The organism is Roseateles chitinivorans, from assembly GCF_002761755.1.
Lineage (GTDB): Bacteria > Pseudomonadota > Gammaproteobacteria > Burkholderiales > Burkholderiaceae_C > Roseateles > Roseateles chitinivorans.
Genome location: NZ_PEOG01000013.1, coordinates 56,259 through 112,297, shown reverse-complemented (window position 1 = coordinate 112,297; position 56,039 = coordinate 56,259). Strand labels below are relative to the sequence as shown.

Below are 56,039 nucleotides of genomic sequence, written 5' to 3'. Positions count from 1 at the left end.
TCACCGGCCAGATGCAGGCCACCCGCTACAACGGCTATCCGGCGATGCGCCTGGCCGGTGACGCGGCGGCCGGCGCCTCGACCGGCCAGGCGATGAAGGAACTCGAGTCGATGATCCGCCAGCTCCCGCCGGGCATCGGCTACGAGTGGACCGGCCTGTCGCGCGAGGAGCAGCTCTCCGGCTCGCAGGCCGGCATCCTGCTGGCGTTCTCGCTGCTGGCGGTGTTCCTGTGCCTGGCCGCGCTCTATGAGAGCTGGTCCATCCCGCTGTCGGTGATGCTGGTGGTGCCGCTGGGCCTGCTGGGCGCGCTGCTCGGCGCGACGCTGCGGGGCATGCCGAACGACGTGTACTTCAAGGTCGGCCTGATCACCATCATCGGCCTGTCGGCGAAGAACGCGATCCTGATCATCGAGTTCGCCAAGGACCTGCAGGCGCAGGGCAAGGGGCTGGTGGAGTCGGTGCTGGAGGCGGCGCACCTGCGCTTCCGTCCGATCATCATGACCTCGATGGCCTTCATCCTGGGCGTCACGCCGCTGTTCTTCGCGAGTGGCGCGGGCTCGGCGAGCCAGCGGGCGATCGGCACCGGCGTGCTGTCGGGCATGGTGACCGCGACGGTGCTGGCGGTCGTGTTCGTGCCGGTGTTCTTCCTGGTGGTGCGCCGCTTCTTCAAGGGCAGCGAGCGCCAGCAGAAGCTGTACTCCCATGAGCTCGACGGTCCCGACGCGACCCGGGCCGCCCATGCTGCGAAGAACGCGGACGGAGTCTGACGATGATGAAAAGAAAACTCTCAGTGATGGCCGCAGCCGCCGCGACGGTGGCGCTGCTGGCGGGCTGCGTCAACCTGGCGCCCGAGCACCAGCGCCCTGAGGCGCCGGTGGCGCCGCAGTGGCCGCAGGGTCCCGGCGCCGAGGCGGCCGACGCCAAGGCGGCCACCGAACTGCAGTGGCAGCAGTTCTTCCGCGACGAGCGGCTCAAGCAGCTGATCGAGCTCGCGCTGAAGAACAACCGCGACCTGCGTGTGGCGCTGCTGAATGTCGACGTGGCGCGGGCGCAGGCCAATGTCACCGCGGCCAGCCGCTGGCCCACGGTCAACCTCGGAGTGACGGCGCAACGCGGTCCGCAGACCACCTCGAACGGCGACAGCCGGATCGTCAGCGCCTACCAGGCGGGTCTGCAGATCACCTCGTACGAGATCGACCTGTTCAGCCGGGTCAAGAACCAGAGCGCCGCCGCCTTCGCCCAGTACCTGGCGACGGACGAGGCGGCGCGGTCGGCGCGGATCAGCCTGGTCGCGGGCGTGGCCCAGGCCTACCTGGCGGTGCAGGCCGACGAGGAACTGCTGGCGCTCACCCGCCAGACGCTGGCCACGCGCGAGGACAGCCTCAAGCTGATGCAGCTGAAGTTCGACAACGGCGCCGCGTCCAACCTGGACCTGAGCACCGCCCGGTCGTCCTATGAATCGGCGCGCGCCACCCTGGCCCAGGCCGAGCGCACGCGCCAGCAGGACCTGAACGCGCTGACGCTGCTGGTGGGGCAGCCGCTGCCGGACTCGCTGCCGCAGTCGCGCCCGCTGAGCGACCAGACCATGGGCGCGCTGCTGGCGGGCGTGCCGTCGCAGGTGCTGGTGGCGCGTCCCGACGTGCGCCAGGCCGAGCAGCAACTGGTGGCGGCCGAGGCCAACATCGGCGTCGCGCGCGCGGCCTACTTCCCGAGCATCACGCTGACCAGCAGCGTGGGCACGGCCAGCAGCGCCTTGAAGGACCTGTTCAGCCAGAGCGCATGGAGCATCGCGGGCTCGGCGCTGATGCCGATCTTCGACGCGGGGCGGGTGCGCAACAACGTCGCCGCGGCGCGGGCCAACCAGCAGATCGCCGTCGCGCAGTATGAGAAAGCCGTGCAGACGGCGTTCCGCGAGGTCGCCGACGCGCTGGCGGGTCGGGCGACGCTGGACGAGCAGCTGCGGGCCCAGGACGCTCAGGCCGCGGCCGAGGCGACTCGCCTGGAGCTGGTGGACCTGAGCTATCGCAACGGCGCGGCCTCCAGCCTGGACCTGCTGGACGCGCAGCGTGCGAGCTTCGCGGCGCAGCAGGCGGCGCTGCAGGTGCGTCTGGCGCAGCTGCAGAACCAGGTGCAGCTCTACAAGGTGCTGGGCGGCGGCCTGGACGCCGCGCGCCAGCCGTCCTGACGCGGGCGTCGACCTCGCCTGGACGCGCCTACCGGCGCCGGACCGCATCGCGGCCGGCGCCGTTTTTCATCCGGCGTTCACTGCCCCAGCGTGTCCGTGCGGCGCCAGCTCGAGCCGCTGCCGCGGCCCTGCGCCTGCGGACGACCGAGCTGCATGATCTCGATCGCGTGGCAGGCCGCCTCGGTGGCGTAGCTGAGGGCCTCGTTCTCCGTCGCCCAGACCGGGTCGAGCGACGGATGGACGACGTCCTCGACGCCGGTCGCCGCCCTGCCGAGCTGCGCTCCACCGTGCGCCGGGCCGGCGTCGATCGCCGAGTGCCGTTCCAGCGGGGCGTCCAGGTCCTCGCCGAAAGCGTCGTTGTCGGCCGGTCCGCCGCCGAGGAATTCATGATCGGTCGCGTCGTGCCGCCGCCGCCCGGCATCCAGCAACTGGTAGCGGCCGACATAGGCGCCGCCGGCCGTGGGTGTCGATTCGACCCGGTACGAGACGCCGCGGTACTGTCCGTCACGTTGCATGGGGGTTCTCCCTGAGCCTTCGATGAAACGGTCGCGGCAATTCACACGCCCGGCGTCCCGGCCCTGCGTCCTGGCGGGGGAGCTCGCCGGGCAGATCCGGCGGACGGCGCGAATACCATGACGGACGGCGTCCGGCGACGCGGCGCAGTTGTGACAACATCGGCGGCTTCAGTCCCGACCTTCGACGCCGATCTTGGATGCCCTGCTTGCCCGCCTGACCTCGACCGTGCCGGTCGCCCGGAACCTCGACCAGCTCACCCGCCCGCTGCTGGACATGCTGGGCTCGATCACCGGGCTCGAGTCCACCTACCTCACGACCATCGACCTGCGTGCCGGCCAGCAGCATGTGCTGATCGCCCGCAACACCGGCACGATGACCATTCCCGAGGGGCTGACGGTGGACTGGTCCGACACCTTGTGCAAGCGCGCGCTGGACGCCGGCCGCATGGCCACCAGCGACGTGTCGGACTGCTGGGGCGACTCCGACGCGGCCCGCCAGCTCGGCATCCAGACCTATGTCAGCGCGCCGGTGCGCGACGACGGCGGCGAGCTGATGGGCACGCTGTGCGCGGCGAGCGCGCAACGTCGGCCGATCGCGCCCGAGGCGGAGTCGCTGCTGCGGCTGTTCTCCTCGCTGGTGGCGCAATTCCTGCAGCGCGAGCGGCTGGTGGCGGACCTTCGGGCCGCCAACGAGCAACTGGCGACCTATGCCCTGACCGACGCGCTGACCGGCCTGCCCAACCGCCGCGCGCTGTTCGACGAACTGCAACGGCAGCTGCAGCGCGCCGCGCGCGACGGCACCTGCGTGCTGCTGGGCTGCATCGACCTGGACGGCTTCAAGGCCGTCAACGACCAGCTCGGCCATCACCGCGGCGACCTGTTCCTGCGCGAGATGGCCCAGCGCCTGTCGCTGGAGCTGCGCGGCTCGGACATGCTGGCGCGGGTCGGCGGCGACGAGTTCGTCGTCGTCGGGCCTGGCGTGGCGCTCGGCGGGCCGTCTTCCGCGCAGGCAATACCGCTGCTCGATCGCGGCGAGCCGGCCCAGGCAGCGCGCACCCTGGAGCAACGCGCGTCGCTCGCCAGCGTCGGGCGATTCGACCTCGAAGGTCATGCGCTGCAGTACGCCGGCGCCAGCGTTGGCGTGGTCGCGCTGGACCCGACCGGACTCAGCGTGGAGCAGGCCCTGCACCTGGCCGACGAGCGGATGTACGACGTGAAGCGCGCACGCCGGCGCAGCGTGATCGCGCCCGCGGTCATCGCGCAGGCCGCGGACTGATCCACCGCCGCGGACCGGCCCGCAGCGGCGCCCGTGCCGGCGGGCCGCTCAGTGCGGCCGGGCGGTCAGCAGCTTCTCGACGAGCAGGTCGACGTCCACCGGCTTGGCGAGGTGGTCGTCGAAGCCCGCCGCGATCGCAGCATCGCGGTCCTGCAGCGTTGCCAGGCCGGTCAGCGCGATCGCGTAGAGCGGCGTCTCGGCGGAATCCTCGCGGTCGCGCTCACGCGCCCGCAGCCGGCGGATCAGCGAGTAGCCGTCCGCCCCCGGCATGGCCACATCGCTGACCAGCGCATGCGGCGCGGCCTCCGCCGCCGCGGCCGTGACCTCGGCCCAGGCCTGATCGACCGAGCCGGCCGCGCGCACCTGGGCGCCGGCCAGTTCGAGCAGATGCCGCAGCGCGTCCAGCGCATGGGCGTCGTCGTCGACCAGCAGCACCCGCAGGCCGCGCAGGTCGGCGGTGACGCCGTCGCGCGGTGCTGTCTCGGGGGTGTCCGAGACCAGTTCGGCCGCCGGGAAGCGCACCGTCAGCCGCGTGCCCCGGCCTTCGCCCTCGCTGTGCGCGGTCACCGTGCCGCCGTGCGCCAGCACCAGGTGGCGCACGATGGACAGCCCCAGGCCCAGCCCGCCGTACTCGCGGGTGCGGGTGATGTCCGCCTGGGTGAAGCGGTCGAACAGCCGCGGCAGCATCTCGACGGCGACGCCGATGCCGGTGTCCACGACCGCCAGCTCGACGGTGGGTCCGATGCGGCTGAGCGTCACGCCGATGCGGCCGCCGCGGGGGGTGAACTTCAGCGCGTTGCCGACCAGGTTGGAGACGATCTGCTGCATCCGGCGCTGGTCGCCCTGGATGCGGTGCGGCTGCTGCAAGCCGGTCCCGCTCAGCGTCAGGCCTCGCGCCTCCGCGGTCGGCTGCAGGCCGTCGACGACCGCGCGCACGCAGGCGGAGAGGTCCAGCGGCCGCATCTCCAGCCTCAGATGGCCCGAGGCGATGCGGGACACGTCCAGCAGGTCGTCGATCAGCTGCGCCTGTGCCTGGCAGTGCTTGAGGATGGTGCCGATCGCGCGGGTGGCGGTCGCCTCGGCGAGCATGCCGCGTTCCTGCGACTGCTTCAGCACCGACGCCCAGCCGGAGATCACGTTGAGCGGCGCCCGCAACTCGTGCGACACCATGCCGAGGAAGTCGTCCTTGGCGGTGTTGGCGCGCTCCGCGTCGTCGCGGGCATGCTGGGCTGAATCGAGCGCGCACTTGAGTTCATGGATGTCCTGGAAGGCGATCACCGCGCCGTCGATGCGCTCATCGGCGGTGCGGTAGGCCCGCACGTTGATCAGCCACCAGCGGCCCTCGTTGTCCTGATGCTCGTGCTCCACCGGCGCCAGGCCCTGCACGGCGGCCTGCACCAGCTGCTCCAGCTGGCCGACGGCGAAGCGCGAGGTGACCAGCCCGACCGGCTGGCCGATCGCCTGGCCGATGGCCGCCGGCTCGAAGCCGAAGAGCTGCGCCACCTGCGGCGACGCGTGACGCAGCCGCAGCTGCCGGTCCAGCAGCACCACCGGCAGCGGGATGCCCTCGACCAGGTTGCTGAGGTCGTCGTTGACCTGGTCCAGCTCGTCGTTGCGCGACTTGAGCTCCTCGTTCAGCGAGATCAGCTCCTGGTTGGCCGACTCCAGCTCCTGCTTCGCGCTCTGCAGCTCCTCATTGGCGCTCTGCAGTTCCTCGTTGGTGCTGAGCATCTCCTCGTTGGCGGTGCGCAGCTCCTCGTTGGCCGACTCGAACTCGATGACCAGCGTGCGCAGCTGGGCCTGCGTTGCCTCCAGCTCGTCCGACAGGGTGGTGACGGTGCGCTCCAGTTCATCGACACGCGCCCGCGCGCCGCTCGGCGAGAACGGCGGGGCCGACAAGGCCGAGGCGACGCCGGCGACCGGCTCGTCCGGCTCGGGCGCCAGCGTGACGAGGAAGTGCTGCAGCGCCTCGCCGGTCTCCAGCGGCAGCACCTCCAGCGCGTAGCGACGGTCCCGGAACGCCACCCGATCGCGCCGCACCGGTTGCGCGGTGCGCTTGGCCTCGATCAGCGCGGTGCGCACCGGGACGTTGAGTTCGGCGTCGAGCAGCCGGGGCAGCGCCAGCGTCGCCTCGCCGCTGGCCGGCGCGATGAAGGCGGCCACGTCGCCGCGGAACTGCACGACGTCGCCGCTCTCGTTCACGACGAAGCCGGGCGGCGCGTAGCGCGCCAGCGCCACGCGATCGGCCGCCCCGCTGACCAGGTCCGGCGGCGGCGCCTGCGGCACGCGCGGCGCGTCGCTGTCGCTGACCCAGGGGCGCAGCGCGTCGATCGGGAACAACGGCCGCTGGCGGCGCGAGTTCGGCAGCTTGCGGTACAGGTGCGGCGCACCGGCATGCTCGAAGCCATCGGCGACCGAGGCCGCTTCGGCCCGGCCCAGCAGCATGAACCCGTCGTTGCGGCAGGCGTAGTGCAGCACCTCGAAGACATGCTGCTGCGCCTCCTTGCGCAGGTAGATCAGCATGTTGCGGCAACTGATCAGGCCCATGCCGGAGAAGGGCGCATGCGCCAGCAGGTTGTGCCGCGCGAAGACGCACATCTCGCGCAGGTCCTTCGCGACCAGGTAGCCGCCGGCGCTGGGCAGGAAGGCGGAGTCGCGGAACGACTGCGGCACGTTCTCCAGCGCCGCCGCGTTGTAGCGGCCGGCGCGGGCGGTCTCGATCGAGGCCTCGTTGATGTCGGTGCCGAAGATCTGCACGCGGCGCTGGATGCCCTCGGCGTTCATCGCCTCCTTGAGCAGCATCGCGATGGTGTAGACCTCCTCGCCGGTCGAGCAGGCGGGCACCCAGATGCGGATCGGGTCGTGGCGCAGCGCCAGCAGCTTGGGCAGCACGACCTGACGCAGCACGTTGACGAACTCGGCATCGCGGAAGAACGCGGTCACGCCGATCAGCACGTCGTCGCGCAGCGCGGCGGCTTCGTAGGGATCGCTGCGCAGCAGCTGCAGGTAGGCGGCGACGTCGCGGTCCTTCTGCAGCAGCACGCGGCGCAGGAAGCGCCGGCGCAGGTTGACGTCCTTCACATAGCCCAGATTGACGCCGGCCTTCTGCTGCACGATCGCCATCGCCGTCTCCAGCGCATCGGCGTCCTGCGCGCTGGAGCCGGAACCCGGCAGGCCGCTTTCCTGGTGCGGCGACCCGAAGCGCCGCACCAGCGCGGCGGCGATGTCGGCCGGCGGCAGCACCTCGTCGACGAGGCCGGTGTTGATCGCCGCCACCGGCATGCCGTCATGGGCGGCGGTGCCGGGCGCCTGCGCGATCGCGAAGCCGCCGGTGGCCTTCAGGTCGACGAGGCCGGCCGCGCCGTCCTGGCCCGCGCCCGACAGGATGACCACCGCGCCATCCAGGTCCGGGTCCTGCGCCAGCGTGGCGAGGAAGCCGTCGATCGGCAGGTGCAGCCCGGGTTGCCGGCGCGTGAGGCGGAAGTGGCCGTCCAGCGCGATCACGCCGGCGTTCTCGGGCAGGACGTAGACGCGGCTGTGCTCGACCTTGGCCAGGTGCTCGAGCCGCTCCACCGGCAGGGGCGTGCGGTCCTGCAGGACCTCGGGCAGATGCGACTCCTCGTTGGGATCGAGGTGCGTGATGACCAGGACCGCGAAGCCCACTTCGTGCGGCAGCGCACCGAGGATCGCGCCGAGCGCGTCGATGCTGCCTGCCGAGCCGCCAAGCACCACCACCCGCAAGGGCCGCCGCTCCTCTGTATCCACCCGAGACCCCGTTGTGCTGAAAGGTGCGGCGGAGTCTACTCCCCGCCGTCGCATGACCGCCGATGCTCAGCGCAGGTAGGACCTGAGCAGCGCCGCGATCGCGTCGGCCTCGGCCGCGCGCTGCTCGGCGCTCAGGTTCGGCGCGCCAAGGTGCTCACGCACATGGCCCTCCAGCACCTCCGCCATCAGCCCGTTGACCGCGCCGCGGATGGCGGCGATCTGCTGCAGCACGGCCATGCAGTCCGCGTCCTGGTCGACGGCGCGCTCCAGCGCCGCCGCCTGCCCCTGGATGCGGCGGATGCGGGTGAGCAGCTTCTTCCTGCCGGTGATCGTGTGTGCCATGGCGCGTCATTCTAGCGACGCCGGGGCGTCGGCTCCTATACTGGGGGGGAGTATGACAACGCCGGCCGGGACCGGCCTTTCCATCATGTCCTCCCCGACCTCGATCGCCCCCTGGCAGCACACGCACGTCTTCGACGAGGGCAACCCGCTCGCCGCCCGCAACACGCGCTGGGCCGTGCTGCTCACCGTCGCGATGATGGTCGCGGAGATCACCGGCGGCTATCTCTTCAACTCGATGGCACTGCTGGCCGACGGCTGGCACATGAGCTCGCACGCCGTGGCACTGGGCGTCTCGGTGCTGGCCTATGGCGCCGCGCGGCGCTGGGCGAGGGATGGCCGCTTCGCGTTCGGGACCTGGAAGATCGAGGTGCTCGGCGGCTATAGCAGCGCGCTGCTGCTGATCGGCGTCGCGGGGCTGATGCTGTGGCAGTCGATCGAGCGGCTGGTCGCGCCGACGCCGATCCATTACGACGAGGCCATCGCGGTCGCGGCGCTGGGGCTGTTGGTGAACCTCGCCTGCGCCTGGCTGCTGCGCGGCGAGCACCACCATCACGGACACGGACACGGACACGGACACGGACACGGACACGGACACGGGCACGGGCACGGGCATGGAGAAAGCCACGAGCATGCCGCCAGCGCGTCCCACGATCACGGTCATGACGACCTGAACCTCCGCGCGGCCTATCTGCATGTGCTGGCCGACGCGGCGACCTCGGTGCTGGCCATCGTCGCGCTGCTGGGCGGGCGGCTCTGGGGCGCCGACTGGCTGGATCCGGCGATGGGCATCGCCGGCGCGGTGCTGGTAGCGGTCTGGGCGCGCGGACTGCTGCGGGACACCGGCCGCGTGCTGCTGGACGCCGAGATGGACGCGCCGGTCGTCGACGAGGTTCGCGAGGTCATCGCCGCCGCGCCTTGGCCGGCGGCGATCGCCGACCTGCATGTGTGGCGCGTGGGCCGGGCCCAGTACGCCTGCATCGTGTCGCTGGTCACCGACCATCCCGAGGCGCGCCCGGACGAGGTCCGCCGTCTGCTGTCGGTGCATGAGGAACTTGTTCACGTGACTGTCGAGATCAACCGCCCGGCGAGCGCGACTGTCTGATCCGCGCCGCGGCGCCGGGCGGATCGGGGGCGGGGCGCCGCCACAATCGCGGCCCATGAAAACCAACTACCTCCTCGCCGCCATCCTGGTCAGCAGTCTCATCGGCGCCTTCGTGGCCAATCGCTCGGTGAAGACCGCCTGTGCCGTCGTCTCCGGCGGCATCGCGCTGTATGCGCTGCTGCGGCAGGTGATCTGAGGCAGCGCCGCAGGCAGGGCGCCGCTCGCTTGACCCGCGCGAGCGAGCGGACCGTGCGGATCAGATCGATCACATCGAAATGATCGATCTGATGGTGCGCCCACCCGCGTTGCGTCGGTCGCGCCCCTCCTGACCGCTCGACCGCCTCCCGCTGCCTTTCGTCCCGCTCCTGTTCGCATCCCCCTGTGTCCACCCTATGGTGGGATGGCACTTGCGTCGGCCCCCACCGATAGTGGGGGTTCGACAGGAGAGGACCATGCGACATCGATTCGCGCCCCCGACCGGCGAGGCCGGTCACCCCCTCGGTTCGGTCATGCAGCACATCCTGCGCCAGACCGAACTGCTGCTGCAGCGGCGCATCCCGTTCAGCCCGTCCGGCTGGCCGATCGAGGACACCCCCGCGCTGGAAGGCCTCGAGGTCAGCGAGTCCAGCTGGGACGAGTGGACCGAGGCGCTCGAGCTCCAGCGTCGCCCCTGACGGGTTCCCGCCCGCTCTTTTCGGCGCTTGCCGCTGCGCGTCGCCGAACGTCGCCAAACGTCGCTTTTGAGGCGACGGCTGCTCCCCCGGTGTCGCGCCTCCTTTCCACCTCCCCGCGTCTCCGCCCGTCCTGCCGCACGCGCCTCGCGCGTCGAGGGCGTTGATCGCCCGCGCCGAGCCGCTGCCGCGCGAACTTGAGCGGAGAAAGCCGGGTCGGCACCACCCAGTTCAGCGCCTCGGTGATGCAGTTCACCGAGTCCACGACGATCGCTGAGTTCCTCGCGCTCATCGGCGCATGCCGCCAGACGGTCGCGGCGAAGAATCCGTTCACCCCAACGAACGAGAGCGCTTCGCCATGCACGTCAAGTCCTCCGCTTCTCCGTCGCCGGCCCTCCGGGCCGGTGCACCGGCGCCTTCGGGACCGGCCAAGGGCGCCAAGTCCGGCGCGCCTGATTTCTCCAAGGCGCTGAACGACGCCAAAGCCGCCGTCCCCGGTTCGGCCGCGCCGGCCACGTCGCCCGTCGCGACCGCCGCCGCGACGCCCGCCGTGCCCACGCCGAGCACCTTGTCGCTGGACACGGCCGCGCTGGCCGCGCGTCCTTGATCGCCGCCGGGAGCCCGCCTTGAGCAGCGTGCCCTTCCTGTCCGGCCTGGCCAACCTCGCGACCTCGTCCGACGGACCCTCCGCCGAGGCTGGCCGAGCCCCCTCATCCGGCGCGTCGCCCGGCGCCTCCCGCGGCGGTCCGAGCCTGACGCTGGGACCGGTGCTGGGCGTCACCGCCACCATCAGCGCCAAGGGCCTGCAGGCGCTGGCGGACCACACGGTGGATGCGGTCGAGACCGCGACCGACGTGGTGACCGACACCGTCGGCGATGTCGCCGACACGGTGGGCCAGGTGCTGGGCAACGTGGTCGGCTACGGCGTGATGGCCGCGCTCGGCGGCGGCGCCGTGCTCGACGAGCTGGTGTGAGGTCCGCCGCCATGCGCCCGTTCCTGGCCCGGCCGCTCACCGCCGCCGTGGCGCTCGCCGCGGCGATGACGCTCGGTGGATGCGCCGTGCTGAGCCCGTTGCCCGCGTGGGAGCTGGTGAAGGGCGCCGGCGCCGCCACCTCGACCGCGCTGGCGACCACCGCGCCGGCCAAGGCCAGCAACACCGTGCATCACGGCGATGCGCCGGTGCGCGCGGTGTGCATCGAGTTCAACCGCAATGCGCCGCTCGAGGATCTGGTCCCGGCGCTACAGGTGGAGCTCAAGGGGCAGGGGGTCGACAGCCGCGTCTACGAGCCGGGCACCGGCCTGCAGCAATGCGGCGTGTGGCTGCGCTATGTCGCGACCATCGAATGGGGCGTACCGCCGATGGCCAGCGGTTACCGCGCCAACCTGAGCGCCGCGTCGCTGAGCCTGCACCGGTCCGACGGCACGCTGCTGTCCACCAGCAGCTATGTCGCGGACGAGAACTTCGGCCTGGCCCGATGGGCCGGGACGCGCAACAAGATCGCGCCGGTGGTGAAGGCGCTGGTCACCGGCTTCCAGAGCTGAGGGAGAGGAACGTGATGTCCAGAAACCAATCCCGCCACCGGGCGCGCGCGGGCTGCCGCGCCGTCGGGCTGGCGATCGCCGCCGGGGCGCTGGCCGTGCAGGGCGGCTGCGCCGGTGCGCCGCCGACAGTGCCCGGGCCGATGCTGGTCACGCCGCCGCAGGCGCCGATGTACCTCGAGCGGCCCAGCAACGGCGCGATCTATCAGCCGGGCATGTCGCCCACCTCGCTGTTCTCTGGCGAGAAACGGCCGAGCGCGATCGGCGACACGCTGAAGGTCGACATCCAGGAGACGCTCAAGGCCACGCAGAAGCAGACCACCGACACCAGCCGTGACAACAAGCTCGCGGTGCGCGGGCCGGGCGGGCAGAGCAAGATCGGTGCGGTGGAGCGGCTGCTCAACATCGACGCGACCGCCGCAGGCAGCGACTCCTTCAAGGGCTCGGGCACGACGGAGACCGACAACAGCTTCGTCACCCAGGTGGCGGTGAGCGTGATCAACGTGCTGCCCAACGGCAACCTGCTGGTGGCCGGCGAGCGCAACGTCGGCCTGAACAAGGGCGTGAACACGCTGCGCTTCTCCGGCATCGTCAATCCGCGCGACATCCGCCCGGGCAATGTCGTGGCGTCCCGCGACGTGGTGAACGCGAGCCTGGAGAGCGTCGCGCAGGGCGACGTCTCCGAGGCCTCGTCGCGCAGTTGGCTGCAGCGGGTGCTGGCGCGGAGCCTGTCCATCTGGTGACCGGCGCGCAGTCAACCAGCAAACCGGGCCGACGCCACCGGCCTTATCGACCGATCGACGCGGACGGTCCGCTTCTATAACCCACGGTTCGCCGTCAGGCCTTCGCAGCAACCCGCATGCAGCGCGGAGGGCGGAGCCTGGCCCGGTGGATCCCATCCAGCATGAGCATGAACACGAAGGCGACGCAGGCGCCGCACAGCGGCGCGACGGAGAGCAGCGACGACTGGCTGGCCGATGGCCAGGTCCGGACGTATCGGCGCGGCCAGAAGATCATCGAGGCGGGCAGCCCGCTGGCCGAATGGATCGCGATCAGCGGCGGGGCCGCCTTCCTCGCCGCCAGGGTCGCGGCCGACACCCGTGTGGCGGTGGCCGCGCTGTGGCTGGGCGACGTCATCGGCGCGGACTCGCCGCTGGGCCAGCTGGCGGCGCGCTACGACGTGACGGCGCTGGTGGATGTGACGACCATCCACATCCCGCTGCCGCGGATGAAGGACACCCATGCGCCGCAACGCGATGCGGCCACCGGCGAGCTGTATGCGGCGACGGCCTCGCGGCTGCAGGATCAGATCACGATGCGCCTGGCCGGCAACGGCTTCCAGCGCCTGATCAGCGTGCTGGCGACGCTGGCGGCGGCGCTCAGCAGCTCGCAGCGCACCGGCGCGGCCAGCAACAGCCTGGCGCTGCCGGTGTCGCAGGCCTGCATCGGCCAGCTGTCGGGCCTGTCGCGCCGGCAGACCTGGATCTACCTGGGCCAGCTCGCCGAGCGCGGCTGGAGCCGGACCTCACGCACGAAGGTGACGCTCGAGGGCCTGAATGCCTGGCTCAGCCTGATGAGCGAGGTCGAGGCGCGCGGGTTGGACTGCATCGGCACGGTCGACCAGTGCGACCTGACGCTCTCGCGCCTGGCGAGCGGGCGCACCGCGCTCAAGTAGGGCGATGGGCCGTCGGTCGGGGATCAGGCGGCGCCGAAGCGGATCTCCGACGCCTTCTTCGCGTCCATGGCAGGACCGAAGCTGTTGAGGTTGCGCAGGATCAGCGTGTGGTGCTCGATGATCTGCGGCGCGGTCAGCGCGCCGTTGGCGATCGTCGTGTGGCCGTCCTCGACCAGCGTGACGTCGTAGCCCGAGCTGAGCGCGCGACGCGTCGACGTGTCGACGCAGAAATCGCTTTGCGCGCCACACACCACCAGATGCGTCACGCCGAAGCCTTTCAGGACCGCGTCCAGCTCGGTCCGGTGGAAAGAGTCGGGCGAGGTCTTGCGCACCCTGGGATCCTGCGGCTGCGCCTGCAGCCGGTCGTCGAGCTGCCAGCCCTCACCGCCGTGGCGCAGCGGTTCCCAGCCGTCTTCCTCATGCTGGACGAAGACGACCGGCGTCCCGGTCTCGCGCGCCTGCGCGATCAGGCCATTGACGCGGCCGATCACTGCATCCACGTCGTGGCAGGCGTACTCGCCCACGCACAGCGCGCGTTGCAGGTCGATGATGAGCAGGGCAGTGGTCATGACAGTCGCCAGGCAGGGGAGAAGCGGACGAGCATACGCCGCGCGGGCCGGATCTCAGGTGTGTTCCCGCGCTTCCGGTCCTGATCGACGCGTTCGGTGCTTGCCTTGAAGCTGGGCGGCGCAGAGTGACGGCCCTTCGCTGAAGGCGACGAGCGCTCAGAACTTGTAGTTCAGCACCACCCGCAGCGCGCGGTTGTCGCCGCGGGCGGTGTTGGGCTTGTCGAGGTTGAGGTTGTCGCCGCCGAGGCGGTTCGCCGGCTGGCCCGCCGGTGGCGCGGTGCCGACCCAGTCGTCGAAACCGGCGTAGTTGTCGGCGCCAAAGAGGTTCAGCACATCCAGCCGCAGCGCCACCTGGTGCAGGCCGAGCTTGAAGGCCTTGCCCAGGCTGATGTCGACCTGGCGGTAGCTCGGCGCGTCACCACGCATCAGGACGCATTGCGCGGTGCCGCCAAGGCAGTTGGTCAGCCGCCGCGGGAAGCCGCTCGCATAGGTCGCCTTGGCCGAGAAGCTCAGGCCCCACGGCAGCAGCTTGTCCGTCATGAAGGCGCCGACCAGGCGGTGCCGGTCCACCAGCGTGCTGGGATTCCATCCCCGCCCCGCGCGGCCGTACGTCCAGTCGAAGGTGTCGTTGTTCCACTGCAGGTTGGTGGTCTTGGCGTCGCTGTAGGTGTAGGCCAGCGTCGCGGTCCAGCCGGAGGACTCGTTGTACGGCTTGTCCAGCTTGATGAAGACCGAGTCGGTCCGCGTGCGGCCGATCGAGTCGCCCAGCACCAACTGCCCGTAGCCATCGGGACCGCCCCACAGCGGATCGAGCGCCGACTGCTGCGCGAAGCCGCCATTGGCGTCGCGGTTGCCGCTGAACCAGACGAACTGGTTCTTCGCCTCGATGCGGCTCAGCGCGATCTCGCCGTTCCAGGTCGCCGACAGCGCCTGCCGCAGACCGATGCTGAACTGGTCCGCGTAGGGCATCTTCAGGTCGTTGCGGATCAGCCAGATCTCGCCGCCGGGCGCCTGGTTCTTCTGCAGCTCGTCGAGCGCGTGGTTGGCCATCGTGCGGTCGTAGCTGCGCCCGTAGCCGCCGAAGACCACCGTGTTGCGGTTGTTGAAGACGTCGTAGGAGAAGCCCAGCCGCGGTGCGATCGCATGCTTGAAGGCCTTGCGCGAGTTGCCGCTGCTGATGTACTGCGACACGTCGATGCCGCCCCTGGCCAGCGATTGCGCATAGGTCTGGCCGGCCGGCGGCGTGAGGCCGAAGCGCGGCACGTCCGCTGCCAGCAGCGCCGCGACGCGGTCGGCCGGCGTCGCGTAGCCGTTGTTCAGCATGTTGTCCTCATAGTCCCAACGGACGCCAAGGTTCAACTCGAGCTGCGGGGTGACGCTCCAGTCGTCCTGCAGATAGAGGCCCCACTGCCGGTTCTTGAAGCGGGCCTGCGCCGGCGCGGTGGCGCGACGGATGTTGCACTGGTCGCTGCTGCTGCCGTTGTTGGAAACATTGGTGCCGGTGCAGTCGGTGCCGTCCCAGTAGGGCAGGCCGGTGGTCGTGTCGATCAGCACATCGACCGCATCGACCGAGTTCGCCGTGCCGCTGAGGTCGTAGCGCATCGCCTTGAGCTTCGCGCCGCCCTTGATCACATGGCCGTCGAAGCCGGTGTAGGTGAGCTCCTCCGACACGAAGACGCCGCGTTGCTGGCGCCGCTGCGCGTCGGGCGAGCCGCCGTCCAGGATCACATCCTGCGAGGCGGTCAGCACCTGCGGCACCGCGGTCGACACCTTGTAGCGCACCAGGGCCGTGTCGGCGGCCGACTTCGGATTCCAGAGGTAGTCCTCATAGCCGATGCGCGCCTCGCTGAGCCAGTCGCCGCGCGACCATTCGTGCTTCAGGTCGACCCGGGTCTCGTCATTGCGGCGCTCCTTGTCGTTGCCGGGCAGCGAGAGATTGCGGTCCTCGGCAATGCGATCGGTCTCGCGGCGCAGGCGCGCGCTCAAGGTGAGCTTCTGCTCGTCGTCGATCTGCGCATCGAGCTTGCCGAAGAGCAGGTCTTCGTGGAACGGATCGACCTGGCTGCCGCGGCGCGCGCGCAGCGACGGCACGATGCCGGCCTCGGGCAGCTTCTCGAAGTTCTGGCCGGCGATCTGGCGCGAGTCCTCGATGCGCTTGCCGTCGTAGGCGACGAAGAAGTGCAGCCTGTCCTTGACGATCGGACCGCCGACGCTGCCGCCGTACTCGTACTTCTGCGACGACGGTCGCGGCACGCCTTGCGACTCGCGCTCCTTCTCCAGCGCATTCATCGAGCGCCAGTTGGTGCCGGTGCGATCGGCGTAGACCTCGCCGTGGAATTCATTGGTGCCGGACTTCGTCACCGCGGTGATCGCCGCGCTGCTGACCTGGTCGAACTCGGCCTTGTAGTTCTGGGTCAGCACCTTGTATTCGGAGATCGCCGACTGCGGAAACGGGTTGCCGCGGGTGTCCGACTGGCCGCTGACGCCGCCGCGCAGGATGTTGTTCTTCTGGCCCACGCCGTCGATGAAGACGTTGAGGTGGTCGAAGTCCTGCGCGCCGGACTGCACGCGGCTCAGTCCGCTCGCGTCCGTCGAGAACGCCACGCCGGGCGCGAGGTCCGCGGCGCTGAGGAAATTGCGGGTGTTCTGCGGCAGCGCCTCGATCATGCGCTGCGAGACGACGGTGCCGAGCTGCGAATCCTTCACGCCCTGGCGCGCCGCGTTGCCTTGCACGGTGACGCGACCCAGCTGAACCGCATCGGCCGCGCCCGGCGCCACTGGCGCCTCGCCCAGGTCGAGCGCCGCGCTTTCGCCGACGGACAGCGTGATGCGCTCGGTCCGGATCGTCGCGCCGCCGGCGGTGACGACCGTGACGGTGTAGTCGCCGGGAGCCAGACCCACCAGCGCATAGCGGCCATCGGCTCGCGTGGCGGTGCGATAACGCGCGCCGGTGGCCGCGTTGACCGCAAGGATCGTCAGTCCGCCGGCCTGCACGCCCGCAGGCGCGTTGACCAACCCGCGGACGGTCGCACGGCTGACCTGCGCCGACACCGGCGCATCGAATCCGGCGCTCAGCGCAAGGGCGACGAGCCAGGCGGGCGCATGAAGGAATGGGCGGCGCGCGGTCATGGACCGGGCGTCAGGTGGAAGGGCCGGCCTTGGCGCGGCGCATTTGCTCGGCGAAGACCTGCTCCATCGACTTCTTCTCGGGCAGCACGTAGACGATGCCGCCGCGCTTGCCGAAGGTCGGCCACAGGGTCTGCTCGAAGAATTTCACCGGCATATTGATGCAGCCGAAGCTGATGCGATTGTCCTTGGGCGTCGGCGAGGCGAGCCGCTCGAGGCGGCGCTCCGCTGGATTGGTCGGGCGTACCCGGTGCATGGACACGGCGGCGTCGTAATCGACCCACAGCACGTCTTCATGCAGCGCGTTCTTGCCCGGCTGCGCGACGAAGCGGCCAGCCGGCGTGGTGCGCTCGGAGGGCTTGACCTCCGCGATCGGCCGCAAGCCGATGCCGGCGACGCTGTCGTCGCCCGCCGCATAGCCCAGCAGCACCGGCGTGGTCGCCTGCAGCTTGCCTTCGGCGTTGAAGACCAGCACCCGGGCCTGGCGCTTGTCGAGGATCGCGAACGGGCGACCGTTGTGATCCCAGCCCGCCATCACCCACTGGGCGAGTTGCCGGGCCTGCTTGGAAACCTTGGTCTTGCCGAAATCGGCCGTACCGGTCCGCGGCACTGGCGCGGGGGCTTGGACGACGGGCTGGACCGGGGAAGGTGGGAGGTGCTTCGCGACGGCGGCGGGCGCCGGGCGCAGCTGCTTCATCAGATAGGTCGCCGCTGGCCATGCCAGCAACGCGCCGGCCAGCCCGATCGCCAGACCCTGCGCCGCCCATCCGGCGCGTTCCTTCAGCGTTTCAGGAATCCCCGGTCGCGCCGGCTTGGCCGGCGGGGGATCACTGAAGAAATAGCCGCTGGAGGCGCGCAGCATGGGAACTCTCAGGAACAGGGGTCAGCGGGGCTGGGCGGCGATGAGCGGGTCACGCTCAGTTGCGGTCGGCGCGCGGGGCCGGCTCGCCAGCGCTGGTCGGCTCGCTCGGCAGCGGCTGCTGCGACGACGGCGACTGCTGGTTCTGCCACTGGTCCGAGGACTGCGGCTGAGCTTGCTGCGATTGCGCTTCGGATTGGGTCTGCGACTGCGGGTCGGTCGACTGGGTCGCGGGCGTCGACTGGTCGGCCGGCGTCATGCTCTGTTCAGCGGGGGCCTGCTGCTCCGTCTGCGTGGCGGGGTATTGCTCCTGCGTCGTCTGCGTCTGGGTGGACTCGGTCGAGTTCTCCACCTGCGCATACGCCAGACCCAGCACGCTGGCAAAGGCGGTCAGGGCAACGGCACCGGTCACGAGGGATTTGGTCGCGTTCATCTAGTCTCTCCTTTGGGCTTGAGGGGCCGATCGGTGAGATCGGTTAGGACCTACTGTGGACCGAGAGCGGGGAGCGGAACGTGGGCAGAGGACGCGAGGTCTTGTAGGACAAGCGGCAGGTTTCACCCCGATACATCCTCGTGTTCATCGGGGCAAACGCGATTCCCGGTGCGCCGCGGCGAGCGCAGAGGCGTTCCCTGGCGGGCAAGAAAAAACCGGACGACCTCGGGAGGCGGTCCGGCGAAGAAGGCGCTGATGGACGCCCTCGGAGACGGGAGAACGGTTCCAACAATAGGCAAAGACCCGGACCGTAAAAATGCGTGAGCGGAAATGCACCGTTGTGGCGCGCTCAACAATCACCCTGCTGCGGACTGACCCCGAATCGGGGGTGGTGTGCGTTTGTCGCCCGAATCAGGCCGGGCTATCCGGGTTAACCGCCGGACGCCCAATAGTTACCGGCTGTCGGTTTCGTGCGATAGATGTCCGTTTGCTATGTGTGGTTGTCAATGAATGTCAATGACTTGCGTCAAGATCGCGCCCGCCGCGAGCGTTCTGCCCCAACTCTTTCAGCCAGTAACCAACACCTGCCGTCGTAGCGGGTCGTTCACGCCAGAAGGGACAGGGGAACCCGGAACACGGGACGCGGCCGACCCATCCCGTTTGAGGGTTCGGAGAGGGTCGCCCCATCAGCGGGCCGCGTCGCGGCCGCCATTCATTGTTAGAGGAGGACCCATGTCTACTGTGCTGACCGACCCGAGCGTCGGATCCGCTGGCTCGAGCTGGCTGGACAAGGAGCGCACCATCGCCGCTCCCGGCTTCAACCGCTGGCTCGTGCCGCCCAGCGCGCTGGCCATTCACCTGTGCATCGGGATGGCCTATGGCTTCTCGGTGTTCTGGCTGCCGCTGTCCAAGATGCTGCAGACCGCCGGCGCCGGTGCCGCGTGCGGCAAGGACGTGGGCTTCTTCGCCCAGCTGTTCACCACCGAGTGCGACTGGAGCGTCGCGACGCTCGGCTGGATGTACACGCTGTTCTTCGTGTTCCTCGGTTGCGCCGCCGCCATCTGGGGCGGCTGGCTGGAGCGCGCCGGTCCCCGCAAGGCGGGCCTGGTGTCGGCCGTGTGCTGGTGCGGCGGCATGCTGATCTCCGCGATCGGCATCCATACCCACCAGTTCTGGATGATGATCCTCGGCTCCGGCGTGATCGGTGGCATCGGGCTGGGCCTGGGCTACATCTCGCCGGTGTCGACGCTGATCAAGTGGTTCCCGGACCGCCGCGGCATGGCGACCGGCATGGCCATCATGGGCTTCGGCGGCGGCGCGATGATCGGTTCGCCGCTGGCCGTGGAGCTGATGAAGCGCTTCGCCACGCCGACCGACCCGGGCGTGACGCAGACCTTCGTCGTGATGGCGCTGATCTATTTCGTCTTCATGGTCGCGGGCGCGCTGGGCTACCGCGTGCCGCCCACCGGCTGGAAGCCAGAGGGCTGGACCCCGCCGCCGGCGCAGGCCAACAACGCCATGATCACGCAGCGCCATGTGCACGTGAAGAAGGTGTGGGGCATCCCGCAGTTCTGGCTGGTGTGGATCGTGTTGTGCATGAACGTGTCCGCCGGCATCGGCGTGATCGGCATGGCCAGCCCGATGCTGCAGGAGATCTTCGGGGGCTCGCTGATCGGCGTGGACGTCAAGTTCGCCGACCTCGACAAGACGCAGCTGGCCGCGATCGCGGCGATCGCCGGCGGCTTCGCCGCGCTGCTGAGCCTGTTCAACATCGGCGGCCGCTTCGTGTGGGCCTCGCTGTCGGACAAGCTGGGCCGCAAGATGACCTACACGGTGTTCTTCGTGCTGGGCGGCCTGCTGTACGCCAGCCTGCCAAGCAGCGCCGCCGCGGGCCACAAGCTGGCCTTCGTGGGTGCGGTCTGCATCATCCTGTCGATGTATGGCGGCGGTTTCGCGACGGTGCCGGCGTACCTGGGCGACCTCTTCGGCACGCAGATGGTGGGCGCGATCCACGGCCGCCTGCTGACCGCCTGGGCCACCGCGGGCATCCTGGGTCCGGTCGTGATCGGCTACATGCGCGAGTACCAGCTGGGCCTGGGCATCCCGCGCGAGCAGGTCTACAACCAGACCATGTACGTGCTGGTCGGCATGCTGGTGATCGGCCTGATCGCCAACCTGGCCATCCGCCCGGTCGCGGCGAAGCACTTCATGAGCGACGAGGAACTGGCCATCGAGAAGAAGCTGGCCCATGAGAAGGCCGCCGCCAGCGAAGTCGGCAGCGGTCCGGGCGCCGGCAAGGCGACGCCGGCGGGCCTGGTCGTGCTGGCCTGGCTGGCCGTCGGCATCCCGCTGGCCTGGGGCATCTACAAGACCCTGCTGACGGTCGCGAAGTTCTTCAATTGACCCTCACCGTACGGCGCCGCCGAGCAGCGCCGATACTGTGACCATCGATGGCAGACCTCGGTCTGCCATTCTTCCTTGTTAGCGAGGGGCGGGCCGAGCGCCGGGCCGCCCCAAGCCGGCCCGCACCCCCTCGGGGGGTGGATTGAACGGGCCGAGCCCGTTCAATCCGGGGGCACACATGACCGAGCAGAAGATCCATTTCTACAAAGGCCCGGCGGGCGGCTGGGGCGCGCTGCGCAGCGTCGCCAAGCACCTGCAGCAGCAGGGCGTGGCCGTCAAGGGCGCCAAGACGCTGTTGTCGGCCAACCAGCCTGACGGCTTCGACTGCCCGGGCTGCGCCTGGCCCGATCGGGATCACCGCTCGACCTTCGAGTTCTGCGAGAACGGTGCCAAGGCCATCGCCGCCGAGGCGACCTCGCACCGCGCCACCGCGCAGGTGCTGGGCGGCCACACCGTCAGCGAGCTGGCCGAGTGGTCCGACTTCGACCTCGAGAACCTCGGCCGCATCACCGAGCCGCTGGTCTACGACGCGGCCAGCGACCGCTATGTGCCGATCGCCTGGGACGACGCCTTCGAGCTGATCGCCGCGCGGCTGAACGCGCTGAAGGATCCGAACGAGGCGATGTTCTACACCTCGGGTCGCGCCAGCAACGAGGCGGCCTTCCTCTACCAGCTGTTCGTGCGCGAGTTCGGCACCAACAACTTCCCCGACTGCTCGAACATGTGCCACGAGCCCAGCGGCCAGGGCCTGAAGCCGACGATCGGCATCGGCAAGGGCACGGTGACGCTGCACGACTTCGAGCAGGCGGACGCGATCTTCATCTTCGGCCAGAACCCCGGCACCAATCACCCGCGCATGCTGGGCGAGCTGCGGGAGGCGTCCAAGCGCGGCGCGAAGATCGTCAGCTTCAACCCGCTGCGCGAGCGCGGCCTGGAGCGTTTCGCCGACCCGCAGGACAAGATGGAGATGGCGACGCTGGGCAGCACGCCGATCTCGACCCACTACTTCCAGCTGCGCATCGGCGGGGACATGGCCGTCATGAAGGCGCTGTGCAAGCGCGTCTTCGAACTGGACGACGCGGCCGTGGCCGCGGGCGGCGAGCGCGTGCTGGACCTCGCCTTCATCGCCGAGCACACCCATGGCTTCGAGGCCTTCGAGGCCAGCATCCGCGCCGAATCCTGGGAAGCGCTCGAGGCCGAGTCCGGCCTCTCGCAGGAACAGCTGTGCGCCGCGGGCGACCTGTATGCGCAGGCCAAGCGGGTGATCATCTGCTGGGGCATGGGCATCACCCAGCACCAGCACTCGGTGGCGACCATCCAGCACATCGCCGCGCTGCTGATGCTGCGCGGCAACCTGGGCCGTCCCGGCGCGGGTGCCTGCCCGGTGCGCGGCCATTCCAACGTGCAGGGCGACCGCACGATGGGCATCTACGAGAAGCCGCCCAAGGCGCTGCTGGACCGGCTGGGGCAGGTCTTCGGCTTCGAGCCGCCGCGCGAGAACGGCTACGGCACCGTCGAGGCGATCCAGGCGATGCTCGACGGCAAGGGCAAGGTCTTCATCGCGCTGGGCGGCAACTTCGCCGCCGCGACGCCGGACACGGTGGCCACCTGGAAGGCCCTGCGCTCGACCGAGCTGACGGTGCACGTCACCACCAAGTTCAACCGCAGCCACACCATCCACGGCAAGGAAGCGCTGGTGCTGCCCTGCCTGGGCCGTACAGAGATCGACATGCAGGCCACCGGCCCGCAGGGCGTGACCGTCGAAGACTCGATGAGCATGGTCCACATCTCCAGTGGCATGAACGCGCCGGCGTCCGAGCATCTGCTGTCCGAGCCGATGATCGTGGCCCGCCTGGCCGCCGCGACCCTCAAGGGCCGTTCGAAGACGCCGTGGCTGTGGCTGGTCGAGGACTACTCGCGCATCCGCGACAAGATCGAAGAGGTCTTCGACGACTTCAAGGACTTCAACGAGAAGATCAAGCAGCCGGGCGGTTTCCGCCTGCGCAACACGGCGTCGGAGCGGGTCTGGAACACGCCCACCGGCAAGGCCAACTTCATCACCCACCAGCTGCCGACGGACACGCCGTTCCACCTGGCGCAGGAGCGCGCGCGCGAGCACAAGACCGTCGTCTTCAACCTGGCCACCGTGCGCTCGCACGACCAGTACAACACGACGATCTACGGCATGGACGACCGCTATCGTGGCGTCTGGGGCCATCGCCGCGTGGTCTTCATCAACAAGGACGACCTGAAGCAGATCGGCATGAAGGCCGGCCAGTGGGTCGACATCACCAGCGTCTACAGCGATGGCGATACCCGTCGCGCCGAAAGGTTCGTGCTGATCGAGTACGACATCCCGCGCGGCTGCCTGGCCAGCTACTTCCCGGAGACCAATGCGCTGGTGCCGCTGAGCAGCATCTCGATCGGCGCCGGCACGCCGACCTCCAAGTCGATCCCGGTGGTGCTGACGCTGCGCCCGCAGGATGAGCCGGTGCCGCAGGCGCAGGCGCGTTCGGTGGCGGACGCGCGGGCCTGAGGAGCCGCGCATGAACCGCGCCGATGCGCCCGCCGCCGCCGTCCACGACCGCGAGGTCGCGGCCGGCGCTGACGCCGATCAGAGCGTTCAGGGCGATCAGGGTGACATGGCCGTGCAGGCGCGTCTCGCGTTGGAGACGCTGGCCGAGCTCGACGGCGGCAACGGCGTGTCGTTGCCCCGGCTGGCCAAGCGCACCGGACTGCGGGTCAGCGTGCTGCTGCGCCTCTACACGCTGATGAGCGATGCGCGCGTCGGCGCCGAGCAGGGCCCCGGCTGGGTGCGGCTGCATGTCGACGAGGACGGGCGCTGGATCGCCCGGATCACGCCGGCCGGTCGTGGTGGCGACGATCCGTCGCCCGTCGAGGGCGGGGAGTCGACGTCATGAGCGGGACCTGCGCGCTGCCCGGCGGAGCGGATGACCGCGCCGACGGGCGCAACGACGATCACGATGACGACGCGCCGCTACCTGCCGCGCTGATCGCGGTGCGTCCGACGCGGCTGGGCGCCACGCGCGCGGCCGATGAGGAATTCGTTGCCGAGGAGGTCCCGGTCGCGCTCGAGTACAACGGCCTGTCGCACGCGGTGATGCTGGCGACGCCGCTGGACCTGGAGGACTTCGCGCTCGGCTTCTCGCTCACGGAGGGGCTGCTGGCCTCGCCGGCGGACCTGCTCGACGTGGAGGTCCGCGCGCGGCCCAACGGCATCGCGCTGCAGCTGCGGGTCACCGCGCGTTGCGAGGCACTGCTGAAGGAGCGCCGGCGCAGCATGGCCGGCCGCACGGGCTGCGGCCTGTGCGGGACCGACAACCTCGACCAGGTCTTCCGGCCGCCGCAACGGCCGGTGCCGCCACTGCCGGCCGCGCTGACGGCGAACGAGGCGCTGGTGGCGGCGCTGTCGCGCGCGATGCGCGAGCTGGCGGCCGCGCAGCCCTTGCAGCAGCGCACCGGCGGCATCCACGCTGCGGCGTGGTGCGGCGTCGACGGCGAGCTGCGACTGGTGCGCGAGGATGTCGGACGCCACAACGCGCTCGACAAGCTGATCGGCGCGATGGCGCGGGACGGCGTCGACGCATCGCAGGGCTTCGCGGCGGTGACCAGCCGCGCCAGCTTCGAGATGGTCCAGAAGGCCGCGCTGGCGGGCATGCCGATGCTGGCCGCGGTCAGCGCGCCCACGCACCTGGCGATCCGCACCGCGCAGGCCTGCGGGCTGCGGCTCGCGGGCTTCGTCCGCGACGCGCGGGCGACGCTCTACGCCTGAGGCGGCGAGCGCCGCGGCTCGCTATCCGCCGCACCTCAGAACTTGCAGGCCATGCCCAGCTGCGCGGACACATCCACCTGCGTGCTGCCGTCGCCCTTGCGGTTGAGCTTGGACGGCATGCGGAAGCGTCCGGCGCATTCGGTGGCATCGAGGCCCAGGCCGCGGAGCATCTGCTTCGGCCCTTCCATGCCGATGCTCAGCGCGTGATGCACGCGCTTCGGCGGCGGGCCGATCGGGGCGCCCTCGCGCGGGAGTTCGATGACCTGGATCGCGAGGCCCTGGTGCAGCATCGTGCCGCTGCCTGTGTTGGTGCCGGAGGCGTGCCAGGGCTGCATGCGGGCCCGCAGGGCGGCGAGCGATGCCTGCAGCGCAAGCGGCCGCCGGGTGGCATCGGGCCCGGTGCTGGTGCTGGTGTCGCCGGCCACCTCCGGCGCGGGTGAGGCCAGGACGACGAGCGCCGGCGAGGAGGCTGCGGGATCCGGCATCGAGGGCGCCGCCGCGGCCAGCCCGCTCATGCCGAGCGTCGCCATCGCGCCGGCCCGCCGCCAGGCCCGTTGCGTCGCTTGTCCCATGCTGTCCTCCGTCCATCAAGCACGAGGCGCCACAGTGCGCGGTGGCGCTGAAGCGCTCCTGAAGCGGTGCTGAAGGTGGGCTGAAGGCGGGATCGGGGCTTTCCCCGCTGCCTAGTCCAGCGTCTGCCGGTAGCGCATCAGCGCGATCGTGCCGGCGACCAGCAGGAAGAGCAGCATCGGCCAGAGTTCCGGCAGCAGCTGTCCGAAGCCGTTCCCCTTGAGCATGATCCCGCGCACGATGCGCAGGAAGTGGGTCAGCGGCAGCGCTTCGCCGATGACCTGCGCCCAGCGCGGCATGCCGCGGAACGGGAACATGAAGCCGGAGAGCAGCATCGACGGCAGGAAGAAGAAGAACGTCGCCTGCAGGGCCTGCAGCTGGTTCTTCGCCAGCGTCGAGAAGGTGAAGCCCACCGCGAGGTTGGCCAGCATGAACACGCCGATCATGGCCAGCAGCAGCGCGAAGCTGCCGGCCATCGGGATCTGGAACAGCAGCGCCGCGGCCAGCAGGATGACGCCCAGCTGGACATAGCCCAGCACGATGTAGGGCAGGATCTTGCCCACCATGACCTCCAGCGGCCGTACCGGCGTCGCGAGCAGGTTCTCCATCGTGCCGCGCTCGCGCTCGCGCGTCATCGCCAGGCCGGTGAGCATCACCATCGTCATCGTCAGGATGGTCCCGATCAGGCCCGGCACGATGTTGTAGCGGGACAGGCCCTCCGGGTTGTAGCGCCGATGGATGCGCCACTCGAAGGGCTGGCCGGCGGCGCCGCCCGTGGCGATCGACGCCGTGGCGACGCCGCCGGTGCCGCCGGTGGTCGCGGTCGCCGCCGCACCGACCAGGTCGCGCCGCAGCGCCTGCGCACCGAGCTGCGCCAGCGCCGCGAGCGCATTGCTGGATGCGGAAGGATCGGTCGCATCCACGCTGACGAGCACCGCCGGCCGCTCGCCGCGCAGGACGCGGCGGCTGAAGTCGGGCGGGATCACGATCAGGAACTGCACCTCGCCGTCCTCGACCATCGCGTCACCGTCACGCTCCGAGGCCGGACGGGCCTGGACGCGGAAATAGCCGCTCTGTTCCATCGCCGCGACCAGGCTGCGCGCCATCGGCCCGCGATCCTGCGTCACGACGGCGGTGGGCAGTCCCTTCGGGTCGGTATTGATCGCATAGCCGAAGAGCAGCAGCTGCAGGATGGGCACGCCGACCGCCATCGCGAAGGTCGGCCGGTCGCGCAGCATCTGCTGGACCTCCTTGATGAAGATCGCCAGCACGCGGGCGAGGCTGAAGCGGCGATCGGTCATCGCGCGCGCTCCCGGTCCGGGGTCCCGGTCGAGGCCTTGGCCGAGCGCAACGCGGTCGAGGTCGCCGCCTCGAAGTTGTCCGGCGTGCGGCTGATCAGGCTGATGAACACGTCCTCGAGGTTGGCCTTCGCCTGCGCCCAGTGCAGGCCGTCGCCGCCTCGGTGCGGCGCGATCGCCCGCTCGAGCGCGTCCGCGTCCTGCCCCGCCACATGCAGGCTGCTGCCGAAGGCGGCGACGCTCAGCACGCCCTCGGCGCCGTTCAATGCGGTGGAGAGGGCGGTCAGCCGCTGCGGGTCATCGGCATGGAGCGCCCAGACGGTGAGACCGGCCTGCGCGATGATCTCGCGCTGCGTGCCGCGCGCGAGCAGCCGGCCATAGGCGATGTAGGCGAGCTCGTGGCAGCGCTCGGCCTCGTCCATGTAATGCGTCGAGACCAGCACCGTGATGCCGTCGGCGGCGAGCCGATGGATCTCGTCCCAGAAGTCGCGCCGGGCCTTCGGATCGACGCCGGCGGTCGGTTCGTCGAGCAGCAGCAGCCGAGGCTCGTGCAGCAGGCAGGCGGCCAGGGCCAGCCGCTGTTTCCATCCGCCGGAGAGGGCGCCGGCGAGCTGGTCCTGCCGCGTCGTCAGTCCGAGCCGCTCCAGCGCCTCGTCCACCCGCCGTGGCCGCGCGTCGAGCTCGAACAGCCGCGCGATGAAGTCCAGGTTCTGGCGGATCGAGAGGTCCTCGTACAGCCCGAAGCGCTGCGTCATGTAGCCGACCTGGCGCTTGATCTCGGCCGCGCGCTTGCGCAGGTCCAGGCCGAGGCAGCGGCCTTCGCCCTCGTCCGGCGTCAGCAGCCCGCACAGCATCCGGATGGTGGTCGTCTTGCCGCTGCCGTTGGGGCCGAGGAAGCCGCAGATGCGCCCGCGTCCGAGCTGCAGGTCGACGTGGTCCACGACGGTCCGCGGACCGTAGCGCTTGGTCAGGCCACGGACGTCGATGGCCAGGTCGGGGGCGGACGATCCGGCTCCGTCGCCGGAGGGCGCCGCCGGTGAGATGTGGTCGGTCATTGGCGGAGACCGGCGCCGGAGGCGGCCGACGTCGACGGCGATGTGGCCTCGGCCTTGTCGGGTGCGCCGCTCGCGACCGGGCGAACCTCCAGCGGTTGTCCCGGATGCAGGCGTGCAGCCTGAGCGGGATCGGGGCGGGCCTCGACGAGGAACACGAGCCGCGCCCGCTGGCTGTTGGAATAGATCACCGGCGGCGTGTACTCCGGTTGCGGCGAGATGTAGCTGACGCGTGCCGCGATCGGCGCGCCACAGCCGTCGCAGCTCAGTTGCACCGCCTGCCCCTGGCGCAGGGACGCCAGCTCCGGTTCCGGCACATAGAAACGCGCCTTGCGCTGCGAGGGCGGCAGCAGCGAAACGACCGGCTGGCCGGCGTTGACGTACTCCCCGACGCGATAGAAGGTGTCGTCGACCAGGCCGGCGGCCGGCGCCCGCTGCCGCGTCTGCGATTCGCGCCACTGCTGCTGTTCGAGCGCCGCTGAAGCCGCCTCGGCATTGGCGCGCGCGGCGGCTTGCTGATCGCTGCGCGCCGGCAGCTCCGCCACGCGCAGCGAGGACTCGAGTTCCCGCACGCGTTGACGCGCCTGCGCCGCGGTGGCCCGGGCGTCGTCCAGCCGCGCCGCGGAAATGAAGCCCTGGCCGATCAGTTGCTGTTGTCGCGCCAGGTCGGAGTCCGCCAGCGCCGACTGCGCGCGCGCCTGCGCGAGTTGGGCCCGGCTCATCGCGATCTCGTCGGGACGGCGACCCTTGGCGGCGTCGGCTTGCTCCGCGCGGGCAGCGGCGAGTCGCGCGTCGGCTTCGGCGCGGGCGGCGCGCGTCGGGATGATGTCGATGCTGAACAGCGGCGCACCGGCCGCCACGGTGTCCCCGCGCTGCACCTGGAGCTCGAGCAACTGGCCGGCGATCGGTGCCGCGACATAGACCGGATCGCCCTCCGCGTAGCCGGACCAGGCGGGCGGCGGTTCCTGATCGCAGGCGGTCAGCGTCGCCGCGGCAAGCAGCGCCAGCATCGCGTCCGCGCGCCATGCCGCCGGAGCCCGCAGGGGCGCCCCGGCTTGGCGACCGATCCGGGCCTCCTTCCAACGGAGGAGGCGGTGAGACGGGCGGCGCGGCATCGTGGGCATCGGCGCGTTCTCCGGGAGACGGGATGGCCGGGATTATTGCCCCGGCGCCCGTTCCGCGCGCGAGTAGCCGGAGCGCCATTGCCGGTCCGCACCGCCTGCCGACATCCCCTCCGCCGACAGGGGCAAGCAGCAGGCGGCTCTGCGTTTCGATGACGGTCGACATTACATTATTCATGTCGAGTGACATTGAAAATGGTCGCTCACCCGATTCACTGCTCAAGGACTCACCATGGACTTCAAGAACACCGTCGCGCTCGTCACCGGCGCCAACCGCGGTCTCGGCAAGAGCTTCGTCAAGGCGCTGCAGGCCGCCGGCGTGAAGAATCTACGCCGCGGCGCGCGACCCGGCGTCCATCGACCTGCCCGGCGTCACGCCGCTGCGGCTCGACGTCACCCAGCCGGACCAGATCGCCGCGGCGGTGCGGGCGGCGGGTGACGTCACGCTGCTGATCAACAACGCCGGCATCACGCGCGGCTCGCCGCTGCTGGGCGAGCAGGCGATTGCCGCGCTGCGCGATGAATTCGAGACCAACGTCGTGGGGCCGCTTGCTCTGACGCGCGCGTTCGCACCGGTGCTCAAGGAGCAGGGCGGCGGCGCGGTGGTCAACGTGCTGTCGGTGCTGAGCTGGCTCAACCTGACCGGCGCAGCGACCTACAGCGTGTCGAAGGCGGCGACCTGGTCGGTGACCAACGGATTGCGTCAGGAACTGAAGGACCAGGGCACGGCCGTGCTGGGTCTGCACGTCGGCTTCATGGACACCGACATGACGGCCGGCATCGACGCGCCGAAGACGGACCCGCTCGACGTCGCGAAGCAGGTGCTGGAGGCGCTGGCCGCCGGCAAGGACGAGGTCTATGCCGATGACCTGACGCGTGCGGTGAAGGCGGGCCTGTCGGCGGAACTGGGCAGCTACCGCGGCGGCGTCTGAAGCGGCGTCTGAGGAGGCGGGGCCGGCGAGGGCACGCTCGGGCGAAACATCGACACCTACGCCTGATCCTGCGGCGCTGGCCGCCTCCCTTACTCGCCGGGCAGGCGATAGGTGAAGACGTAGACATGCTGCCCGTCCCGGGCCTCGATGGTCATGTCACCGCTCAGACCGCTCAGTTCGCCGGTGCCGGAGTCGGGCACCACCCTCACCGAGAGCCTGGGCGCACCGCGTGTCATCTCGCCGAGGTGCATCAGCGCGAATGAACCGCTGCGGCCCGCGAGACGCCCTTCCACGCGCTCCATGGCGACATAGCCCGCCGAGCCCGGCGTGGCGCTGCGGAAGGACAGCATCTGTCCCGCGCTGCTGGCGTCGAGGTCGCCGCGGAACTGCTTGTGGATCAGCGTCCGGGCGGGTTGAGCCGGCGCCTCGCCGGCCTGCGGCGGCTGCGCAGTGAGCCGCAGCTCGAAGACGCCGCGAGCAGTCCGGTCCTGCGTGACGGCGGCGGTCGTGGGCGTGGAAGGTGGTGGTGGCTCGGACGCCGGGGCGGCCATCACGGTGCCTGCGGACAGGAGCGCGGCGATACTCGTCGCAAGAGCTTGCATGGTTGTCGAAGGGAAGTTGATCTCGGCGGCCATTGCATCGGAACCGCCACGCAGGCGATAGGAAAAACACGACATCGGCCTCGCATGACGGAACACGCCACTCGCGCCGCGCGAGGAGTTCTCTACCCCGGTCTGGCACCTGGACGCTTCTCGCATGACCAGCGACCGCCGTCCGCCGACCTGGCGCCTTGGATCGAGCATCACTGGTTCGTGAGCTGGGATCTCCGCGGGTACCCGCCCCGGGTCCAAGCGACGCTGCCCCATCCCAACATCCATCTGGTCGTGGAAGGCGGCGCCGCGCTCCTGTGGGGCGTCCAGCGAGCACGTTTCACCAGGACCCTCGACGGCCGCGGCTGGGTGCATGGCGTGAAGTTCAGGGTCGGAGCGCTGCCGGCGTTTCAACGGTCGCCAGCCGCGGCCTTGGCGGACCGTCAGGTCGATGCCCGCTGGCTGCTGGGTGACGATGCGGCGCTGCTGCTGGATCCGCCGTTGGCCGACGCGCCCGAGGCGGGGCAGGCCCGCATCGAGGCTGTGCTGCGCCGGAGAGCCCCGGCTGTCGCGGATGAGCGCGGGACGAGGCTGGCGGAGATCGTCGGCTGGATCAGCCGCGATGCGGCGATCACTTCGGTCGAGCAGCTGTGCACGATGACCGGCGAGTCGCCACGTCGCTTGCAGCGGGACTTCAGGCACTACGTGGGAGCGAGCCCCAAATGGGTGATCGCTCGTTACCGGCTGCATGAGGCCCTCGCCTTGCTCCAGAGCGACGAGGCGAAGCCAGATGCCGAACTGGCGCAGCGCCTGGGCTATTTCGATCAGGCACACTTCATACGGGACTTCCGCCAGTTGGTCGGCATGACGCCGAGGGCGTATGCGGACGCGCTTCGGCGGGACGCGGGCGACAGGGCGGCGGGACGCTGACGCCGCCGCGGCGGGCAGGTCGAGATCCACCTGATCGGATCGGCACCAAACTTGAGCGGACGCGGCGAGGAGCCCGGGAGGGCGCTGCCTACACTGGCGACGTCATCCACAAGGAGCGTCCATGTTCAATCACATCGTCCTCGGTACCAACGACATCGACCGCGCGCAGCGCTTCTATGACCAGGTGCTGGGCGTGCTGGGAGTGGGCGGTGCCATGCCGCACCAGGCCCGGTCGGGCCACCAGCGCCTGTTCTACCGCCATGACGGCGGCACCCTGGGCATCGCGCAGCCGATCAACGACGAACCCGCGACCTTCGCCAACGGCGGCACCATCGCATTCCGGTGCTCCTCGCCGGAGCAGGTCCATGCCTTCCATGACACGGCGGTGGCCCATGGCGGCGTCTCGATCGAGGAGCCACCCGGCCTGCGCGTCGATTCGCTCGGGCAGTTCTACCTGGCCTATGTCCGTGACCCGGACGGCAACAAGCTGTGCGCGGTGCATCGCGTGAAGACCGCGCCTTGAGCCCCGCGCGCGGCAGTGCGAGCTCGGCCACCGGCGCCGAGCTGGCTCGGACCCTGCATGTCCGGCCCGGCGTGGGCGTGGCCGCCCATGTCGTGCAGGGCGAGGGCCTGGAGATCGTGCGCATCCGCGTCGAGCGGCCGGCGGTCATTCTTGTCGACCGGGGCATCAAGACGGTCAAGCCGGCGCGGGGCGGCGCCGTCCGGGCCTTGCCCGGCCAGATGCTGCTGCTGGCGGGCGGGCACACGGTGGACTTCCACAACCGCGTCACCGACGGCGAGCGCTATGAGGCACGCTGGTTGATGTTCGGCGGGACGGTGCTGGACGACCCTTACTACCTGGCCACGGCGCGGCGCCAGTCCGCGGCCGAGGCGCCCCAGCCGCCGGCGCAGGTGCTGCGGCGCGTGCCGAGCGGCCTGGCCGACGCCTTCGAGCGCGCGCGACGCGGCTTGGCACCGGACCCGTCGCGGCCCGAGGCGGTGGTGCGCCAGCAACTGCTGGAGGTGGCGCACTGGCTGCTCGCGGAGGGCATGGTGCTGCGTGTGCCACCCGATGACGCCCGGGTCTCCGGGCGGATCCGGGCCATGCTGTCCGCGCAGCTGGACGGGGAGTGGAGCTCGGACGCCATCGCCCGATCGCTGGCCATGTCGGAGGCCACCTTGCGGCGCCGGCTGGCGGCGGAGGGCGTGACGCTGCGCGAGCTGATCGCCGATGTCCGCATGGCCTCCGCGCTGGTCCTGCTGCAGGCCACGTCCCGGCCGGTCTCAGAGATCGCGTCGGCAGTGGGATATGACTCGCCATCGCGATTCGCGGTGCGTTTCCGCGATCGCTTCGGCTTCGCGCCGACCGCGGTGCGGGGACATGCGAGGGCGCAGTGATCGGGCCACCCCCCAGCCGACACGCCCCGACTGGATGAGCGCCGAGGTCACGCCGAACGAATGTCGCTCCGAAGTTCCTTGACCGTCGGCAGCACCAGGTTCCACTTTCGCAGCCAGATGACGGTCGCCAGCAGCATGACGTCCCCGACCAGTTCGACGATCTTGTCGATGGCCTTGATCTTCGCCAGTGCCTCGGTGGCCTCTTTCGTCGTGGCGATGATGTCCGCCAGCGGCTCGGTGGTGTCGGCGAGGTAGTCCCGCTGGGCCATCAACAGGAGGTTCTGCGCCGCCCCGCCGAGCGACTGGCACCAGCGCGTCGCTTCGAGGCCGTCCGGGCCGGGCGCCTCGACCGGCATGGCTGCGGCCATGTCGTTGAGGATATTGGCCAGCTGTACCAGTTCGGCGGCGCTGTACGCCATGGTCGCGTCTGTCATTCACCCTCCCGAGAGTCTGGCCACTGAGTCGCGGGCCTTGTCGAGTTCCTTGGCCGTCGCGGCGAGCGCTTTCAGCGTGCGCGTCATCGCGTCGCGGTCCATTTCCAGCGCGCTGCGAATCCTGTCGTGGTCGCTGGCGAGCTTCTGAAGCGCCGCCTTGTAGCCGGCGATCGCGCTCAGCTCGGTGTCGTAGTCCATCTTGACGCGCGCGAGCTCACGTCGGCCGAGGTACCTGTCCCCGAGATCGGATTGGCCGATCTCGCACCTCACGAAGGCGACCGCCTGAATGCGTTCGCCTCGCAGGCCTTCCGCATACACGTCGGCGAGCTTCTGCATCAGGCCGAGGACGCGCGCGACGTCGTCATGCGAGGACGCCATCAGGTCACGGAGCTTCTTGTGACGGTAGGCATCGAGGCCGCGCTGGAGCAGCGCGAAGAGCCCTTTGACGGCGGCCTCCTCTTCCGGAGAGACCTTGGCGCCGGCGCCCTTGATGCCCTCGAGCGAGGGGGCGGCCGTCTTGGCGACGTCGGGCAGGTGGTCGGAGGCGAGTTCACCGAGGGCGGTGAAGTACGCGCTCATGGCCCGGTGCAGCTTCTCGGCGTCGTCATAGGCGGCGTCGAACTGCGCCTGGGGAAGCCGGCCAGTGTAGCCGATGGGGCAGACATCGCCGTCCAGGCGCCGCTCGCCCAGCTTCTTGTCCGAATCGCGCCAGCGCCTGGCGGCATCGGTGGATCCCGTCACGCCGGCCGCTGATTCGGCGTAGGTCGTGATGGCCTGCAGATTGACGCAGCCCGCGAGCAATGCCGCCAAGCCGACGGCCAAGAGACGGTTCCGGAAAGGCAAGGGAGTTCCTTTCGAACAGGTCGAGTGCCGGCTGGCCCCAGGGGCTCAGCGGCGGCGAATCGTAAGGCTGTCGGGAACCCGGTCCACCCCTTCAATCTTGGGGGGAGGCCGTGGCGAGGAACTCCGGAACCCCCAATGCAAAAAGCGCCGACATGGCTGTCGGCGCTTCGCAGTGTTCATGCCTTGCGCGAGCTGCCTCGCGTCGCGGACGGGTCAGCCGACCAGCCCCAGCGCCCTGGGCAGCGCCAGCGACAGGGCCGGCCAGTAGGTGACGACGAGCAGGAAGCCCAGCATCGTCAGCAGCCAGGGCCAGACGGCCACGGTCAGCTCGGTGATGCCCATCTTCGTGATGCCCGAGGCCACGTAGAGGTTCAAGCCCACCGGCGGGTGGCACAGGCCCACTTCCATGTTCACCGCCATCAGGATGCCCAGGTGCACCGGATCGACGCCGAGCTTGGCCGCCACCGGGAAGAGGATGGGTGCCATGATCAGCACGATCGCGGCCGGGTCCATGAAGTTGCCGGCACCCAGCAGGATCAGATTGACCAGCAGCAGGAACACCACCAGCCCGAAGCCCTGCGCCGACATCCACGCCGCCATCGTCTGCGGAATCTGCTCCGAGGCCATCAGGAAGCTGAACAGCACCGCGTTGGTGATGATGTACAGCAGCATCGAGCTCATCGCCGCCGCCTTCAGCAGCACCTTGGGAACATCCTTCAGGCCCATGTCCTTGTAGACGAAGACCGAGATGATGAAGGCGTACACCGCGGCCACCGCCGCCGCCTCGGTGGGCGTGAACTTGCCGCTGTAGATGCCGCCGATCACGACGACGATCAGCATCAGGCCCCAGAAGCTCTCGCGGAAGGCCTTGAAGCGCTCGCCCCAGGTGGCCTTGACCATCCGCGGGTAGTCGTACTTCCTGGCGCGGTACCAGGTCGTGACGCCCAGCAGCACCGACAGGCACACGCCCGGCACCACGCCGGCCATGAACAGCTGCCCCACCGAGGCGGTGCCCACGACCTCGCCGTGCGGGCCCGTCGCCGACATGCCGGCCGTGGCGATCGAGAACATCACCAGGTTGATCGACGGCGGGAACAGGATGCCCAGCGCGCCCGAGGTGGTGATCACGCCGGCGCCGAACTGCTTCGGATAGCCCTGCCGGGTCATCGCCGGCAGGATGATCGAGCCCACCGCCACCACCGTGGCGACCGACGATCCCGAGATCGCCGCGAACATCGCGCAGGCCAGCACGCCGGCCAGGCCCAGGCCGCCGTACCAGTGACCGATCATCGTCGTGGCGAAGTGGATGATCCGCCGCGCCACCCCGCCATGGGTCAGGAAGTTGCCCGCCAGGATGAAGAACGGGACGGCCATGATCTCGAACTTCTCGATGCCGGTGAACAGCTTGAGCGCGACCGATTCGATCGGCACGTTCGTCATCGTGAAGAGGTAGGTCAGGACCGTCAGGCCCAGCGAGATCGAGATCGGCATGCCGGTGAGCATCAGCACCACCAGCAGCGAGAAGATGATCAGGGTGTTCATGCGCGGTCTCCCTTCGCCGTCTTCTGCGCTTCCTCGGCGGTCTTGGCCGCGCCGACCGCGGCGACATCGTCCTCGATGCCCTCGACATGGCCGTGGTCCGCATGCGGCGCCTCGCCGGTGCGGATGAAGTGCCAGCACACCTGCAGGAAGCGGAAGCACATCAGGTAGGAGCCCAGCGGCACGCAGGAATAGGCGATCCAGGTCGGGATCTCCAGGTCGGGCGAGGTGGGACCTTCGAAGAGGTCGGGGTTGTCGATGCCCAGGGCATGGGTGAAGGCGTAGTGCGCGCCGTTCTCCCAGACGAAGGTCGCGCCCAGCGTGCCGATCGTCGCGGTGAAGACCGCGCCGGCGAGCAGGCTGAAGATCACCAGGTACTTCGCATGCTCCGGCCTGAGCTTGCGCACCAGCACGTCGACGCCGACATGGGTGCCGGCCCGCACGCCATAGGCGGCGCCGAACTTGGCCATCCACACGAACATGTAGATGCACAGCTCCTGCGCCCAGCTGACGTCGATGCGGATGACGGCATCCTGCAGATGCGGCACGCCGGCCAGGAAACGGTGCAGCACGGCCAGCGCGATCACCAGCGTCGCGGCGCCCATGAGGAAAGCGATCAGGCTTTCCTCCAATCGATCGAGCCATCTCAGGGACATGGCGATCTCCTCGGGAGTGGATCCGGCGGGAAGGCCGGACGAAAGAAATGCCGCGCCGCCGGAAGACAGCGCGGCATGGAAGGTCGCCGGGAGGACGGGCGACGTCTCAGGAAAACAGACGGATCACTTCGTCGGCGGCACGAAGCCGGCGGCCTTGTAGGCGGCCTCGACAGTGCCCTTGCCCACGCGGCCTTCCATCTCCTTGTGGACCGGCATCAGCGCCAGCTTCCACTCGTTCACCTCGGCCGGGGTCAGCGTGTAGATCGTGGTCTTGCCGCTGGCCTTGATCTTCTCCAGCGCCTGCTGGTTCTCGGTCTGCGCGATCGCGTTGGCGTAGGTGGTCGCGTCCTTGACGCTGCTGTCCACCACGGCCTTCAGGTCGGCGGGCAGGCCGTCGTAGAACTTCTTGTTGATGATCAGCGCATAGGCCAGGTGGCCGTGGTTGCTGATCGTCGTGTGCTTCTGCACCTCGTAGGTCTTCTGGGTGTAGAAGTTGGACGGCACGCCCTCGGTGCCGTCGACCACGCCCGACTGCAGCGCCTGGTACAGCTCGGAGAAGGCCATCACCTGCGGGATCGCGCCCAGCGCGCGCATCTGCGCGTCCAGCACCTTCGACGACTGGATGCGCATCTTCAGGCCCTTGAAGTCCGCCACATGGTGCAGCGGCTTGTTGGCACTCATGATGTGGAAGCCGTTGTCCCAGAAGGCCAGGCCCTTGATGCCCTTGGGCTCGAGCTTCTTGAACAGCTCCATGCCCAGCGTGTTGGTCGTGTTGCGGAAGGACGCGTCGTCCTTGAACAGGAAGGGCAGGTCGAAGACCTCGAATTCCTTCACGCCCAGCGGACCGAACTTGGCCAGCGACGGCGCCAGCATCTGCACGGAGCCGAGTTGCAGGGCCTCGAGCTCTTCCTTGTCCTTGTAGAGCTGGCTGTTCGGATAGACCTCGACCTTCAGGCGGCCCTTGCTGCGCTCTTCCGCCAGTTCCTTGAAGCGCTGCGCGCCCTTGCCCTTGGGCGTGTCGGGAGCGACGACGTGGCTGAGCTTGATCACGATCGGCGCCTGGGCGAAGGCGGTCGTGGCGGTGCCGAGGGCGGCGCACAGGCCGGCGGTGGCGAGCGCGGCGGACAGCAGCGCGCGGCGGGGGAAGGTGGCGGACATGGCGGTCTCCTGGTGTTCTCGGGATCCAAGGCGCCGGCACGGAGGGCCGGTCTGCGGGATGGAGCGGATTGTGGAAATCCGGCCCGAGCGCGGCCAGTTGTGGACTTCCACATTGGGGGAGCCCGCAGCGCTCCTGGCCCGGCCCGCGTGCCGCGCAAGGCCTAGACTGCCGCCATGGCCGTGCCCCGACGTCTGCTCCAAACGCTCAAGCGCGCCAGCTGGGCCTTGCCGCTGCTGCTGGCGCTGGCCTTCGCCGCCTCGGTCGGCGTGTGGCTGCGCCTGAGCGACATCCGCGACCTGGAGGAGGAACGGCTCACGCTGATCACCGACGCGCTGTCGCTGGAGGCGCGCATCTCGGACTGGCTCAACGCGGAACATGCGGCGGTGGACCGGCTCGCGCTGCAGCTGCCGGGGCAGGTCGACGACCACATGCTGCTCAACCACCGCGCGGTGGCCGAGGGCCTGCGTCGGCTGTGGGTCAGCGCGACGGTGCTGGACGCCAACAACCGCGTGATCGCGCATGTGCCGCAGCAGGTCCCGCAGGCGGCGGCGCCGTCGAAGGAGCGCAGCGGCGTCAGCCTGGACGAGGGCGGGCTGACGGCGCACTGGAGCGCGGCGCGGCCGCAGGGCGGGCGCCTGGTGGTGCGCTTCGCGCCGAGCGCGCTGCTGCGGCAGACGCTGCCGTGGTGGCTGGCGCAGAAGTACGACGTGCGCCTGGTCGATGGACTCGGGCAGCGGCTCGCGCAGACGGGCGATGCGGCCACGCTGCCCGGGACGCAGAGCTACCGGGTCAGCGTCGATCCCGCGATGCGCGAGACCTGGCTGGAGCTCAACACGCGCATCCCGCACCGGCCCTGGTGGTACACCCTGGCGGCGGGGCTGATGGGTGTGTTCATCCTGTTGTCGGCGCTGGCCAGCGGCATGCTGCGTCGGCAGATGCGCGAGGTGCAGCGCGCCGAGGGCGAGGCGCGGACCGAAGCCGCTTGGCGCCGCGCGGTGGAGGATTCGTTGACGGTGGGCCTGCGCGGGCGCGACCTGGACGGTCGACTGACCCATGTGAACCGCGCCTTCTGCGACCTGGTGGGCTATGGCGCGGAAGAGCTGCTGGGCCGCCTGCCGCCGATGCCGTACTGGCCGGCCGACGAGATGGCCGACAGCCTGCGACGCCACCAGCGCAACATGGCCGGGGGCGCGCCTCGGGAGGGCTACGAGGCGCGCTGGATGCATCGCGACGGCCATGAGCTGGACGTGATGATCTTCGAGGCGCCGCTGGTGGACGCCAACGGCGTGCAGATCGGCTGGATGGGATCGATCGTCGACATCAGCGCGCGCAAGCAGGCCGAGGAGCGCGAGCGCCGCCGCACCGAGGCGCTGGCGCATCAGGCAAGGCTCAGCACGCTGGGCGAGGTGGCGTCGGCGCTGGCGCATCAACTCAATCAGCCGCTGGCGGCGATCGCCGGCTACAACGCGGGGGCGATCCGCTCGCTGGAACGCGCCGGGCAGACCGACGAGATCGTGATGGAGGCCTTGCGCCGGCTGGGCGAGCAGGCGCAGGAGGCCGGACGCATCGTCCAGCGCATCCGCGCCTTTCTGACGCGGCGGGCGCCGCAGCCGGAGCGCTGCGCGGTACCGGACCTGGCGGCGCGGGTGCTGGCGCTGCTCAAGCGCGACCTGCGCGGCGTGCAGGTGGATGTCGAGATGCCCGTCGGCCTGCCGGACGTGCAGGCCGATGCGGTGCTCATCGAACAGGTGTTGATCAACCTGGTGCGCAACGCGCTGGACGAACTGCATCAATGCCCCGGGGCGCGGGTGCGGATCGCCGCGCAGCGGGTGGGCGAGCGCTTCGTGCGCGTCGATGTGGACGACAACGGGCCCGGGCTGCAGGGGCGCGGCATCGATCAGCTGACGACGGCGTTCTATTCGACCAAGGCGGAGGGCATGGGCATGGGGCTGGCGATCTGCCGGTCGGTCATCGAGGCGCACCACGGCGGCATGGAGGCTGGCGTGGGGGCGCTGGGCGGGGCGAGGATCAGCTTCACGCTGCCGCTGTGCGCCGGCGAGCGGTCCTGCGACGGCGCCGGCCCGGGCGCTGCGGCATCACACAAGGAGGGCGCGCGATGAGCGACCCACAGGCGACGGTCCATCTGGTGGACGACGAGGCGGCGGTGCGCGACGCGCTGGCCTTCCTGATGCGCTCGCACGGCCTGCGGGTGGAGGCGCACGCGAGCGGGCCGGCGCTGTTCGAGGCGCTGGACCAGGCGATCGATCCGCATGGCTGCATCGTGCTGGATGTGCGGATGGAGCCGCTGTCGGGCCTGCAGGTGCACGATGAGCTGATCGCGCGCGGGGTGCCGCTGCCGGTGATCTTCCTGAGCGGTCACGGCGACATCCCGATGGCGGTGGACGCGATGCAGAAGGGCGCGATCGATTTCGTCGAGAAGCCGTTCAACGACCAGGCGCTGGTGAACAAGGTGCAGCGGGCGATCGCGACGGATGTTCACCGCTGGCGCGAATCCCGCGCGCATGCGGACGTGGCCGGCAAGCTCGCCAGCCTGACCGACCGCGAGCGCGAGGTGGCGGTGCTGGTGGCGGCGGGCAAGCTGAACAAGCAGGTCGCGGATGAACTCGGCATCGCGATCCGCACGGTGGAGGTCCACCGCGCGCGCGCGTTCACCAAGCTGGGCCTGCGTTCCGCGGCGGAGCTGGCGACGCTGCTGGAGCGGTTCGAGGTGAAGCGGGAGAAGGCACCGGGTCAGTGAGCTGGCACGGGTCGCGCTGTCAGTTCGATGCCGAGTACGTTCAGGACGGCCAGAAGGGTGCGAAGCGTCGGATTCCCCTTCTCGCTGAACGAGCGATAGAGGTGCTCACGGGACAACCCCGTCTGCTCGGCAACCTGCGTCATCCCTTTCGCTCGCGCCACCATGCCCAACGCAAACGCGATATAGCCCGCATCGTTGGTTTCGAAGGCGTCTGCCATGAAGGCCGCGATGGAGGCTTCGGTCGTCAGCATCTCCGCCGGGTCGTAGGTCCGCACCTGCTCAGCCATCTTGAAACTCCCCTTTCGCGAGTTCTATCGCGTTACGAATGTCCGATTCCTGTGACGACTTGTCCCCGCCGCACAGCAGGAGGATGAGCCGGTCACCACGCTTGACGTAATACAGGCGATAGCCGGGACCGACATGGATCCGGAGCTCGCGTACACCGTGTCCGATGGCTTTCTCGTCGCCGGGATAGCCGTACATCAGGCGCGAGATGCGCGCGTTGATTCGGTGCTTTGCCTCGAGGTCCTTGAGACGACGAAGCCACTTGTCGAACGTGCGGGTGGACTGGACGGTGATCACCCGATCACTGTAGTTTAGAAGCTACTGATCGAGATTGCCACCCGGCCGGGCGATTCGTCGGACCTTGAGGTCGATCAACCGGCTTGCAGGACCAATGACACGTTGCTCCCGCCGAATGCGAAGGAGTTGCTGACGATCGACTTCGTGTGGTCGAAGGGGCGGGGCTCGCGCACCACGTCGGCGACGGCCTCGAGCGCGCTGCTGCGCAGGTGGGCGTTGCGCGGCAGCTCGCCACGCCGAAGCGCCTGCACGCAGGCGATCAGCTCCAGTGCGCCGCCCGCGCCGATCAGGTGGCCGTGCAGCGCCTTGGTCGCGCTCACCGGCACGCCGCGCGGGCCGAAGACGCGCGCCAGCGATTCGGCTTCCACCGCATCGCCCACGTCCGTGGCCGTGCCGTGCGCATTCACGTAGCCGACCTGCGCCGGCGCGATGCCCGCGTCGGCCAGCGCGGCGCGCAGCGCGCGCTCCTGGCCGTCGGCGTCGGGTCGCGACAGGTGCACCGCGTCCACGCTATGCCCGTAGCCGGCCAGCACGGCAAGCGCCGACGCGCCGCGTGCGCGGGCGTGCGAGGCCGTCTCCATCACCAGCGCCGCCGCGCCCTCGCCCAGCACCAGGCCCCGGCGGCCGTCGTCGAAGGGCCGGCAACTGCGCGCGACATCCTCCGGATCCGGCGGCGCCATCACGCCCATCGCCTGCCAGGCCGCCACCGAGCCGGGATTCAGCATCGCCTCCGACCCCCCCACCAGCGCCAGGTCGGCGCGCCCCTGGCGCAGCAGCATCAGCGCCTCGCCGATCGCCTGCGCCGACGATGCGCAGGCATTGGAGATCGTCAGCATCGCCGCCCTCAGCCCGTGCCTCATCGCCAGGTGAGAGGCCGCCGAGTTGCTCATCACCCGCACCACCGTGTAGGGATGGATGCGCGGCGTCTCCCGGGTCAGGTGCTCGCCATAGGACTGCTGCAGCGCATTCGATCCGCCCAGCCCCGTGCCCCAGGCCACCGCCGCCCGCTCCGGCGCCGGCGCCGTCGCCGGCAGGCCGGCCTGGGCCCAGGCCTCGCCCGCCGCCTGCAACGCCATCAGGCTGTGCCGGTCGTGCAGGTTGCGCTGCGCCGGCGGCATGTCCTGGCCCAGCGGCTGCGTCACCGCCGCCGCCGCGAACGGCGCCACGCCGCGCGCCGGATCGCCCGGCTGCAGCGCGATCCCCGACCGTCCCTGCGCCAGCGCGTCCGCGAACGAGGCCGCGTCGGGGCCGAGGGCGCTGCAGGCGCCGATGCCGGTGATCCATACCGCTTGCGCGCTCATGCTGATGCCGACGCTCAGGCCGCCGCGACCGCGGTGACGGGCGCCGCCGGCGTGCCGGCGTCACCGTCGCCGGCAAGCAGCGCATCCACCAGCGTCGCGAGGCCGGCGATCGTCGGCTGCTTCATCGCGGCGTCGTGGTCGATCTCGATGTGGAACTTGTCCTCCACCGCGAACATGAAGTCCACCAGCATCAGCGAATCCAGTCCCAGTTCGGCGAAGGTGACGTCGTTCTTCAGGTCGTCGGCCGACATGCCCAGGTCGTGGCAGGCCAGCTGGCGGAGTTCTTCAAGCGTGTTGCTCATGGCGGAGGTCCTCGGTCGCGGTCAAAGGGGAAAAGCGCTCGGCCGGGTCCGCGACGGGCACCTGGCGCAGCAGGAACTGACGGGCGGCCTGCGTGACCGCGCCGCGCTCGTTGTCCAAGGTCAGCATGTGATAGCTGTGGTGGAACCAGTGCACCTCGGGCGTCGTGCCCAGGCGCCGTTGCAGCTCCAGCACCGAGCGGGCGCCGCTGACGTCGTCCTCGCTGGCGTGCAGCACGATCGCGGGCGCGTCGATCCGGTGCAGGTCCCGGCGCACATGGCGGATCAGCCGCGAGGCCTGGTGCAGCGAGGCCGCAGGCAGCCGGTCGGCGCCGGCGGCGGAGACATGGCTCGCGTTCATCGCCTGCGCGACCCACTCGCGCAGGCGTTCGTTCTTGATGCCGTAGGGCGGCGTCTCGCGGAAGCTCAGCCACTGGCGCAGCGGCGGCACATAGGCCAGCGGCAGCAACCGCCGCCAGGGCGAGACGTTCCAGCCGTCGAAGTGCAGGCTGGTGGAGAGCAGCATCAGCGCCGCGGCCGGCCGCTCGAGCGCCAGCGCCAGCGTCAGCACCGCGCCCATCGACAGGCCGCCGACGGCCACGCGGGCATGCTTCGCCGCCAGCGCGTCGAAGTGGGCGGCGGCCATCTCGACCCAGGCCTCGAAGGGCGGCACCGCGCGGCGGCGGGTCGGCGCCGGCGCTCCGGCCGCCGGCGGCACCACACCGTAGCCCTCCAGCGCGGGCGCCTCCACGACGTAGCCGGCATCGCGCAGCGCGCGCGCCAGCGGCATCATCTCCAGCGGATTGGCGCACAGGCCGTGCAGCAGCAGCACGGCCGGACGCGGGTCCAGGGACGGCGTCGGCGCCGGCTCGGCGGCCACGGGGAGCGGGGTAACGGTGTTCGGCATGGGCGGCAGTCTGTCCAAGCTCGCTGTTGCGGACTTGACGCAAAGCTGTCGGAAAGCTGTCGACGCCGTTGCCCTCAGGTTTCTGACAGGTCTCGGATTGGCCCCCGCAAGGCTCAAGGCTTATGCTGCCGCTCCATGCGAATCCTCCTGGTCGAAGACGATGAATTCCTGGCGGAATCCACCGCCCGGGCACTGCGCTCGCAGTCCTGGGTCGTGGACGTCAGCGCCCGTGGCGAGCCCGTGCCGCTGTCGCTGCGCGAGGACCGCTACGACCTGCTGATCCTGGACATCGGCCTGGCCGGCATCGATGGGTTCGAGACGCTGCGGCGCGTGCGCGCCCAGGGCAGCACGACGCCGGTGCTGCTGCTGACCGCTCGTGATGCCGTCGAGGATCGCGTGCGCGGCCTGGAGGGCGGCGCCGACGACTACCTCGTCAAGCCCTTCGCCCTGAGCGAGCTGATCGCCCGCGCCCGCGCGCTGGTGCGCCGCAGCCAGGCGCGCACTGGCAATGAGCTGCGGCTGTCGACGCTGCGCATGGACCTGGAGGCGCGCCGGGCCTTCATCGCCGAGGAACCGCTGGCCCTGTCGGCGCGCGAGTGGGATGTGCTGGGCTTCCTGCTGGCGCGGGCCGGCAAGGTGGTGGCCAAGGAGCAGATCGCTTCCGCCAGCAACGGCTGGGAGCAGGGCGTCAGCGACAACGCCATCGAGGTCTGCGTCTCGCGGCTGCGCGCCAAGATCGAGCCGGCCGGCCTGCAGCTGCGCACCGTGCGCGGCCTGGGCTACCTGCTCGAGGAGATGCCCGCCGCACCGGCGGCGAAGGCCTGATCCGCGGCATGAGCGACAGGTCGCGCCGCCGCACCTTCAGCCTCAAGCAGCGGCTGCTGATCTGGCTGATGGCCCCGGTGCTGGTAGCGGTGCCGGCCGCCGGCATCGTGCTCTACGACGTGATGCACGACACGGCGATCTCCTGGCTCGACCAGGCGCTGGGCGACACCGCGCTGGCCGTGGCCAGCCTGCTGCGCGAGCGCGATGGCGCCGTGTTCGTCGACGTCTCCGGCCCGACCGACCGCGCGCTGCGCTTCGATCGCACCGACCGGATCTATTACCTCGTCCTCGACCCGACCGGCGAGGTGCTGTTCGGCGACGCGCAACTGGCGCGGCTCCAGCTGCCCCGGCGCAAGCCCAACGAATGGTTCTTCACCCTGGCGACGCTGAACGGCGAGTCGTTGCGCGCCGCGGCGCTGGGGGCCACCTGCGGTCGCTCGGTCTGCCAGATCCTGGTCGCCGAAACCCTCAACAAGCGCGATGCGCTGCAGCGACAGCTGGCGGTCGTCGTGATGCTGCTGATCGGCGGCATGGCGATCCTGCTTGCCGGCGCCGGCTGGTGGGCGACCTACCGCGGCCTGCGCCCGCTCGCGCGGCTGAGCGCCGAGCTGGAGCAACGGGACCTGGCGCGCCTGGAGCCGCTGCAGCCCGATGTGCCAGCGGAGCTGCGGCCGCTGATCGCGGCCTTCAACCGGCTGTTCGAGCGGCTGCGGCGCGCGTCGTCCGCGCAGCAGGACTTCCTGGCCAACGCGGCCCACCAGCTACGCACGCCGCTGACCTCCCTGCGCACCGAGATCGACCTGGCGCTGCTGGAGCCGCACGACCCGCAGATGGAACCGGTGCTCAAGCGCCTGCAGGGCTCGGTGGACCGCAGCGCGCGGCTGGCGACGCAGATGCTCTCGATCGCGCGCGCCGAGGCCGAGCCCGGCGGCCGCGAGCAGCCGCTGGACCTGCGCGACATCGCCGCCCAGGTGGCCGAGGACTGGGTGCCGCGTGCCTTGCAGTCGGGCGCGGACATCGAGTTCGAGCTGGAAAGCGCGCCGGCGCTGGGGCAGGGCTTCCTGCTGCGGGAGCTGCTGGCGAATGTGCTGCACAACGCGCTGAACTACGCCGGGCCGGCACCGCGCATCACGGTGCGCACCGGCTGCGACGACGCGTGGTCGCGGATGGAGGTCGAGGACAACGGCCCCGGCATCCCGCCGCAGGAGCGGGAGCGCGCGCTGCGCCGCTTCGAGCGCGGCAGCGAGTCCAAGGGCACCGGCAGCGGCCTCGGCCTGGCCATCGCGCTGGACATCGCGCAGCGGCATCGCGGCCGGCTGGAACTGCTGGACGCGGCTTCGGGCTCCGGGCTGCGGGTCCGGCTGAGCGTGCCGAGGACGAGCGCCGACGGGGCGAACTGAGCGCGCAGCGGGCGGAAGGCGCCCGCCACGCGGAGCGTGTCGCGGATCGCCGACGTCGGTTGCAACGGCGGTGCAACGAAAGCATCTCGGGCGCGCTCGTTCATGGGGCCGTCATCGCGGCTGGACAGACTCGCGGGCTTCCTCGCTCCCATGCCCCGCCTTTGGCGGCCGCCTGCCCGTGAACACTGCCCGCACCGACTCCATCGAACCCGTCGACGCCAACGTCACCAATGCCGCCAACGCCGAGCGCCGCCGCCTCGCCGCGGCGGGGGGCGTGGTCGCCCTCTTGTCCCTCACAGTCACCTTGACCGCCTGCGGCGGCAGCGGTGGCAGCGGCGGCACCGAGCCTGAAGCCGGCGCCTGGACGACCGGCGACCTGCATGTGCACACCGTCCAGTCCGACGACTCGCGCACGACGCAGACGCTGGACTTCGTGCTCGGCAAGGCCTTCACCACCCACGGGCTGGATTGGATGGCGGTCACCAACCACCTGCGCTCATCCAAGTACGACAACGACGCGCACCTCCTGCCGGCGCCGGTGGCCTTCGCCTATGGCATGGCGTCGTACGAAATGCCCCGCGTCAAGGCGTTGCAGGCCGCCGGCAGCTACACCGGCAAACTGATCTTCTCCGGCTTCGAGTGGGACACGCCCACCCACGACCACATCGGCATCGGCATCTTCGAAGGCGGCTCGACGCTCGTCAGCTCCGCCAGCGCGATGAAGGAGTTCCAGTACGTCTTCACCAACGGCGACGAGTCGCTGTTCCAGGCGGACGACCTGGCTCGCTGGAAGGCCAAGTACAACCAACGCGCCAACGCCACGGCCGCCGACGCGCTCAAGGGCATCGCCTGGCTGAAGGACAACTATCCGGACACCAGCTACGCCGTCATCAACCATCCGTCGCGCAATCCCGGCAAGTACACGATCGCCGACTTCCGGCAGATGAATGACCTCGCGCCGAAGATCGTCTTCGCGATCGAGGGCATGGTGGGCAACCAGATGGAGCCCAACCGCGGCGGCTACACCTCGGCCTACACCGACGCGAACAAGCCCAATCGCACCTATGGCGGCACCGACTACGTCGTCGCCCAGCTCGGCGGCGTGTGGGATGCGCTGCTCGGCGAGGGCCGGCGCATCTGGAACGTCGCGGACTCCGACTCGCACTTCGAGATCGATGCCGCCGGCAACAGCAGCGGCTACTACCCCGGCGAGTACGCGAAGAACTATGTGTGGCAGCCCAAGGGCAGCACCGGCGTCGCTGGCCTGCTGGACAGCCTGCGCGCGGGACGCGGCTTCGGCGTGTTCGGCGACCTCATCAATGCGCTGGACTTCACCGCCACGGCTGGCGGCGGCAAGGCGACCATGGGGCAGGAGCTGGTCACCGGCGCGGGCCAGACGGTCACCGTCACCATCCGCTTCAAGAGCCCGGCGGTGAACAACTATCAGCGGCCGGTCAACAGCGGCAACCTCGGCAACATGGTGCCCAAGGTGCATCACGTCGACCTGATCGCCGGCGACGTCGGTCCGAAGGCGGCGCCGGGCACGCCGGCCTACGACCTGGCGACCAATCCGTCGACGCGCGTGCTCAAGCGTTTCACCAGCGCCGACTGGACCTTGGGCGCCGACGGCTACTACAGCGTCACGACCACGCTGCCGGCGAGCCGGAGCCAGTACTTCCGCCTGCGCGGCACCAACCTGGCCGAGGATGTGCCCGGCCTGAGCGCCGGTGGCGAGCCGCTGGCCGACCAGCCGGTGAACACGGCCGACAACGCGACGCGTCATGACCAGATCAACGACCGCAACTACGGCAGCCTGTGGTTCTACTCGAACCCGATCTTCGTCAGCGTGAAGTGAGGCGCGCGACGCGGCCCCTCGCGGGAGGGACGCGTCGCCGGCCGCCGCGGCGGCCACAATCGCGGTTCGGCGCTGGCCGATTCCCAGCCCTCAGTCCGCACCTCCCATGCCCATCCGCATCGTCCAACTCGGCGTCACGCCGCGCCTGCCCGACGAGGGCGCCCGTCTCGGCACCGTGCGTCGACCGCCGCGCGGCATCCGCAAGGAGGACTACGCGCGGCTGGGCTACTACGACAGCTGGCTGCCGCTGCTGGCGCCCAGCGCCGAGCTGATGGCGCAAGGCAAGGCCGCCGAGGACGACCGGCAGTGGGCCGCCTTCGCCAAGGCCTACCGCAAGGAAATGAACGACGCCGCGCCATCGCAGCTGCTGGATACGCTGGCGGCGCTGTCGCACTCGGCCAACCTGTCGGTGGGCTGCTACTGCGACAACCCGCAGCGCTGCCATCGCAGCCTGCTCATGCAGCTGCTGGAGGAGCGGGGGGCGGCGATCCGAAGCTGATCGCGTCGAACAGCCGCTGCAGCTTGTCGCGTCGCGACGGCGCCAGGAACTGCCGGGCCCAGGCGAGCCGACCCAGCAGCGGCGCGCGCAAGGCCGGATCCACCGGGTCGCGCCCCGAAGCGATGCGCCAGGCCATCCAGCCGCAGGTCCATCGGGAAGGCGCAGGCCGCCGCGGGGATACCCCGCAGCCGGAGGCGCGAACGCTTCCGAAAGGCTTGGCGGCGCCAGAGGTCGGCGGCGATCATGGGTGGGGCCGTGATCCCCTCAAGCCGGCGTTCAGGCCGCGTGAGGAGGCCCGCTGACCGAGATCGATCCCCGCCGGCTCAGGCGGCGCTCAGCACCGCCTGCTTGGAAGCGTTGGCCTGCAGCGGGAGGTAGGCCGCGTCGGACTCCGAGCGCTTGGCCTCGCAGCTCGCCACCAGCTGCTTCTGCCATTGCGAGTGGCGGTCGAAGAGCTCCGCGATCCAGTCGACGAAGACCCGCAGCTTGGTGCTCAAGTGCCGGTTGGGCGGGTACACCACGTACAGCGGCAGCGGGTCCGATTCCCAGTCGCACAGGAAGGGCACCAGCTCGCCGGCGTCGATGTGCGGCTTGATCATGAAGTAGGGCGCCTGGATCACGCCCAGCCCGGTCAGGCCCGCGGTCATGTAGGCATTGCCATCGTTGACCGAGACCTTGTAGTGACCGTAGATCTCGTAGCGCTGGCCGTTCTTGCTGTAGTCGAACGGGAAGCGCTTGCCGGTGCGCGTCGAGAAATAGCTGACCACATGGTGCTGGTCCGACTCCAGGTCCAGCGGATGCTGCGGCATGCCGTGCTCGCGGATGTAGGCCGGCGACGCGCAGCAGCCGTAGCCCCAGTCGCCGATGCGGCGCGCCACCAGCGACTGGTCGGTGATCTCGCCGCCGCGCACGACGCAATCGACGTTGTCCCCGATCAGGTCCACCGGCCGGTCCGACACGCCCAGGTCGATCTGGATGTCCGGATGTCTTGCATAGAACTCCGGAAGTGCCGGGATCAGCAGCAGCCGCGCCACGCTCGACGCCACGTCGACGCGGATTCGTCCCTTCGGCGCTGCCCGAGCATGGGACACGGAGCCCTCCAGCTCCTCGATGTCCGACAGCAGCCGCGTGACCCGCTCGTAATAGGCGGCGCCGTCGGGCGTCACGCTGACGCGCCGCGTCGTGCGGTTCAGCAGCTTGACCTTCAAGTGGTCCTCCAGCGACTGGATGAGCCGCGTCACCGCGGTCTTGGGCAGGTCCAGCGATTCCGCCGCCCGCGTGAAGGTACCCGCTTCCACGACGCGCGCGAAAGCCTGCATGGCATTGAGCTTGTCCATCCTGAACCCCTGATGGCGGCACGAGGCCGCGACTGCTGATGTGCTGCTGATCGGCGCGTCTGCGCGCGCGCGAGGTCGCCATCCTGCCCGATCGATTGTTTCGTCGATGAAACGCTGATTCGCGCCGGGACCTGTTTATCGGACGGCGTCCGGTCCCTAAATTTCGCTGCATTGCAACATGAACCGGCCTGCCCCCACGCGGAGCAGGCCTTTGCTCCTGCCATGGATGCGCTGCCGCTGACCTCCTGCCACGACGACCTCCTGCCCGCCGGCGACGGCGTCGTGCCGGTGCGCGTCTACAAGGGCGCCGCACGCCGCAAGGACGCGCCGGTCGTCATGCACCTGCACGGCGGCGCCTTCACCTGCGGCGACCTGGACAGCGGCGAGCTGGTCTCGCGGCTGCTGGCCGACGCGGGCGCGGTGGTGGTGGACGTCGACTATCCGACCGGCGCCGACCATGTCTTCCCGGCCGCGCTGAAGATGCTGGACGCGCTGCTGGCCGGCCTGCACAAGGCGCGCAGCCGGCTGTCCGGCAAGGGCGCGCCGCTGGTGGTCGCCGGCGAGGAGGCCGGCGGCAACCTCGCCGCGGCGCTGGCGCTGATGGCGCGCGACCAGGGCCACCGCAAGCTGTCCGGCCAGATCCTGATCGGGCCGATGCTCAATCCCTGCCTCGCCACCGCCTCGCTGCGTCAGGCCGATGCCGGCTACGGCGAGTGCCGCTGGATGCACGGCTGGCGCGCCTACCTCGGCGAGGGCGAGGATGGCGACCATCCCTATGCCGCGCCGGCCAACACCAGCCGCCTGGCCGGACTCGTGCCGGCGCTGGTCGTCAGCGCCGAGGACGACCCGATGCGCGACGAGGCCCTGGCCTATGCCCGCGCGATGAAGCGCGCCGGGGTCGACGTGCAGCAGGCGCTGATCGCCGGGCCCAGCGGCTGGCCCTACAGCCTGATGAAGCGGCCGTCGCTGGCCGCGCCGCAGCTGCCCTGGGCCGCCGCGCTGCGCCAGAAGCTCGCCGACTTCCTGAGCCTGATTCCCCCCGCCGGCCCCCGCCGGCCGCAACCCGCCTGACCGGCCCCGAGAGCACCGTCCTGACCGACCCACCGATTCCGTTCCACCGATTTCCCAGTCGTCCCGAACTCCCAACGTCTACCCCCGTCCACGGAGCACCACCATGAACAAGAAGATCTTTGCCACCTCGCTCACCGCCGTCGCTGCGGTCGTCGGGGCCGTCGTCGTCGGCCTGCACAGCCAGCAGGCGGTCGCCAATCAACCGTCGGGCGCGCCGCAGGCGATCCCGGTGTCCGTCGCCACCGTGGCGAGCCAGGACGTCGCCGCCTGGGACGAGTTCTCCGGTCGCCTCGAGGCCGTCGAGCGCGTCGATGTCCGCGCCCGGGTGTCCGGCGCGGTGCAGTCGGTGCACTTCCGGGAAGGGGCGCTGGTCAAGGCCGGCGATCTGCTGATCACCATCGACCCCGCGCCCTACCAGGCCGAGGTGGACCGCGCCGAGGCGCAGGTGCTGGCCGCGCAGGCCCGCGTCAGCTACACGAAGAGCGAGCTGGAGCGCTCCAACCGCCTGTGGAGCGAGCGCGCCATCGCGCAGCGGGAGCTCGACGAGCGCAGCAATGCCGCCAACGAGGCCAACGCCAACCTCCGCGCGGCCCAGGCGGCGCTGCAGTCCGCGAAGCTGAACCTCGGCTACACGCAGGTCCGCGCGCCGGTGGCCGGCCGCGTCGGCAAGCTGGAAGTCACCCAGGGCAACCTGGTGGCCGCTGGCCCCGGCGCACCGGTGCTGACGACGCTGGTCTCGGTCAGCCCGATCTACGCCAGCTTCGACGCCGACGAGCGCACCGTGGCCCGCGCGCTGAACGAGCTGCATGGCAACGCCAAGGGCGCGACCGGGGACCTGTCGAGCATCCCGGTGCAGATCGGCACCGCCGCCACCGCCGACACGCCGTTCAACGGCAAGCTGCAGCTGATCGACAACCAGGTCGATGCCCGCAGCGGCACGGTGCGAGTGCGCGCGGTGCTGGACAACAAGGACGGCGCGCTGATTCCGGGCCAGTTCGCCCGCATCCGGCTGGGCCAGGCCAAGTCGCGTCCGGCGGTGCTCGTCAACGAGCGCGCCGTCGGCACCGACCAGAGCAAGCGCTTCGTGATGGTGGTCGGCGCGGACAACACGCTGAGCTACCGCGAGGTGCAGCTGGGCGCCAACGTCGATGGGCTGCGCATCGTCACCACCGGCCTGAAGGCCAACGAGCGCGTCGTCGTCAACGGCCTGCAGCGGGTGCGCCCCGGCGCGCTGGTGGCGCCCACCCTGGTGCCGATGAATGCCAAGGCGGAACTCCAGGCCAAGGACGGCGCGGCGAAGGCGGACAAGTCCTGATCGGACCGACCGCCTCGCCCTGCCTCTCACAGTCGACTTGAAAGACTGACATGAATCTCTCCAAATTCTTCATCGACCGCCCGATCTTCGCGGGCGTGCTGTCGGTGCTGATCTTCGTCGCGGGCCTGCTCGCGGTGCGGGTGCTGCCGATCTCGGAATATCCCGAAGTCGTGCCGCCGCAGGTGGTGGTCCGGGCGCAGTACCCGGGCGCCAACCCGAAGGTCATCGCCGAAGCCGTCGCCACGCCGCTCGAGGAATCGATCAACGGCGTCGAAGGCATGCTCTACATGGGCAGCCAGGCGACCACCGACGGCCTCATGACGCTGACCGTGACCTTCAAGCTGGGCACCGACCCGGACAAGGCGCAGCAGCTGGTGCAGAACCGCGTCTCGCAAGCCGAGCCGCGCCTGCCCGAGGAAGTCCGCCGCCTCGGCCTCACCACGGTCAAGAGCAGCCCGGACCTGACCATGGTCGTGCACCTGCTGTCGCCCAACGACCGCTATGACATGACCTACCTGCGCAACTACGCGGTGCTCAACGTCAAGGACCGCCTGGCGCGGATCCAGGGCGTGGGCCAGGTGCAGCTGTTCGGCTCGGGCGACTACTCGATGCGCGTCTGGCTGGATCCGCAGAAGGTCGCCGAGCACGGGCTGTCGGCCAGCGACGTCGTCCAGGCGATCCGCGAGCAGAACGTGCAGGCCGCGGCCGGTGTCGTCGGCGCCTCGCCGGGCCTGCAGGGCATCGACCTGCAACTGCCGATCAACGCGCAGGGCCGCCTCCGCAACGAGGAGGAGTTCGGCGACATCATCGTCAAGAGCGGTGCCAACGGCCAGGTGACGCGGCTGCGCGACCTGGGCCGCATCGAGCTGGGCGCGTCGGAATACGCGCTGCGCTCGCTGCTGGACAACAAGTCCGCGGTGGCGATCCCGATCTTCCAGGCGCCCGGCTCCAACGCGATCGAGATCTCGGACAACGTCCGCGCCACGATGGCGGAGTTGAAGAAGGCGATGCCGGAAGGCGTCGACTACTCGATCGTCTACGACCCGACGCAGTTCGTGCGCGCGTCCATCGAGTCGGTCATCCACACGCTGCTCGAGGCGGTGGCGCTGGTGGTGCTGGTCGTGATCCTGTTCCTGCAGACCTGGCGCGCGTCCATCATCCCGCTGCTGGCCGTGCCGGTGTCCATCATCGGCACCTTCGCGGTGATGCACCTCTTCGGCTTCTCGATCAACGCGCTGTCGCTGTTCGGCCTGGTGCTGGCGATCGGCATCGTGGTGGACGACGCGATCGTGGTCGTCGAGAACGTGGAGCGCAACATCGAGGCCGGCCTCAGTCCGCGTGACGCGACCTATCGCGCGATGCGCGAAGTCTCCGGTCCCATCATCGCGATCGCGCTGGTGCTGGTCGCCGTGTTCGTGCCGCTGGCCTTCATCACCGGCCTGACGGGCCAGTTCTACAAGCAGTTCGCGCTGACGATCGCGATGTCGACGGTGATCTCGGCGGTCAACTCGCTGACGCTGTCGCCGGCGCTGGCCGCGATGCTGCTCAAGGGCCATGACGAGCCCAAGGACTGGCTGACCCGTGGGATGGACAAGGTGTTCGGCCGCTTCTTCGGCGGCTTCAACAAGCTGTTCAACCGCGGCGCCAAGGCCTACAGCGGCGGCGTGACCAAGGCGATCTCGCGCAAGGTGATCATGCTGGTCGTCTACGGCGGCCTGCTAGGCCTGACCGTGGGCCTGTTCAAGGCGGTGCCCAGCGGCTTCGTGCCGGCGCAGGACAAGCAGTACCTGATCGGCTTCGCGACGCTGCCCGACGGCGCCACGCTGGACCGCACCGAGGACGTGATCCGCCGCATGAGCGAGATCGCGATGAAGACGCCGGGCGTGGAGCACGCCATCTCCTTCCCGGGTCTGTCGATCAACGGCTTCACCAACAGCTCCAACTCGGGCATCGTGTTCGCGTCGCTCAAGTCCTTCGACCAGCGCACCGGCAAGGGGCTGTCGGCGGGCGAGATCGCGGGCAACATGAACGCGCAGTTCGCGCAGATCCAGGACGCCTTCGTCGTGATGTTCCCGCCCCCGCCGGTGCAGGGCCTGGGCACCACCGGTGGCTTCAAGCTGCAGCTCGAGGACAAGGGCGGCCTGGGCTACGAGGCGCTCGACCAGGCGGTCAAGGCCTTCATGGCCAAGGCCCAGCAGGCGCCCGAGCTGGCCGGCATGTTCACCAGCTACCAGGTCAACGTGCCGCAGCTGTATGCCGACCTGGACCGCACCAAGGCGCGCCAGCTGGGCGTGGCGGTGACGGACGTGTTCGACACGATGCAGATCTACCTGGGCTCGCTCTACGTCAACGACTTCAACAAGTTCGGCCGCACTTACACCGTGCGGGTGCAGGCGGACGCGGCCTACCGCGCGCGCGCCGAGGACGTCGGGCTGCTGAAGGTGCGATCGGCCTCGGGCGAGATGGTGCCGCTGTCGGCGCTGATGAAGGTCGAGCCGAGCTTCGGTCCCGAACGCGCGATGCGCTACAACGGCTTCCTGTCGGCCGACATCAACGGCGGTCCGGCACCGGGCTACTCGACCGGCCAGGCGCAGGACGCGATCGCGCGCATCGCCGCGGAGACGCTGCCCCCGGGCATCAGCTATGAATGGACCGAGCTGACCTACCAGGAGATCCTGGCCGGCAACTCCGCGGTGTGGGTGTTCCCGCTGGCGATCCTGCTGGTGTTCCTGGTGCTGGCCGCACAGTACGAGAGCCTGTCGCTGCCGGTGGCGATCATCCTGATCGTGCCGATGGGCCTGATGGCGGCGATGACCGGCGTCTGGCTGAACCATGGGGACAACAACGTCTTCACGCAGATCGGCTTGATCGTGCTGGTGGGGCTGTCGGCGAAGAACGCGATCCTGATCGTGGAGTTCGCCCGGGAGCTGGAGTTCGCCGGCAGGAGTCCGCTGCAGGCGGCGATCGAGGCGAGCCGGCTGCGTCTGCGTCCGATCCTGATGACGTCGATGGCGTTCGTGATGGGCGTGCTGCCGCTGGTGCTGGCCTCCGGTGCCGGTGCCGAGATGCGCAATGCGATGGGCGTGGCGGTGTTCGCCGGGATGATCGGCGTGACGGCTTTCGGCCTGTTCCTGACGCCGGTGTTCTATGTGGTGGTGCGGCGCCTGACCGGCAACAAGCCGCTCAAGCAGCACGGCGAGGTGCCGCATGACATCGAGGCCTTCGTCCAGCCCGAGCAGGGCGCGGGCCACGACTTCGGTCCAGGCGGCAACGCCCGTCCGCATCCGGCCGCGCCGCGCCACGAGCACGAGTGATCCCGCAATCTTGATCCCCGGACTTCCGGCATCCCGCGATCGCGCGGGTGCCGGGGCCGGCGGAGCGCTTCCCGCCGCGGCGGGGGCGTGAAGGAGTCGATGCCATGAAAACGAAACTGATGATGACGACGCTGCTGGCCGCGCTGGTGCTGGCCGGCTGCGCGACCCCACCGCCGATCGACGAGTCGCGCCTGCCGGCCACGCCGACGGCCTGGAAGTCGACGGCGACCGCGACCCCGATCGCAACTGCGACCGCGACCGCGACCGCCACCCAGACCGCCACGGTGGGCGAGGCGCGCTGGGCCGTGGTGCCGCCGGCCGATGCCGAGCCGCGCGGGGATTGGTGGCTCGCGTTCGGCGATCCGACGCTGAACGACCTGATCCGCCGCTCGCTGGCGGGCAACACTGATCTGCAGGGCGCGGCGGCACGGCTGGCGCAGGCGCGCGCGCTGCTGCGCAATGCCAACGCGGACCGCATGCCGCAGGTCGGCGCGAGCGCCGGGGCGGCGCGTGGCACGGTGGCCGGGCAGGGCCCCGCGCCGGCGACCCTGTACAACGCCGGCCTGGCGGCGAGCTGGGAGGTCGACCTTTCCGGCCGCCTGTCGCAGGCCAGCCGGGCAGCAGCGCTCGACGCGCAATCGCGTGAGGCGCTGCTGCAGTCGACGCGGCTGATGGTGCAGGCCGACGTGGCGCAGACCTACCTCGCGCTGCGTTTCGCCGACCAGGAGCGCCGCCTGGTGCGCGACACGGTGGCGGCCTACCGCGAGACGCTGGCGCTGACGCAGCGCCGCTACCAGGCAGGCGATGTCGCCGAGCTGGACCTGGCACGGGTGCAGACCGAGGTGGCCGCGACGGAGGCCGAGGCGATCAGCCTGGACCGTCGCCGCGCCGAGCTGGAAAACGCGTTGGCGGTGCTGTTGGGCGAGCCGGCGTCGGGCTTCAAGGTGGCCGAGGACACGGCGCTGGCGGCCTTGCCGGCGATCCCCTCGGGCCTGCCGAGCGCGATGCTGGCGCGTCGTCCGGACGTGGCCGCGGCGCAGCGCAGCCTGCTGGCGGCGCAGGCCCGGGTGGGCGTGGCGCAGGCCGCGTGGTTCCCGAGCCTGACGCTGACGGCCAACGGCGGGTATGCCTCGCCGGAGCTGAGCGATGTCTTCCGGTGGTCGGCACGGGCCTGGTCGGTGGACGCGCTGCTGTCGCTGCCGATCTTCGATGGCGGGCGCCGCAAGGCCGGCGTCGAGTCGGCGACGGCGGGGCTGGACCTGGCGATGTCGAGCTACCGGCAGCAGCTGCTGCAGGCGCTGCGCGAGGTCGAGGACTCGCTGGTTGGCCTGCAGACCTTGTCGCAGCAGGCGGACGTGCAGGGACAGGCCGTGCAGTCGTCGACGCGTGCGACGGCGCTGTCGGACTCGCGCTACCGCAACGGGCTGGTCAGCCAGCTGGACCTGCTGGATGCGCGCCGCAGCGAGCTGCGCAACCGCCGCGCGGCGCTGCAGGTGCAGGCGGCGCAATACCAGGCGACGGTCGGCCTCGTCCGCGCGCTGGGCGGCGGCTGGAACGCCCCGGCCTGAGCCCCCGCCGGGCAAGTCCCGGCCCCTTCATTCGCGACCGGTTCTACCGGTGCCCCTTTGGGCGTGCAGGGATGCACGCCCTTTTTTATTTCAGCAATGACCGCCGGCCCGCGCCCGCAGGCGGCGCCAGCCGGCGCGCATCAGCCAGGTGCCGACGCCGGCGAGCAGGAGCACGATCACCAGCGCACCGGTGGCGCCGGACGGCGCGCCCGCATCCTCGGCGGCACCGATC

At 70.1% G+C, this 56,039-nt stretch carries 53 protein-coding genes and 1 pseudogene (2 of these 54 cut by a window edge); 29 read left to right on the top strand and 25 right to left on the bottom strand.

Translation table 11 applies throughout. The features are described from left to right. Positions 1–767 carry the final stretch of an efflux RND transporter permease subunit gene (locus CS062_RS06555; RefSeq protein WP_099860632.1) on the top strand. The gene continues 2,419 nt to the left of window position 1, outside the view, so the window shows 767 of its 3,186 coding nt (coding positions 2,420–3,186); its start codon lies beyond the left edge, outside the window; it ends in the stop codon at positions 765–767. Positions 768–793: 26 nt separating this feature from the next. Further along, positions 794–2,185 (top strand): efflux transporter outer membrane subunit, encoded by a 1,392-nt coding sequence (locus CS062_RS06550; protein ID WP_233217943.1) that lies wholly within the window; start codon positions 794–796, stop codon positions 2,183–2,185. Positions 2,186–2,262: 77 nt separating this feature from the next. Here the strand turns inward: CS062_RS06550 and CS062_RS06545 are convergent, their stop codons facing one another. After that, positions 2,263–2,700, bottom strand: a complete 438-nt coding sequence (locus CS062_RS06545; RefSeq protein ID WP_099860630.1) for a hypothetical protein — start codon at positions 2,698–2,700, stop codon at positions 2,263–2,265. 193 nt (positions 2,701–2,893) lie between these two features. Between CS062_RS06545 and CS062_RS06540 the strand changes: the two genes are divergently transcribed. After that, positions 2,894–3,976: a sensor domain-containing diguanylate cyclase gene (locus CS062_RS06540; RefSeq protein ID WP_099860629.1), complete on the top strand. Its 1,083-nt coding sequence runs from the start codon at positions 2,894–2,896 to the stop codon at positions 3,974–3,976. 48 nt (positions 3,977–4,024) lie between these two features. Here the strand turns inward: CS062_RS06540 and CS062_RS06535 are convergent, their stop codons facing one another. Next, the gene (locus CS062_RS06535) at positions 4,025–7,711 is read right to left on the bottom strand and encodes a CheR family methyltransferase (protein WP_233217944.1); all 3,687 of its coding nucleotides are present in this window, start codon (positions 7,709–7,711) and stop codon (positions 4,025–4,027) included. Between the two features lie 96 nt (positions 7,712–7,807). After that, entirely contained in the window at positions 7,808–8,083 is a 276-nt protein-coding gene (locus CS062_RS06530; RefSeq protein WP_099860627.1) for a metal/formaldehyde-sensitive transcriptional repressor, read from the bottom strand. A gap of 85 nt (positions 8,084–8,168) precedes the next feature. Between CS062_RS06530 and dmeF the strand changes: the two genes are divergently transcribed. The 8 genes from dmeF (at position 8,169) to CS062_RS06495 (ending at position 13,071) form a co-directional block, all read left to right on the top strand. After that, a complete protein-coding gene (dmeF, locus tag CS062_RS06525) occupies positions 8,169–9,185 on the top strand; it encodes a CDF family Co(II)/Ni(II) efflux transporter DmeF (protein ID WP_099860626.1) in 1,017 nt (338 codons plus the stop codon). A gap of 55 nt (positions 9,186–9,240) precedes the next feature. Beyond that, a complete protein-coding gene (locus tag CS062_RS26130) occupies positions 9,241–9,381 on the top strand; it encodes a hypothetical protein (protein ID WP_158238683.1) in 141 nt (46 codons plus the stop codon). 256 nt (positions 9,382–9,637) lie between these two features. After that, the gene (locus CS062_RS06520; protein ID WP_099860625.1) at positions 9,638–9,859 is read left to right on the top strand and encodes a hypothetical protein; all 222 of its coding nucleotides are present in this window, start codon (positions 9,638–9,640) and stop codon (positions 9,857–9,859) included. 355 nt (positions 9,860–10,214) lie between these two features. After that, on the top strand, positions 10,215–10,463 hold the full coding sequence (locus tag CS062_RS06515) for a hypothetical protein (RefSeq protein ID WP_099860624.1): 249 nt from the start codon (positions 10,215–10,217) through the stop codon (positions 10,461–10,463). Between the two features lie 19 nt (positions 10,464–10,482). After that, positions 10,483–10,830, top strand: coding sequence for a hypothetical protein (locus CS062_RS06510; protein ID WP_099860623.1), 348 nt, complete (start codon positions 10,483–10,485; stop codon positions 10,828–10,830). 11 nt (positions 10,831–10,841) lie between these two features. Continuing rightward, the gene (locus tag CS062_RS06505) at positions 10,842–11,399 is read left to right on the top strand and encodes a cell division protein FtsI (protein WP_099860622.1); all 558 of its coding nucleotides are present in this window, start codon (positions 10,842–10,844) and stop codon (positions 11,397–11,399) included. A 14-nt stretch (positions 11,400–11,413) separates the two neighbouring features. Beyond that, entirely contained in the window at positions 11,414–12,139 is a 726-nt protein-coding gene (locus CS062_RS06500; RefSeq protein ID WP_099860621.1) for a flagellar basal body L-ring protein FlgH, read from the top strand. 161 nt (positions 12,140–12,300) lie between these two features. Beyond that, the gene (locus CS062_RS06495; protein ID WP_099860620.1) at positions 12,301–13,071 is read left to right on the top strand and encodes a Crp/Fnr family transcriptional regulator; all 771 of its coding nucleotides are present in this window, start codon (positions 12,301–12,303) and stop codon (positions 13,069–13,071) included. Between the two features lie 23 nt (positions 13,072–13,094). On the opposite strand, the gene CS062_RS06490 is transcribed toward CS062_RS06495, so the two are convergent. From CS062_RS06490 to CS062_RS06475, 4 genes are all read right to left on the bottom strand, one after another. Beyond that, positions 13,095–13,640 carry a cysteine hydrolase family protein gene (locus tag CS062_RS06490; protein WP_099860619.1) on the bottom strand — a complete coding sequence of 182 codons (546 nt, stop codon included), beginning with the start codon at positions 13,638–13,640 and terminating at the stop codon, positions 13,095–13,097. Positions 13,641–13,796: 156 nt separating this feature from the next. Then, positions 13,797–16,769 carry a TonB-dependent receptor gene (locus CS062_RS06485; protein WP_099860618.1) on the bottom strand — a complete coding sequence of 991 codons (2,973 nt, stop codon included), beginning with the start codon at positions 16,767–16,769 and terminating at the stop codon, positions 13,797–13,799. Positions 16,770–16,779: 10 nt separating this feature from the next. Next, positions 16,780–17,628, bottom strand: a complete 849-nt coding sequence (locus tag CS062_RS06480; protein ID WP_233217942.1) for a hypothetical protein — start codon at positions 17,626–17,628, stop codon at positions 16,780–16,782. Positions 17,629–17,683: 55 nt separating this feature from the next. Beyond that, a complete protein-coding gene (locus CS062_RS06475) occupies positions 17,684–18,058 on the bottom strand; it encodes a hypothetical protein (protein WP_099860617.1) in 375 nt (124 codons plus the stop codon). A gap of 732 nt (positions 18,059–18,790) precedes the next feature. Between CS062_RS06475 and CS062_RS06470 the strand changes: the two genes are divergently transcribed. From CS062_RS06470 to fdhD, 4 genes are all read left to right on the top strand, one after another. Next, positions 18,791–20,461, top strand: coding sequence for an OFA family MFS transporter (locus CS062_RS06470; RefSeq protein ID WP_099860616.1), 1,671 nt, complete (start codon positions 18,791–18,793; stop codon positions 20,459–20,461). A gap of 178 nt (positions 20,462–20,639) precedes the next feature. Beyond that, entirely contained in the window at positions 20,640–22,997 is a 2,358-nt protein-coding gene (locus tag CS062_RS06465; protein WP_099860615.1) for an FdhF/YdeP family oxidoreductase, read from the top strand. A gap of 10 nt (positions 22,998–23,007) precedes the next feature. Then, positions 23,008–23,382 (top strand): hypothetical protein, encoded by a 375-nt coding sequence (locus CS062_RS06460; protein ID WP_233217941.1) that lies wholly within the window; start codon positions 23,008–23,010, stop codon positions 23,380–23,382. Beyond that, the gene (gene fdhD, locus CS062_RS06455; protein WP_099860614.1) at positions 23,379–24,254 is read left to right on the top strand and encodes a formate dehydrogenase accessory sulfurtransferase FdhD; all 876 of its coding nucleotides are present in this window, start codon (positions 23,379–23,381) and stop codon (positions 24,252–24,254) included. Before CS062_RS06460 ends, fdhD begins: the two co-directional genes overlap by 4 nt. A 35-nt stretch (positions 24,255–24,289) precedes the next feature. Here the strand turns inward: fdhD and CS062_RS06450 are convergent, their stop codons facing one another. From CS062_RS06450 to CS062_RS06435, 4 genes are all read right to left on the bottom strand, one after another. Beyond that, a complete protein-coding gene (locus CS062_RS06450; RefSeq protein WP_099860613.1) occupies positions 24,290–24,826 on the bottom strand; it encodes a hypothetical protein in 537 nt (178 codons plus the stop codon). Positions 24,827–24,937: 111 nt separating this feature from the next. Continuing rightward, positions 24,938–26,125 (bottom strand): ABC transporter permease, encoded by a 1,188-nt coding sequence (locus CS062_RS06445; protein WP_099860612.1) that lies wholly within the window; start codon positions 26,123–26,125, stop codon positions 24,938–24,940. Continuing rightward, positions 26,122–27,177: an ABC transporter ATP-binding protein gene (locus tag CS062_RS06440; protein WP_099860611.1), complete on the bottom strand. Its 1,056-nt coding sequence runs from the start codon at positions 27,175–27,177 to the stop codon at positions 26,122–26,124. Before CS062_RS06440 ends, CS062_RS06445 begins: the two co-directional genes overlap by 4 nt. Then, on the bottom strand, positions 27,174–28,184 hold the full coding sequence (locus CS062_RS06435) for an HlyD family secretion protein (RefSeq protein WP_233217940.1): 1,011 nt from the start codon (positions 28,182–28,184) through the stop codon (positions 27,174–27,176). The genes CS062_RS06440 and CS062_RS06435 overlap by 4 nt, the downstream gene beginning before the upstream one ends. A 343-nt stretch (positions 28,185–28,527) precedes the next feature. Here CS062_RS06435 and CS062_RS06430 point away from each other — a divergent pair. Next, a pseudogene (locus CS062_RS06430) lies at positions 28,528–29,227 on the top strand (SDR family oxidoreductase). A gap of 89 nt (positions 29,228–29,316) precedes the next feature. Here CS062_RS06430 and CS062_RS06425 read toward each other — a convergent pair. Beyond that, positions 29,317–29,829: a DUF3224 domain-containing protein gene (locus CS062_RS06425; protein WP_233217939.1), complete on the bottom strand. Its 513-nt coding sequence runs from the start codon at positions 29,827–29,829 to the stop codon at positions 29,317–29,319. 84 nt (positions 29,830–29,913) lie between these two features. Here CS062_RS06425 and CS062_RS06420 point away from each other — a divergent pair, with 84 nt between their 5' ends. The 3 genes from CS062_RS06420 to CS062_RS06410 all read left to right on the top strand — a co-directional run bounded on the left by CS062_RS06420 (position 29,914) and on the right by CS062_RS06410 (position 32,145). After that, complete coding sequence (locus tag CS062_RS06420) at positions 29,914–30,747, top strand: AraC family transcriptional regulator (protein WP_099860610.1); 834 nt, start codon at positions 29,914–29,916, stop codon at positions 30,745–30,747. 121 nt (positions 30,748–30,868) lie between these two features. Further along, positions 30,869–31,270, top strand: coding sequence for a VOC family protein (locus tag CS062_RS06415; RefSeq protein ID WP_099860609.1), 402 nt, complete (start codon positions 30,869–30,871; stop codon positions 31,268–31,270). Next, positions 31,267–32,145, top strand: coding sequence for a helix-turn-helix transcriptional regulator (locus CS062_RS06410; protein WP_099860608.1), 879 nt, complete (start codon positions 31,267–31,269; stop codon positions 32,143–32,145). The genes CS062_RS06415 and CS062_RS06410 overlap by 4 nt, the downstream gene beginning before the upstream one ends. A 47-nt stretch (positions 32,146–32,192) precedes the next feature. On the opposite strand, the gene CS062_RS06405 is transcribed toward CS062_RS06410, so the two are convergent. The 5 genes from CS062_RS06405 to CS062_RS06385 form a co-directional block, all read right to left on the bottom strand. Further along, positions 32,193–32,564 (bottom strand): hypothetical protein, encoded by a 372-nt coding sequence (locus CS062_RS06405; protein ID WP_143742265.1) that lies wholly within the window; start codon positions 32,562–32,564, stop codon positions 32,193–32,195. A 15-nt stretch (positions 32,565–32,579) separates the two neighbouring features. Further along, positions 32,580–33,422, bottom strand: coding sequence for a hypothetical protein (locus CS062_RS06400; RefSeq protein ID WP_143742264.1), 843 nt, complete (start codon positions 33,420–33,422; stop codon positions 32,580–32,582). Between the two features lie 213 nt (positions 33,423–33,635). After that, positions 33,636–34,964: a TRAP transporter large permease gene (locus CS062_RS06395; RefSeq protein ID WP_099860605.1), complete on the bottom strand. Its 1,329-nt coding sequence runs from the start codon at positions 34,962–34,964 to the stop codon at positions 33,636–33,638. Beyond that, positions 34,961–35,611, bottom strand: coding sequence for a TRAP transporter small permease (locus CS062_RS06390; RefSeq protein ID WP_099860642.1), 651 nt, complete (start codon positions 35,609–35,611; stop codon positions 34,961–34,963). The genes CS062_RS06395 and CS062_RS06390 overlap by 4 nt, the downstream gene beginning before the upstream one ends. 129 nt (positions 35,612–35,740) lie before the next feature. Continuing rightward, positions 35,741–36,775 carry a TRAP transporter substrate-binding protein gene (locus CS062_RS06385; protein ID WP_099860604.1) on the bottom strand — a complete coding sequence of 345 codons (1,035 nt, stop codon included), beginning with the start codon at positions 36,773–36,775 and terminating at the stop codon, positions 35,741–35,743. 174 nt (positions 36,776–36,949) lie between these two features. Between CS062_RS06385 and CS062_RS06380 the strand changes: the two genes are divergently transcribed. Further along, positions 36,950–38,896, top strand: coding sequence for a sensor histidine kinase (locus CS062_RS06380; protein WP_099860603.1), 1,947 nt, complete (start codon positions 36,950–36,952; stop codon positions 38,894–38,896). After that, the gene (locus tag CS062_RS06375; RefSeq protein WP_099860602.1) at positions 38,893–39,534 is read left to right on the top strand and encodes a response regulator transcription factor; all 642 of its coding nucleotides are present in this window, start codon (positions 38,893–38,895) and stop codon (positions 39,532–39,534) included. Before CS062_RS06380 ends, CS062_RS06375 begins: the two co-directional genes overlap by 4 nt. On the opposite strand, the gene CS062_RS06370 is transcribed toward CS062_RS06375, so the two are convergent. The 5 genes from CS062_RS06370 to CS062_RS06350 all read right to left on the bottom strand — a co-directional run bounded on the left by CS062_RS06370 (position 39,528) and on the right by CS062_RS06350 (position 42,623). Next, a complete protein-coding gene (locus CS062_RS06370) occupies positions 39,528–39,821 on the bottom strand; it encodes an addiction module antidote protein (RefSeq protein ID WP_099860601.1) in 294 nt (97 codons plus the stop codon). The genes CS062_RS06375 and CS062_RS06370 overlap by 7 nt on opposite strands. After that, positions 39,814–40,116 (bottom strand): type II toxin-antitoxin system RelE/ParE family toxin, encoded by a 303-nt coding sequence (locus CS062_RS06365; protein ID WP_099860600.1) that lies wholly within the window; start codon positions 40,114–40,116, stop codon positions 39,814–39,816. The genes CS062_RS06370 and CS062_RS06365 overlap by 8 nt, the downstream gene beginning before the upstream one ends. Positions 40,117–40,190: 74 nt before the next feature. Beyond that, positions 40,191–41,417 (bottom strand): beta-ketoacyl-[acyl-carrier-protein] synthase family protein, encoded by a 1,227-nt coding sequence (locus CS062_RS06360; RefSeq protein WP_099860599.1) that lies wholly within the window; start codon positions 41,415–41,417, stop codon positions 40,191–40,193. Between the two features lie 14 nt (positions 41,418–41,431). Then, the gene (locus CS062_RS06355; RefSeq protein WP_099860598.1) at positions 41,432–41,719 is read right to left on the bottom strand and encodes an acyl carrier protein; all 288 of its coding nucleotides are present in this window, start codon (positions 41,717–41,719) and stop codon (positions 41,432–41,434) included. Beyond that, a complete protein-coding gene (locus CS062_RS06350; protein ID WP_099860597.1) occupies positions 41,703–42,623 on the bottom strand; it encodes an alpha/beta hydrolase in 921 nt (306 codons plus the stop codon). Before CS062_RS06350 ends, CS062_RS06355 begins: the two co-directional genes overlap by 17 nt. Positions 42,624–42,758: 135 nt before the next feature. Between CS062_RS06350 and CS062_RS06345 the strand changes: the two genes are divergently transcribed. The 4 genes from CS062_RS06345 to CS062_RS06330 all read left to right on the top strand — a co-directional run bounded on the left by CS062_RS06345 (position 42,759) and on the right by CS062_RS06330 (position 47,202). Further along, positions 42,759–43,448: a response regulator gene (locus tag CS062_RS06345; protein WP_099860596.1), complete on the top strand. Its 690-nt coding sequence runs from the start codon at positions 42,759–42,761 to the stop codon at positions 43,446–43,448. Between the two features lie 8 nt (positions 43,449–43,456). Further along, positions 43,457–44,848: a sensor histidine kinase gene (locus CS062_RS06340; protein WP_099860595.1), complete on the top strand. Its 1,392-nt coding sequence runs from the start codon at positions 43,457–43,459 to the stop codon at positions 44,846–44,848. A gap of 178 nt (positions 44,849–45,026) precedes the next feature. Continuing rightward, positions 45,027–46,703: a CehA/McbA family metallohydrolase domain-containing protein gene (locus tag CS062_RS06335; RefSeq protein WP_233217938.1), complete on the top strand. Its 1,677-nt coding sequence runs from the start codon at positions 45,027–45,029 to the stop codon at positions 46,701–46,703. Positions 46,704–46,809: 106 nt separating this feature from the next. Then, a complete protein-coding gene (locus CS062_RS06330) occupies positions 46,810–47,202 on the top strand; it encodes a DUF488 domain-containing protein (protein ID WP_099860594.1) in 393 nt (130 codons plus the stop codon). Here CS062_RS06330 and CS062_RS26125 read toward each other — a convergent pair. Together CS062_RS26125 and CS062_RS06325 are read right to left on the bottom strand one after the other, a co-directional pair. Continuing rightward, positions 47,159–47,338, bottom strand: a complete 180-nt coding sequence (locus CS062_RS26125) for a hypothetical protein (protein WP_158238682.1) — start codon at positions 47,336–47,338, stop codon at positions 47,159–47,161. The genes CS062_RS06330 and CS062_RS26125 overlap by 44 nt on opposite strands. A gap of 187 nt (positions 47,339–47,525) precedes the next feature. Beyond that, positions 47,526–48,539, bottom strand: coding sequence for a LysR family transcriptional regulator (locus tag CS062_RS06325; protein ID WP_099860593.1), 1,014 nt, complete (start codon positions 48,537–48,539; stop codon positions 47,526–47,528). A 222-nt stretch (positions 48,540–48,761) separates the two neighbouring features. Here CS062_RS06325 and CS062_RS06320 point away from each other — a divergent pair, with 222 nt between their 5' ends. From CS062_RS06320 to CS062_RS06305, 4 genes are all read left to right on the top strand, one after another. Beyond that, positions 48,762–49,610 (top strand): alpha/beta hydrolase fold domain-containing protein, encoded by an 849-nt coding sequence (locus tag CS062_RS06320; RefSeq protein ID WP_099860592.1) that lies wholly within the window; start codon positions 48,762–48,764, stop codon positions 49,608–49,610. Between the two features lie 103 nt (positions 49,611–49,713). Continuing rightward, a complete protein-coding gene (locus CS062_RS06315; RefSeq protein ID WP_099860591.1) occupies positions 49,714–50,925 on the top strand; it encodes an efflux RND transporter periplasmic adaptor subunit in 1,212 nt (403 codons plus the stop codon). A gap of 50 nt (positions 50,926–50,975) precedes the next feature. Next, complete coding sequence (locus CS062_RS06310; protein ID WP_099860590.1) at positions 50,976–54,239, top strand: efflux RND transporter permease subunit; 3,264 nt, start codon at positions 50,976–50,978, stop codon at positions 54,237–54,239. A 104-nt stretch (positions 54,240–54,343) separates the two neighbouring features. Then, complete coding sequence (locus tag CS062_RS06305; protein WP_099860589.1) at positions 54,344–55,807, top strand: efflux transporter outer membrane subunit; 1,464 nt, start codon at positions 54,344–54,346, stop codon at positions 55,805–55,807. Between the two features lie 90 nt (positions 55,808–55,897). On the opposite strand, the gene CS062_RS06300 is transcribed toward CS062_RS06305, so the two are convergent. Then, positions 55,898–56,039, bottom strand: partial view of a hypothetical protein gene (locus tag CS062_RS06300; RefSeq protein WP_099860588.1) — the 3' portion only. It continues 92 nt past the right edge of the window; 142 of the gene's 234 nt are visible here — the last part of the coding sequence; its start codon lies off the right edge, out of view — the gene reads right to left on this strand; it ends in the stop codon at positions 55,898–55,900.

Bases quoted from the DNA above. Each gene is read 5' to 3' on its own strand.
- CS062_RS06375 (WP_099860602.1), top strand. From the start codon at position 38,893: ATGAGCGACCCACAGGCGACGGTCCATCTGGTGGACGACGAGGCGGCG.
- CS062_RS26125 (WP_158238682.1), bottom strand. From the start codon at position 47,338: ATGGCCTGGCGCATCGCTTCGGGGCGCGACCCGGTGGATCCGGCCTTG.
- CS062_RS06420 (WP_099860610.1), top strand. From the start codon at position 29,914: ATGACGGAACACGCCACTCGCGCCGCGCGAGGAGTTCTCTACCCCGGT.
- CS062_RS06360 (WP_099860599.1), bottom strand. From the start codon at position 41,417: ATGAGCGCGCAAGCGGTATGGATCACCGGCATCGGCGCCTGCAGCGCC.
- CS062_RS06395 (WP_099860605.1), bottom strand. From the start codon at position 34,964: ATGAACACCCTGATCATCTTCTCGCTGCTGGTGGTGCTGATGCTCACC.
- CS062_RS06315 (WP_099860591.1), top strand. From the start codon at position 49,714: ATGAACAAGAAGATCTTTGCCACCTCGCTCACCGCCGTCGCTGCGGTC.
- CS062_RS06480 (WP_233217942.1), bottom strand. From the start codon at position 17,628: ATGCTGCGCGCCTCCAGCGGCTATTTCTTCAGTGATCCCCCGCCGGCC.
- CS062_RS06530 (WP_099860627.1), bottom strand. From the start codon at position 8,083: ATGGCACACACGATCACCGGCAGGAAGAAGCTGCTCACCCGCATCCGC.
- CS062_RS06520 (WP_099860625.1), top strand. From the start codon at position 9,638: ATGCGACATCGATTCGCGCCCCCGACCGGCGAGGCCGGTCACCCCCTC.
- CS062_RS06495 (WP_099860620.1), top strand. From the start codon at position 12,301: ATGAGCATGAACACGAAGGCGACGCAGGCGCCGCACAGCGGCGCGACG.
- CS062_RS06465 (WP_099860615.1), top strand. From the start codon at position 20,640: ATGACCGAGCAGAAGATCCATTTCTACAAAGGCCCGGCGGGCGGCTGG.
- CS062_RS06380 (WP_099860603.1), top strand. From the start codon at position 36,950: ATGGCCGTGCCCCGACGTCTGCTCCAAACGCTCAAGCGCGCCAGCTGG.
- CS062_RS06310 (WP_099860590.1), top strand. From the start codon at position 50,976: ATGAATCTCTCCAAATTCTTCATCGACCGCCCGATCTTCGCGGGCGTG.
- CS062_RS06440 (WP_099860611.1), bottom strand. From the start codon at position 27,177: ATGACCGACCACATCTCACCGGCGGCGCCCTCCGGCGACGGAGCCGGA.
- CS062_RS06320 (WP_099860592.1), top strand. From the start codon at position 48,762: ATGGATGCGCTGCCGCTGACCTCCTGCCACGACGACCTCCTGCCCGCC.
- CS062_RS06515 (WP_099860624.1), top strand. From the start codon at position 10,215: ATGCACGTCAAGTCCTCCGCTTCTCCGTCGCCGGCCCTCCGGGCCGGT.
- CS062_RS06415 (WP_099860609.1), top strand. From the start codon at position 30,869: ATGTTCAATCACATCGTCCTCGGTACCAACGACATCGACCGCGCGCAG.
- CS062_RS06435 (WP_233217940.1), bottom strand. From the start codon at position 28,184: ATGCTGGCGCTGCTTGCCGCGGCGACGCTGACCGCCTGCGATCAGGAA.
- CS062_RS06505 (WP_099860622.1), top strand. From the start codon at position 10,842: ATGCGCCCGTTCCTGGCCCGGCCGCTCACCGCCGCCGTGGCGCTCGCC.
- fdhD (WP_099860614.1), top strand. From the start codon at position 23,379: ATGAGCGGGACCTGCGCGCTGCCCGGCGGAGCGGATGACCGCGCCGAC.
- CS062_RS06475 (WP_099860617.1), bottom strand. From the start codon at position 18,058: ATGAACGCGACCAAATCCCTCGTGACCGGTGCCGTTGCCCTGACCGCC.
- CS062_RS06425 (WP_233217939.1), bottom strand. From the start codon at position 29,829: ATGCAAGCTCTTGCGACGAGTATCGCCGCGCTCCTGTCCGCAGGCACC.
- CS062_RS06350 (WP_099860597.1), bottom strand. From the start codon at position 42,623: ATGCCGAACACCGTTACCCCGCTCCCCGTGGCCGCCGAGCCGGCGCCG.
- CS062_RS06305 (WP_099860589.1), top strand. From the start codon at position 54,344: ATGAAAACGAAACTGATGATGACGACGCTGCTGGCCGCGCTGGTGCTG.
- CS062_RS06500 (WP_099860621.1), top strand. From the start codon at position 11,414: ATGTCCAGAAACCAATCCCGCCACCGGGCGCGCGCGGGCTGCCGCGCC.
- CS062_RS06370 (WP_099860601.1), bottom strand. From the start codon at position 39,821: ATGGCTGAGCAGGTGCGGACCTACGACCCGGCGGAGATGCTGACGACC.
- CS062_RS06340 (WP_099860595.1), top strand. From the start codon at position 43,457: ATGAGCGACAGGTCGCGCCGCCGCACCTTCAGCCTCAAGCAGCGGCTG.
- CS062_RS06450 (WP_099860613.1), bottom strand. From the start codon at position 24,826: ATGGGACAAGCGACGCAACGGGCCTGGCGGCGGGCCGGCGCGATGGCG.
- CS062_RS06550 (WP_233217943.1), top strand. From the start codon at position 794: ATGGCCGCAGCCGCCGCGACGGTGGCGCTGCTGGCGGGCTGCGTCAAC.
- CS062_RS06470 (WP_099860616.1), top strand. From the start codon at position 18,791: ATGTCTACTGTGCTGACCGACCCGAGCGTCGGATCCGCTGGCTCGAGC.
- CS062_RS06485 (WP_099860618.1), bottom strand. From the start codon at position 16,769: ATGACCGCGCGCCGCCCATTCCTTCATGCGCCCGCCTGGCTCGTCGCC.
- CS062_RS06385 (WP_099860604.1), bottom strand. From the start codon at position 36,775: ATGTCCGCCACCTTCCCCCGCCGCGCGCTGCTGTCCGCCGCGCTCGCC.
- CS062_RS06345 (WP_099860596.1), top strand. From the start codon at position 42,759: ATGCGAATCCTCCTGGTCGAAGACGATGAATTCCTGGCGGAATCCACC.
- CS062_RS26130 (WP_158238683.1), top strand. From the start codon at position 9,241: ATGAAAACCAACTACCTCCTCGCCGCCATCCTGGTCAGCAGTCTCATC.
- CS062_RS06460 (WP_233217941.1), top strand. From the start codon at position 23,008: ATGAACCGCGCCGATGCGCCCGCCGCCGCCGTCCACGACCGCGAGGTC.
- dmeF (WP_099860626.1), top strand. From the start codon at position 8,169: ATGTCCTCCCCGACCTCGATCGCCCCCTGGCAGCACACGCACGTCTTC.
- CS062_RS06355 (WP_099860598.1), bottom strand. From the start codon at position 41,719: ATGAGCAACACGCTTGAAGAACTCCGCCAGCTGGCCTGCCACGACCTG.
- CS062_RS06330 (WP_099860594.1), top strand. From the start codon at position 46,810: ATGCCCATCCGCATCGTCCAACTCGGCGTCACGCCGCGCCTGCCCGAC.
- CS062_RS06445 (WP_099860612.1), bottom strand. From the start codon at position 26,125: ATGACCGATCGCCGCTTCAGCCTCGCCCGCGTGCTGGCGATCTTCATC.
- CS062_RS06405 (WP_143742265.1), bottom strand. From the start codon at position 32,564: ATGGCGTACAGCGCCGCCGAACTGGTACAGCTGGCCAATATCCTCAAC.
- CS062_RS06545 (WP_099860630.1), bottom strand. From the start codon at position 2,700: ATGCAACGTGACGGACAGTACCGCGGCGTCTCGTACCGGGTCGAATCG.
- CS062_RS06490 (WP_099860619.1), bottom strand. From the start codon at position 13,640: ATGACCACTGCCCTGCTCATCATCGACCTGCAACGCGCGCTGTGCGTG.
- CS062_RS06325 (WP_099860593.1), bottom strand. From the start codon at position 48,539: ATGGACAAGCTCAATGCCATGCAGGCTTTCGCGCGCGTCGTGGAAGCG.